Origin of the sequence: Blastomonas natatoria (assembly GCF_003201955.1) — a bacterium.
GTDB lineage: Bacteria > Pseudomonadota > Alphaproteobacteria > Sphingomonadales > Sphingomonadaceae > Blastomonas > Blastomonas natatoria.
On the sequence record NZ_QJJM01000016.1, the window covers coordinates 1 to 56,541 of the forward strand.

Annotated in this window: 50 protein-coding genes and 1 tRNA gene (1 of these 51 only partly in view); 23 read left to right on the forward strand and 28 right to left on the reverse strand. The window is 62.2% G+C overall.

Annotated elements, in window-relative coordinates:
• Positions 1–403 precede the first annotated feature (403 nt).
• The 3 genes from C7451_RS16610 to C7451_RS16620 all read right to left on the reverse strand — a co-directional run bounded on the left by C7451_RS16610 (position 404) and on the right by C7451_RS16620 (position 4,679).
• Complete coding sequence (locus C7451_RS16610; RefSeq protein ID WP_110300032.1) at positions 404–1,495, reverse strand: energy transducer TonB; 1,092 nt, start codon at positions 1,493–1,495, stop codon at positions 404–406.
• Positions 1,496–1,554: 59 nt separating this feature from the next.
• Entirely contained in the window at positions 1,555–3,072 is a 1,518-nt protein-coding gene (locus C7451_RS16615; protein WP_110300033.1) for a S10 family peptidase, read from the reverse strand.
• A gap of 92 nt (positions 3,073–3,164) precedes the next feature.
• Complete coding sequence (locus tag C7451_RS16620; protein WP_146215397.1) at positions 3,165–4,679, reverse strand: hypothetical protein; 1,515 nt, start codon at positions 4,677–4,679, stop codon at positions 3,165–3,167.
• Positions 4,680–4,878: 199 nt separating this feature from the next.
• Between C7451_RS16620 and queF the strand changes: the two genes are divergently transcribed.
• Positions 4,879–5,337 (forward strand): preQ(1) synthase, encoded by a 459-nt coding sequence (gene queF, locus C7451_RS16625; RefSeq protein ID WP_110300035.1) that lies wholly within the window; start codon positions 4,879–4,881, stop codon positions 5,335–5,337.
• Here the strand turns inward: queF and C7451_RS16630 are convergent, their stop codons facing one another.
• Positions 5,338–6,417, reverse strand: a complete 1,080-nt coding sequence (locus tag C7451_RS16630) for a phytase (RefSeq protein ID WP_110300036.1) — start codon at positions 6,415–6,417, stop codon at positions 5,338–5,340.
• Positions 6,418–6,604: 187 nt separating this feature from the next.
• Between C7451_RS16630 and C7451_RS16635 the strand changes: the two genes are divergently transcribed.
• Entirely contained in the window at positions 6,605–8,959 is a 2,355-nt protein-coding gene (locus tag C7451_RS16635; RefSeq protein WP_110300037.1) for a TonB-dependent receptor plug domain-containing protein, read from the forward strand.
• Positions 8,960–9,043: 84 nt separating this feature from the next.
• Positions 9,044–9,448, forward strand: coding sequence for an acyl-CoA thioesterase (locus C7451_RS16640; protein ID WP_110300038.1), 405 nt, complete (start codon positions 9,044–9,046; stop codon positions 9,446–9,448).
• A 12-nt stretch (positions 9,449–9,460) separates the two neighbouring features.
• Here the strand turns inward: C7451_RS16640 and C7451_RS16645 are convergent, their stop codons facing one another.
• Positions 9,461–10,591, reverse strand: coding sequence for a DUF3667 domain-containing protein (locus tag C7451_RS16645; RefSeq protein ID WP_110300039.1), 1,131 nt, complete (start codon positions 10,589–10,591; stop codon positions 9,461–9,463).
• Between the two features lie 135 nt (positions 10,592–10,726).
• Here C7451_RS16645 and C7451_RS16650 point away from each other — a divergent pair, with 135 nt between their 5' ends.
• Entirely contained in the window at positions 10,727–12,010 is a 1,284-nt protein-coding gene (locus C7451_RS16650) for an enoyl-CoA hydratase-related protein (RefSeq protein WP_110300040.1), read from the forward strand.
• A 465-nt stretch (positions 12,011–12,475) separates the two neighbouring features.
• Here the strand turns inward: C7451_RS16650 and C7451_RS16655 are convergent, their stop codons facing one another.
• From C7451_RS16655 to folK, 7 genes are all read right to left on the reverse strand, one after another.
• Positions 12,476–14,794 carry an EAL domain-containing protein gene (locus tag C7451_RS16655; protein ID WP_110300041.1) on the reverse strand — a complete coding sequence of 773 codons (2,319 nt, stop codon included), beginning with the start codon at positions 14,792–14,794 and terminating at the stop codon, positions 12,476–12,478.
• Between the two features lie 375 nt (positions 14,795–15,169).
• Positions 15,170–16,279 (reverse strand): cell wall hydrolase, encoded by a 1,110-nt coding sequence (locus tag C7451_RS16660; protein ID WP_244181989.1) that lies wholly within the window; start codon positions 16,277–16,279, stop codon positions 15,170–15,172.
• 164 nt (positions 16,280–16,443) lie between these two features.
• The gene (locus C7451_RS16665) at positions 16,444–17,406 is read right to left on the reverse strand and encodes a glycosyltransferase (protein WP_244181991.1); all 963 of its coding nucleotides are present in this window, start codon (positions 17,404–17,406) and stop codon (positions 16,444–16,446) included.
• 110 nt (positions 17,407–17,516) lie between these two features.
• Positions 17,517–18,908: an MATE family efflux transporter gene (locus C7451_RS16670; RefSeq protein ID WP_167398586.1), complete on the reverse strand. Its 1,392-nt coding sequence runs from the start codon at positions 18,906–18,908 to the stop codon at positions 17,517–17,519.
• A gap of 147 nt (positions 18,909–19,055) precedes the next feature.
• Entirely contained in the window at positions 19,056–20,900 is a 1,845-nt protein-coding gene (locus C7451_RS16675) for a DUF885 domain-containing protein (RefSeq protein ID WP_244181993.1), read from the reverse strand.
• Between the two features lie 154 nt (positions 20,901–21,054).
• A tRNA-Lys gene (locus tag C7451_RS16680) sits at positions 21,055–21,130 on the reverse strand.
• A gap of 84 nt (positions 21,131–21,214) precedes the next feature.
• A complete protein-coding gene (gene folK / locus C7451_RS16685; protein ID WP_110300045.1) occupies positions 21,215–21,709 on the reverse strand; it encodes a 2-amino-4-hydroxy-6-hydroxymethyldihydropteridine diphosphokinase in 495 nt (164 codons plus the stop codon).
• Between the two features lie 22 nt (positions 21,710–21,731).
• Here folK and C7451_RS16690 point away from each other — a divergent pair, with 22 nt between their 5' ends.
• Positions 21,732–22,403 carry a uracil-DNA glycosylase gene (locus C7451_RS16690; RefSeq protein WP_110300046.1) on the forward strand — a complete coding sequence of 224 codons (672 nt, stop codon included), beginning with the start codon at positions 21,732–21,734 and terminating at the stop codon, positions 22,401–22,403.
• Here C7451_RS16690 and C7451_RS16695 read toward each other — a convergent pair.
• Positions 22,387–22,926, reverse strand: a complete 540-nt coding sequence (locus C7451_RS16695) for a (2Fe-2S)-binding protein (RefSeq protein ID WP_110300047.1) — start codon at positions 22,924–22,926, stop codon at positions 22,387–22,389. The genes C7451_RS16690 and C7451_RS16695 overlap by 17 nt on opposite strands.
• A 62-nt stretch (positions 22,927–22,988) precedes the next feature.
• Positions 22,989–23,750 carry a class II aldolase/adducin family protein gene (locus C7451_RS16700; protein ID WP_110300048.1) on the reverse strand — a complete coding sequence of 254 codons (762 nt, stop codon included), beginning with the start codon at positions 23,748–23,750 and terminating at the stop codon, positions 22,989–22,991.
• A 30-nt stretch (positions 23,751–23,780) separates the two neighbouring features.
• Between C7451_RS16700 and C7451_RS16705 the strand changes: the two genes are divergently transcribed.
• The 3 genes from C7451_RS16705 to C7451_RS16715 all read left to right on the forward strand — a co-directional run bounded on the left by C7451_RS16705 (position 23,781) and on the right by C7451_RS16715 (position 25,560).
• On the forward strand, positions 23,781–24,428 hold the full coding sequence (locus tag C7451_RS16705; protein WP_110300049.1) for an SOS response-associated peptidase: 648 nt from the start codon (positions 23,781–23,783) through the stop codon (positions 24,426–24,428).
• 190 nt (positions 24,429–24,618) lie between these two features.
• Positions 24,619–24,825, forward strand: coding sequence for a 30S ribosomal protein S21 (rpsU, locus tag C7451_RS16710; protein ID WP_007688176.1), 207 nt, complete (start codon positions 24,619–24,621; stop codon positions 24,823–24,825).
• A gap of 129 nt (positions 24,826–24,954) precedes the next feature.
• Positions 24,955–25,560, forward strand: a complete 606-nt coding sequence (locus C7451_RS16715; protein WP_110300050.1) for an FKBP-type peptidyl-prolyl cis-trans isomerase — start codon at positions 24,955–24,957, stop codon at positions 25,558–25,560.
• Positions 25,561–25,631: 71 nt separating this feature from the next.
• On the opposite strand, the gene C7451_RS16720 is transcribed toward C7451_RS16715, so the two are convergent.
• The 3 genes from C7451_RS16720 to C7451_RS16730 form a co-directional block, all read right to left on the reverse strand.
• A complete protein-coding gene (locus C7451_RS16720) occupies positions 25,632–26,099 on the reverse strand; it encodes an acyl-CoA thioesterase (RefSeq protein ID WP_167398587.1) in 468 nt (155 codons plus the stop codon).
• Positions 26,100–26,260: 161 nt separating this feature from the next.
• Entirely contained in the window at positions 26,261–28,885 is a 2,625-nt protein-coding gene (locus C7451_RS16725) for a TonB-dependent receptor (RefSeq protein ID WP_110300052.1), read from the reverse strand.
• Between the two features lie 252 nt (positions 28,886–29,137).
• Complete coding sequence (locus tag C7451_RS16730) at positions 29,138–30,922, reverse strand: aminopeptidase P family protein (protein WP_110300099.1); 1,785 nt, start codon at positions 30,920–30,922, stop codon at positions 29,138–29,140.
• A gap of 245 nt (positions 30,923–31,167) precedes the next feature.
• On the opposite strand from C7451_RS16730, the gene C7451_RS16735 reads away from it, so the two are divergent.
• On the forward strand, positions 31,168–33,234 hold the full coding sequence (locus tag C7451_RS16735; protein ID WP_110300100.1) for a S9 family peptidase: 2,067 nt from the start codon (positions 31,168–31,170) through the stop codon (positions 33,232–33,234).
• A gap of 48 nt (positions 33,235–33,282) precedes the next feature.
• Here C7451_RS16735 and C7451_RS16740 read toward each other — a convergent pair whose 3' ends face one another.
• Entirely contained in the window at positions 33,283–34,122 is an 840-nt protein-coding gene (locus C7451_RS16740; RefSeq protein ID WP_244181998.1) for a hypothetical protein, read from the reverse strand.
• A 313-nt stretch (positions 34,123–34,435) separates the two neighbouring features.
• Here C7451_RS16740 and C7451_RS16745 point away from each other — a divergent pair, with 313 nt between their 5' ends.
• The 4 genes from C7451_RS16745 to C7451_RS16760 all read left to right on the forward strand — a co-directional run bounded on the left by C7451_RS16745 (position 34,436) and on the right by C7451_RS16760 (position 37,151).
• Positions 34,436–35,098 (forward strand): energy transducer TonB, encoded by a 663-nt coding sequence (locus C7451_RS16745; RefSeq protein ID WP_110300053.1) that lies wholly within the window; start codon positions 34,436–34,438, stop codon positions 35,096–35,098.
• 97 nt (positions 35,099–35,195) lie between these two features.
• Positions 35,196–35,960 carry a MotA/TolQ/ExbB proton channel family protein gene (locus C7451_RS16750; protein WP_208625245.1) on the forward strand — a complete coding sequence of 255 codons (765 nt, stop codon included), beginning with the start codon at positions 35,196–35,198 and terminating at the stop codon, positions 35,958–35,960.
• A gap of 175 nt (positions 35,961–36,135) precedes the next feature.
• Entirely contained in the window at positions 36,136–36,669 is a 534-nt protein-coding gene (locus tag C7451_RS16755) for an ExbD/TolR family protein (RefSeq protein WP_110300054.1), read from the forward strand.
• 38 nt (positions 36,670–36,707) lie between these two features.
• Positions 36,708–37,151, forward strand: coding sequence for an ExbD/TolR family protein (locus C7451_RS16760; protein ID WP_060977889.1), 444 nt, complete (start codon positions 36,708–36,710; stop codon positions 37,149–37,151).
• Positions 37,152–37,235: 84 nt separating this feature from the next.
• Here the strand turns inward: C7451_RS16760 and C7451_RS16765 are convergent, their stop codons facing one another.
• Positions 37,236–38,612 (reverse strand): hypothetical protein, encoded by a 1,377-nt coding sequence (locus tag C7451_RS16765; protein WP_146215398.1) that lies wholly within the window; start codon positions 38,610–38,612, stop codon positions 37,236–37,238.
• Positions 38,613–38,639: 27 nt separating this feature from the next.
• Entirely contained in the window at positions 38,640–39,887 is a 1,248-nt protein-coding gene (locus C7451_RS16770) for a TIGR04063 family PEP-CTERM/XrtA system glycosyltransferase (RefSeq protein WP_110300056.1), read from the reverse strand.
• 124 nt (positions 39,888–40,011) lie between these two features.
• Here C7451_RS16770 and C7451_RS20035 point away from each other — a divergent pair, with 124 nt between their 5' ends.
• From C7451_RS20035 to C7451_RS16795, 6 genes are all read left to right on the forward strand, one after another.
• Positions 40,012–40,185 carry a hypothetical protein gene (locus C7451_RS20035; RefSeq protein WP_167398588.1) on the forward strand — a complete coding sequence of 58 codons (174 nt, stop codon included), beginning with the start codon at positions 40,012–40,014 and terminating at the stop codon, positions 40,183–40,185.
• Positions 40,178–41,539: a putative O-glycosylation ligase, exosortase A system-associated gene (locus C7451_RS16775; protein WP_110300057.1), complete on the forward strand. Its 1,362-nt coding sequence runs from the start codon at positions 40,178–40,180 to the stop codon at positions 41,537–41,539. The genes C7451_RS20035 and C7451_RS16775 overlap by 8 nt, the downstream gene beginning before the upstream one ends.
• Positions 41,540–41,566: 27 nt before the next feature.
• Complete coding sequence (locus C7451_RS16780) at positions 41,567–42,745, forward strand: mechanosensitive ion channel family protein (protein WP_110300058.1); 1,179 nt, start codon at positions 41,567–41,569, stop codon at positions 42,743–42,745.
• A gap of 183 nt (positions 42,746–42,928) precedes the next feature.
• Positions 42,929–43,387, forward strand: coding sequence for a MaoC family dehydratase (locus tag C7451_RS16785; protein WP_110300059.1), 459 nt, complete (start codon positions 42,929–42,931; stop codon positions 43,385–43,387).
• 51 nt (positions 43,388–43,438) lie between these two features.
• Positions 43,439–44,614, forward strand: a complete 1,176-nt coding sequence (locus C7451_RS16790; RefSeq protein WP_110300060.1) for an acetyl-CoA C-acyltransferase — start codon at positions 43,439–43,441, stop codon at positions 44,612–44,614.
• Positions 44,615–44,754: 140 nt separating this feature from the next.
• Positions 44,755–45,264 (forward strand): pyridoxamine 5'-phosphate oxidase family protein, encoded by a 510-nt coding sequence (locus tag C7451_RS16795; RefSeq protein WP_110300061.1) that lies wholly within the window; start codon positions 44,755–44,757, stop codon positions 45,262–45,264.
• A gap of 57 nt (positions 45,265–45,321) precedes the next feature.
• Here C7451_RS16795 and dgcA read toward each other — a convergent pair whose 3' ends face one another.
• Together dgcA and C7451_RS16805 are read right to left on the reverse strand one after the other, a co-directional pair.
• Positions 45,322–46,290 (reverse strand): N-acetyl-D-Glu racemase DgcA, encoded by a 969-nt coding sequence (dgcA, locus tag C7451_RS16800; RefSeq protein WP_110300062.1) that lies wholly within the window; start codon positions 46,288–46,290, stop codon positions 45,322–45,324.
• 69 nt (positions 46,291–46,359) lie between these two features.
• Positions 46,360–47,580, reverse strand: a complete 1,221-nt coding sequence (locus C7451_RS16805) for a polyhydroxyalkanoate depolymerase (RefSeq protein ID WP_110300063.1) — start codon at positions 47,578–47,580, stop codon at positions 46,360–46,362.
• 273 nt (positions 47,581–47,853) lie between these two features.
• Between C7451_RS16805 and C7451_RS16810 the strand changes: the two genes are divergently transcribed.
• Together C7451_RS16810 and C7451_RS16815 are read left to right on the forward strand one after the other, a co-directional pair.
• Positions 47,854–49,728: an ABC transporter transmembrane domain-containing protein gene (locus C7451_RS16810; RefSeq protein ID WP_110300064.1), complete on the forward strand. Its 1,875-nt coding sequence runs from the start codon at positions 47,854–47,856 to the stop codon at positions 49,726–49,728.
• Positions 49,729–49,744: 16 nt separating this feature from the next.
• A complete protein-coding gene (locus tag C7451_RS16815; RefSeq protein WP_167398589.1) occupies positions 49,745–50,776 on the forward strand; it encodes an esterase-like activity of phytase family protein in 1,032 nt (343 codons plus the stop codon).
• Here the strand turns inward: C7451_RS16815 and C7451_RS16820 are convergent.
• Both C7451_RS16820 and rpmB read right to left on the reverse strand, forming a co-directional pair.
• Entirely contained in the window at positions 50,751–51,218 is a 468-nt protein-coding gene (locus C7451_RS16820) for a Rid family hydrolase (protein ID WP_167398590.1), read from the reverse strand. The two genes, C7451_RS16815 and C7451_RS16820, sit on opposite strands and share 26 nt — an antisense overlap.
• Position 51,219: 1 nt before the next feature.
• Complete coding sequence (rpmB, locus tag C7451_RS16825) at positions 51,220–51,501, reverse strand: 50S ribosomal protein L28 (protein ID WP_023838203.1); 282 nt, start codon at positions 51,499–51,501, stop codon at positions 51,220–51,222.
• Between the two features lie 147 nt (positions 51,502–51,648).
• Here rpmB and C7451_RS16830 point away from each other — a divergent pair, with 147 nt between their 5' ends.
• Positions 51,649–52,104 (forward strand): nucleoside deaminase, encoded by a 456-nt coding sequence (locus C7451_RS16830; RefSeq protein WP_110300067.1) that lies wholly within the window; start codon positions 51,649–51,651, stop codon positions 52,102–52,104.
• A 117-nt stretch (positions 52,105–52,221) separates the two neighbouring features.
• Here the strand turns inward: C7451_RS16830 and C7451_RS16835 are convergent, their stop codons facing one another.
• Both C7451_RS16835 and C7451_RS16840 read right to left on the reverse strand, forming a co-directional pair.
• Entirely contained in the window at positions 52,222–53,028 is an 807-nt protein-coding gene (locus tag C7451_RS16835) for a LytR/AlgR family response regulator transcription factor (protein WP_060977875.1), read from the reverse strand.
• Positions 53,025–54,122: a sensor histidine kinase gene (locus C7451_RS16840; protein ID WP_110300068.1), complete on the reverse strand. Its 1,098-nt coding sequence runs from the start codon at positions 54,120–54,122 to the stop codon at positions 53,025–53,027. Before C7451_RS16840 ends, C7451_RS16835 begins: the two co-directional genes overlap by 4 nt.
• Positions 54,123–54,226: 104 nt before the next feature.
• Here C7451_RS16840 and C7451_RS16845 point away from each other — a divergent pair, with 104 nt between their 5' ends.
• Positions 54,227–54,826, forward strand: coding sequence for an HD domain-containing protein (locus C7451_RS16845; protein WP_110300069.1), 600 nt, complete (start codon positions 54,227–54,229; stop codon positions 54,824–54,826).
• Between the two features lie 62 nt (positions 54,827–54,888).
• On the opposite strand, the gene C7451_RS16850 is transcribed toward C7451_RS16845, so the two are convergent.
• Both C7451_RS16850 and C7451_RS16855 read right to left on the reverse strand, forming a co-directional pair.
• Positions 54,889–55,785 carry an OmpA family protein gene (locus tag C7451_RS16850; protein WP_110300070.1) on the reverse strand — a complete coding sequence of 299 codons (897 nt, stop codon included), beginning with the start codon at positions 55,783–55,785 and terminating at the stop codon, positions 54,889–54,891.
• 142 nt (positions 55,786–55,927) lie between these two features.
• On the reverse strand, positions 55,928–56,541 hold the 3' portion of the coding sequence (locus C7451_RS16855; protein ID WP_167398591.1) for a M48 family metallopeptidase. The gene runs 364 nt beyond the window's last position; 614 of the gene's 978 nt are visible here — the last part of the coding sequence; its start codon lies off the right edge, out of view; the stop codon is at positions 55,928–55,930.

The following is a 56,541-nucleotide window of genomic DNA, read 5'->3' on the forward strand; positions in this document are numbered from 1 at the left end:
ATCTGCTCTTCTGAAAACCTTGCACGCTTCATCGTCTGTCATTCCTTCAGGCCAGACTCTAATCGTTCGTGGAGGAAAATCAGGGGGTCACGTCAGTGATTGCAACAGTGCATCGCGAGACTGACGCCTCCTCGACGGGCGGGGAGGCAAAGGCCAGAACGAGACTCAAGATCATTTTGCAATGCTACATCATGCTGGAAAGCACCACCAGAGGGGCGTCCGGAATCCACCCAATTTCGGTCATAGGGCACATCCGCACCGCATCCCGAAACTTGACGGGCAGCTATCCGTCGCTCCAGGTTCGGGTCACCAAAGCCTGAAGCGGGCAAGACAATAGGACGCAGGATGCGCCGATCCGGCGGTCATGCCCGGTCATTCGGACAGGTGCTGCGGGTTCCGCCTGCTATTCTCCGCTGCCGGGGTCTGCGCTCATGACGAACTTGACCTTCTCGATGCACCCGACATGGCCCTGCCGGGTTTCGGCCTTTGCGCTTCTCAAGACAGCGACTGCCTGCTTGCCGAAGTCCTCGCTGGGCTGGCTGACTGCGACCTGGATGTTCGCAATCTCGCCCCAGGGCGCGACATCGTAGGTCACGATCGCCCAGCCCTCGATGGCGCGGCGACGATAGGTCTCCGCAAAGACCAGATTGGGTCTGACGGTCCATCCATGATCGTCGGGGCAGGTGGATCCGGCCGGCAGAAAATCCTTTTCATCCGGCGCGGGCGGCGCAGGAAGCGGGGCGGGGGTACGCCAATAGGGGTACCGGCAGCCCTGAACGCCGCCCTTGTAATAGCGTGTTTCCGCAACCGCCTTTTCGCTGGCGCGGTCGAGCGCCGCATTGCCCGTTCCGTCAATGGTGCGCACGTTGGTGGTGACGCCGGTTTCGTCGATGTCATAGCCGATCAATGACCAGTCGCGAACACCCGGCGTCGCGGGCAAAGCCTTGAAATCGGGAAAGACCCTGGCTTTCAGGCCGAGCGCCCGTTCATCGCGGCAGGTGCTGCCCGCATAGAGCCGGTCCCAGGCACCCCTGGGCAACGGGCCGGCTATAGCATTGATCGAATAGGCGGTGAGATCGCCGATGGGGGCGGTTTCGACGCTCTGCTGGCTGGCCGTATAGGCGACCGAGCAGTCGGTATAGCCTTGGCCAGCGGCAAAGCGCGATGCAGCAAGTGCAGGGGCGATCTCTCCCGAACCATAGCCACGGCTTTCCTTGCCGGTTCGGCGGATATTGAACGTCCTGCCGCTCGAATCGATATCGAACGCATAGGTGATCGGCGCACCTGACGGATCGTTGCCCCAGGCCAGCGAGGCCAGCGGGCGTTCCAGCAATTGCGGCACGAGCCGGGTTCCCCGACAGCGGATCTCACCGGGCGTCCATGTGACGAGCGAGCGCTGCTGACGTGGCGAAACGCTTCCTTCGGCAACGCCCGGCGCCGGCGGCGGAGTGAGCAGCACCTCGGCGAGCAGCATGACGGGCAACAGTTTTTCCATTCTGAAACAATGCCTCAGAACTGTTGCGGCAACAAGTCACCCGCGTGCGGCTCGTCCGATTACCGTCTCCGGATGAAGCCGCGAATATCCCGCGACAATTTGGTGAGGTCGGTCTCGTTCACATACATCATGTGGCCGGCATCGTAGCTGGTATATTCGATCCGGTCGGCAGGGATTCCGGTGCGGGTGAGCGAGAATTCGGCGCCGAAGAACGGCGTTGCGAAATCGTACCAGCCCTGGGCCACCAGGACGCGCAGACCGCTATTCTCGCGCAGGGCGCGGCCGATATAGGGCGCGACATTCTTGTAGTAGCGCGATTCGCCGCCATTGCCGGGCAGGTCCCAGTCCCAGTCGCGCACGCCGCCGATGGTCACATATTGCCGCTCGGGGCTGAATTTGAGCTCCTGCCTGACATAGGCGTTGAGCGCCGCGGTATAGCTGCCGTCGATGCCGTAGAAGCTGGGATCGTTGTCGGGAGTTTCGCCGGCATTGTCATAATCCTTGCCGGTGTAGCGCGCATCGAGGCGGCCGACGACCAGACCGCGATCGCGCAGCAGTTCCTTGTAGAAGCGGCCCGGCGTCACGCGCAGGTCGGCGCTTTCGAGATACTGTTCCGACAGGCCGGTATAGCGCGCGAGCTTGGCGCGGATCGCCGCCCGCTCCTCGCCGACCAGCGCGCTGCCTTTCATTAGCGCGGGAAGATATTCGTTGGTGGCGAAGGCCTTGGCTTCGGCCGCGAGCGCAGCAGGCCCGGGACCCGATGCCGACGGCGTCGTCTTGCCATGATAGAGCGCAGTGACCGCCATGCTGGGCACCATCAGCACATAGGGCATCTCGTTGCCCGGAACTTCGGCCTGTGCGCCGAAATCGAGAATTGTCGAAATCAGCAGCAGGCCGTTCAGTGATACATCGTTATAGCTGCCCTCAAGCTCGTTCGCGACGGCGGCGGTGCGGGTTGTGCCATAGCTTTCGCCGCCGAGGAACTTCGGCGCGTTCCAGCGGCCATTGTCGCTCAGCCACTGACGGATGAACTGCGCCACCGATTTGGCATCCTTGGTGACGCCCCAGAATTCCTTCGGGTCGGTATCGCCCAGGGCGGTCGAAAAGCCGGTGCCGACCGGGTCGATGAACACGATGTCGGTGACGTCGAGCAGGCTTTCGGGATTGTCGATCAGCCGATAGGGCGGCGCGCCGTCATCGCGGCCATCATTGGGAATGGCGACGCGCTTGGGGCCGAAAGCGCCCATGTGCAGCCAGAGCGAGCCCGATCCGGGGCCACCATTGAACAGGAAGGTAACCGGGCGGTTCGCCTCAGGCGCATCCTTGACATAGCTGACCGAGAAGATGCGCGCCCTGGGGTTGCCCTTGTCGTCCTTCAGAAAGGTGTCGCTGGCGGTCGCGGTATAGGCGACGCGCTGCCCGCCGAAGGTGCCGCTGTGTTTCGTGATCGACACCATCGGCTCGACCTTCGCGGGGGCCGCCTTTTCCTGCGCCTTGCCGCCATCCTGCGCGACGAGCGGAAGGGGCGAAAGACACAGGCACAGGGCCAGGGCGGACGAAGCGAAGCGGTTGCGCATGAATGGAAGGCCCTCTCAGCTCGGAATCAACATTCCGTATACGTTTCAGCTGATTGGCATGATCGCCCCATGCTTGGCAAGCAGTGGCGCGATCAGGCTGGCTGCAACGGCCGCTGACCGATCGCAGTGAACCGGCGCGGACCGAGATCGAGCCTCAGCGGTCCGACCCGCGGGCCGGGCGGCGTGCTTTCCTCGCCCAGCACGAACGACTGGGTGACCGCATAGCGCGTGCCATCGGGGCCATCATAGCCAATCCAGATATGCACCAGCGGCACGAACAGCAGCCGGCCCTGCATCGCGATCGGCTCGATCTGGTTGAGCGGCAGGCGGATCTGCCCTTCGCAGCGCTGGGTGCTGCCGGGGTCGATATCGGCGATCTTCTGCAGATGCGGCAACAGGCTGTCCCCGCGCATCGGATCGACTGTCGGCGGCATGCCCTTGCGCGCCTGCACGATGGCACCATGCAGCGCGATGTTGCTGACCGGAATGTCGGCCATGTTGGTGACGCCCAGATGATAGCGTGCCACTGCGTTGACCAGTGTTACGTCGATGCCCAGCGTCGCAAAGTCGAGCAGCAGGCGCGGAACAGCCTGGGCTTCGGTCTGCCCGCCAAAATCATGGCGCTGCGGGGTGCCCTTTGCCGCGCCGAGCGAGGTGGAGGTTCCCGCAGCGGAATCGGCCAGCGCCGAGTCGGGCAGGATGGCCTCCATTTCGTCCTCCTCAGGCGGCGGCGTGACGGGGGCACGCGCAAGCGAAGGCTGCGGCTGCGGCGGAGATTGGGGCGATGGCGGCGGCGGAGACGCAAGCGGAGCAGCCGTAGCGGCTCGCCAATTGCCTGCCATCTCGTCCGGATTGAACCTTGGCTGCATGTCCGACCCTGCCGGCCGCAGCGGCGGTGGCGGAGGTGGAGGCGCGGCCGCTGGCTGCGGATTGCGCAGGGGTGGGGTCGGGACAGTCGCTGCCGGTTGCAGGTGCGCAGGCGATCCTGCATCGACGGCCTGGCCGGGCTTGCGTTGGCGCAGACCCATGAAAATCAGGCTGACCAGCGCAAGCGCGCCGGCAGCGGCCCACCACCAGATCGAACCGTCGTCCTCCGCAACCGCCGGATCGGTCTCGGGCGCCATGGCGGGATCGGACCCTGCCGTTCCCGGCAATTCGGGAAGCGGCAGCGGATCGGCGGCGGGTTGCTGCTGATCGGCTGCTACCGAGCCAGCCGGATCGGCCGAGCTGACGGGCGTATCGGGTGCAGGCGCCGGTGCAGGCGTTGCTGCTGGAACCTGCGGGCGCGGCTGCTGGCGCGCCTGGGCCGGGGGCTGCCCTGCTGCAGGCCGCGGTGGGGTGCTGCGGGGGCGCTGGCTTTCCTGCGGACGCGGGGTCTGCTGACGCGGAACGGGTGTGGGGGCAATTGTCGGCACCGGCGGGCGCGGCGCGGGCTCGGCTGGTTGATCTGCGCGGCGAGGCGGCGAGGATTCCGCATCGACCGGCCCCTGAACGTCGGCAGGCGGCTGTTGGCCTGGCTGCGATCCTGCAGGCAGGGAAAAACTGCCAGGCGCATTGTCCTGCGCCAGGCCGGTCGTGGCCATCGCCATCAGGCTCAACCCGAGCATCACAGCTGTCAATTTGCGGCCGTCGTGATTCATGCCGACAAGATTCCCCACATAGCTCGATCGACCGGCACGTTTCTGGCCGGACCTGCAAAGCTGACCGTCCCCATCATAGCCCGCCGCCACACGCGTCGCGCGGTTAATCGGCGCTGAATGCAGGCCGGGAGATGACATCAGCCGTGCGCCGCATTAGATGAGGCGCATGACCGATCAACCCCAAACACGCTTTCTGGGCAAAGACAGTCCCATGCCGACCTCTCCCGAAGAGGCGGTGCTGGACTATGTGCCCAACCCTCGTCCCGGCAGGCCGTATCTGGTGCGCTTCACCGCGCCCGAGTTCACCTCGCTCTGCCCCGTCACCGGCCAGCCCGACTTCGCGCATCTGGTCATCGACTATGCGCCCGACAGGGTGATGGTCGAATCCAAGTCGCTGAAGCTGTTCCTTGGCAGCTTCCGCAACCATCAGGCATTCCACGAGGACTGCACCGTCGGCATTGCCGAGCGGCTCCATGAAGAGATGCAGCCGCACTGGCTGCGCATCGGCGGTTACTGGTATCCGCGCGGCGGCATTCCGATCGACGTGTTCTGGCAATCGGGCGAACCGCCTGCGGGGCTGTGGCTGCCGCCGCAGGATGTCCCGGGCTATCGCGGACGGGGCTGATTACAGCCCCAGCGCGGCGAGGATCGCGGCCCAGCTCACCAGCTTGAAATTCTGCGTGCCGCCGCCGTTGTCGCCGTCCTGCGCGATGAATACCCCCTGTCCAAAGCCGGGGCCGTAATCGCCGACCGCCAGCTCGATCCCGTCGGTTTCCGACGTGCCGTCGATCGCGCCGCCATTGATGCGGAAACGGCCGAGCAGCTTGCCATTAGCCGTGTCGAACACGGCATAGGCATTGTCGCCCTGGCTCGATGCGACGAGCAGGCTGCTCTCGCCTTCACGCGTGGCCAGTGCGAGGCCCTCGACATCGGCGACGAGCTGCTTGCTGTCGGCTGCGGCGAACAGCACCGGTGCGGCTGCCGGGCGAGCGGGGTCGATTTTCCAGATGCCGACATCCTCTTCGCCGACATAGAGCGCGCCGGTGGCCGGATCGATGACGCAGCCCTCGATCTGGGTGTTGAGCTTCCAGGTCGCGCCTGTGCTGTGCTCGACCTTCCCGCCCTTGTGGGTGATCCGGATCTCGCGCACGGTGCCGTCCTTGATCGCGGCATAGGCAGTCATCGCATCTGGCGCGCCGACCGTGGCGACGCGGGGAGCGCCGGTCACGCACACGCCATAGCCTTCGCCCGCACCGCTCGGCACGCTGGCGAGTGGCGACAGCGCGCCGGTCGCCGGATCGAGCAGGAAGAGTGCGAGCCTGGAATTGACCGGATCGGTGCGGTCGCTGGCGATGACGACGATACCATGGTCGCCCGCGAACAGTGTCACGTTGTTGTAGCGGCCGGTCAGCGATGAACCGCGCACCGTGCCGTCCATGCCATAGACATAGAGCCCGGCTTTCTTGTCGGTGCCGATGATCAGGCTGGCAGATGGATTGGCCGGATTGCGCCAGATCGCCGGATCGTCCGCCGCATCGGCATTGGCGGTGCCGACCGGCACCGTCTCTACGGTCGCGGGTACATCCATGGCGGGCAATGCATTCGCGATTCGCGTCTCGATCGGGATTTCCTTGGGCGCACAGGCGCTGGCCAGCAGAGCAAGGGAGACCGCCCCGAACAGGGAGGCGTAAGAACGAGCGGCCATGAATGGAAATCCTTTGTCGTAATCAATGTGCGGTAGGTGCCCGCTGCCACGCTGATATGGCGGGTTGATGACAGTTTTGTGCAAGAACTGACCCCAATCTGCAATGAAGACGTCATCCATCCGTCGCTGACCACTGATAGCGGCCGCCCAACACAGCCAAATCGGCTGTCCGATTCGGGGGGTTTTCATGTCGGTTATTTTCGGTTCTGTCCGTGCCACGCGCGTCGCATTGTGCGCCAGCATTGCTGGTCTTGCCATGTTGCCGGCGTTGGCGATGGCGCAGGAAAATGTTGCTGCGGAAGAGCAGCCGCGCAGCGACGCCGAAGGCGCCATCACGACATCGCAGGATATCGTGGTGCAAGGCCAGATCGGTTATCGTAACCGCGTCGATGGTGCTGAACCGGTGCTCGAATATGGTACCGAGTATTTCCAGCGCTTCGAGCCTCTGACTGCAGGCGATGCGCTCAAGCGCGTGCCATCGGTAACCTTCCTGTCCGATGTGATCGAGAGCGACGGGCCGCGTCTGCGCGGTCTGCCGCCGGGCTATACCCAGATTTTGATCAACGGGGAGCGCGTTCCTGGCGGCCAGGCCGACCGGTCGTTCTTCCTCGACCGTATCCCCGCAGAACTGATCTCGCGAGTCGAGATCGTGCGTTCAAACTCCGCCCGCCGCACGGGTGATGCGGTCGCCGGCTCCCTGAATATCGTGCTGCGTGACGGTTATCAGCTCGACGGCGGATATGTCCGCGGCGGCACGCTCTATTATGACGACGAGGAATTCGAGCCCAGTTTTGGTGCGGTGTTCGGCGGCAAGGTCGGACCGGGCCGTCTGCTGATAGGCGGCAATTTCCAGGGTCGCCACAATCCCAAGCTCAAGTCGAGCCTGCGCTACGGCGATTCACCCGAGAACAACCCCAATTTCGCGACGGACGATTTCGACAATCGCGAGGACCAAACTGATACTCGCGACGGCAAGGACTATTCGCTCAACGCGACCTACGAGATCGACGGCGGAGACACCAATTTCCAGATCCGCGGCTTCTATGTGCGAACTGATCGCACCGAGACCGAGCGCAGCTATGAATATGACGATCCGACCGCGATCACTGGCCCGGTTCCCGCAGGCAATCTGCTGACCGACAATGCCAATGTGAACGAGATCGATCAGGAAAATTACACGATCGACGGCAAGCTTTCGCACGAATGGTCGGCGGGCAAGACCTCGTTGCGGATCGGCTATGCCAACTTCACGGACAAGCAGCGCGAAACCGAGTTCGAGATCGACTTCGATCGCGCGACGCCCCGCTTTACCGGCGATCTTACCGCTACCGACATCGATGACAGCGAATTCACGGTCAAGCTGGAACATGCTGCCGATGTCAGCGATGAGATCAAGCTCGTCTTTGGCGGTTTCTACCAGGACAAGGACCGCGACACTGCGATCCTGACCGTACGCAACCGCTTCAACGTGGCGGCGGCGCGCAACTGGAACCAGTTCCAGCGCAACCCCGAGGAACTGAATACGGGCTTCGGCGCGCTGGATGAAACGCCGGGCGGCGTGAATGCGATCGAGGAGCGCCGTATCGACGGTTTTGCTCTGATCGAAGGACGCCATGGCGGCTTCTCCTGGGAAGCTGGCTTGCGCTATGAAACGACCGATCTCAACATCGTCGATGCAACCGTCGCGGTTGGCGCGGTTCAGGGTAATGATTACGAGAAGCTGCTGCCCTCGGCCTCGTTCAAATACGATATTACCGATCGCGACCGGATTATCGGCTCGGTGGCGCGGACCAACCGCCGGCCCGAATTCAACTTCATCTCTCCGGCTTTGCTGGAAGCGGAACTTGGCGACAACGACCTACTGGGCAACCCGCAGCTCGATCCCGAAACCGCCTGGGGCATCGATCTGGGCTATGAACGGCGCATCGGGCGGGGTGGCATTGTCGGCATCAATTTCTTCTACCGCGATGTGAAGAACCTGATCGAACTGACCAACACCGGTGTCGAGGGTTCGGAAGGAGACGGCACGTTCGTCTTCCAGCCGCTAAACGTCGGCGATGGCAAGGTCTATGGCGTCGAATTCGACATGTCGACCGACCTCGGCTTCCTTGGCCTTCCCGATACCGGGATATTCGGCAACGTATCCTATCTCGACAGCGAAATCACCGATATCTTCGGCGAACGGCGTTTCAACGATCAATCGAAGTTCGTCTACAATTTCGGCGCGATTCAGGATCTGAAATCCATTGGTGCAGCCTTTGGTGCAACCTATCGCAAACAGGGTCGCGCCTTTGGCCGGGTGATCGGCGAGGAAGTCACTACAACCTACGGCGCCGATCTGGAAATCTTCATCGAGAAGCGGTTCGGCAAGAGCTTCACGATCCGCGCCGTCGGATCGAACCTGCTCAATGGCAAGAAGCGCGAGGTGTTCAACAAGTTCACCACGGTCGAAGATCAGATCGATCGCAGTTTCGACGAATACGAACTGGAATCGGAGGAAGCCGGTCCCGTGTTCCAGGTCATCGCCCGCTACGCTTTCTGACATCGGGGTGGAATGCCGGGGGCTCGCCGCAGCCTCCGGCATTTGCCGCTTCCGTAAACCTGCGCAAACCGCTACATGTCAGCCATGCCTGAATCCGCCGCCATCCGCCACGACCACCCCATCAGCGTTGACCCATCCGAGATCGACTTCATGGGTCATGTCAACAATGCCCACTACCTCAAATGGGTGCAGGATGCGGTGATCGCGCACTGGCAGAATATCGCGCCGCCTCAGGCGGTGGCCGAGCATCTGTGGGTCGCGCTCAAGCACGAGATTACCTATCGCAAGCCCGCTTTCCTCGACGATCAGGTGATCGCATCGGTCATGCTGGAAAAGGTGCACGGTGCGCGCGCGTTCTACGAGACGATCATCCGCCGCGGCGAGGATGTGCTGGCTGAGGTCAAGTCGAGCTGGTGCTGCCTCGACGCCGAAACGCTGCGGCCGGCGCGACTGGCCGAGGATATCAAGCGCCGCTTTTTTGGTAGCTGACCGTCCGACTGGTCAGCCGATCAGCCCCAGGTTGATCAGGATCGTGAGGAACAGCAGCACCACGATACCCGTGCAGTTCAGCAGCAGGAACAGCCGAAAGACTGCGCCGATCCGCGAGCTGCCATAGGCGTGGCGCAATTGCCGGTACATGTGGAACGGTGCGTAGAACAGCGCCGCCGTGGTCACCAGTCCTGTTGCTATGTTGAACTTCCACGACAGTGTCACCACGATGAACAGCAGCGACATGAACGCGATCGAATAGGTGGTGAACACCGCATGGTCGTAGAACCGGTGGCCACGCTTGCCGATCGTCGCCAGCCAGACGAACGGGATCGATAGCGGGATCAGCAGCCAGGCGAACTTGTAGCCATTGGACTGGATCTTGTAGAGAAGGAGCTCTGGGTTCTTCTTGGTCTTGGCCGCCAGCTTGTTGATCCAGGCATCGAAGGCAGGCACGCCTGTATCGACCTTGGTACCAAAGTCGAATGCGTCGGCGAGGCTGTCTCCGCTGCTGTCGATGACTCCGGGGTATCGCGGCTTGCCTTCGATCGCGAAGCTCATGCCGTTGATCTCGGCCTTCAAGTCCCTGATCTGCATATCGAGCTTTTCGCGCTGTGGATCGTCGGCAGGCAACGCTTTCAACCGGGCCTCGCGTTCCGCGACCTTCTTCTCGAGCGTCGCGATCTCGCTTGCCACGCTGGCGCGCCAGTCGGTCCCGCTTATTGTCGCGCCCGCCGCCTTGTCGCCGGTGAAATCGGGCGAGCCGACATAGGAGAAGATTGCGAACATCAGGAAGATCGAGAACAGGAACAGCGCCATCGGGCTGATGAACCGCGCGCGTTCGCCATGGATATAGCGGCGCGTCAGATGCCCCGGCTGCCAGGCGAGCAATGGCAGTGTGTTCCAGAACTTGCCGTCGAAGTGCAGAACCCCGTGCAGGATGTCATGCCAAAAGGCGGAGATGGAGCGGTGAACATGCGCAGCCTGACCGCACTGATGGCAATGCGGACCAGCGAGCAGGGTACCGCAATTCAGGCATTTGCCATGGCCCTCGGCGCTGGCTTCGCCTGCATGCGGCTCGGCCGTCCGTGCCCATAGGCCGCCTTCGGCGATCGATCCTGCCACTTCGAATTCGCCGCTCATGTCCGTCTGTGCCCTGCCGCCCTGATCCCGACTGTCATCCTACAGACCGCCTCGAAACCGGCCAAGCAAATTGTCCCGCATTTCTGCAGCATTTGGCGTTGCGCAGTCTCCCTCGCCAGCGCTAGGGCAGAAGCCATGGCCCATTTCGATCCCAAGACCTATCGCAATGCTCTGGGGCAGTTCGCCACCGGCGTTACCATCGTCACCACGCGCGATGCGCTGGGTCTTCCGGTTGGCGTCACGGCCAACAGCTTCAATTCGGTCTCGCTCGATCCGCCATTGATCCTCTGGTCACTGGCTCGTTCGGCGCGATCCATGGCGGCGTTCGAACAGGCCGAGAGCTTTGCGGTGCACGTTCTGGCCAGCGATCAGGACGATCTGGCCAATCGCTTTGCATCGCGCGCCGAAGACAAGTTTGCCGGGCTGGATATCGGCGAGCAGGGACCTCCTTTCATCCAAGGCTGTTCGGCGCGACTGATCTGCAAGACACGGCACCTGTACGAGGGCGGCGATCATGTGATCATGGTCGGCGAGGTCATCGATTATGAGAGCGACGGCAAGCCCCCGCTGCTCTTTCATGGCGGTGCCTATGCCGACCGCGTTGCGCGTGAAGCGGCTGCAAGCGCTCCGCCGGTATTGTATTCCGTCGATGGACGCATTGCGACGATCACGCTGAACCGACCCGAAACCCGCAATGCCTTGTCGGAAGAAGTCATCGGTGCGCTGGTTGCGGCTTTGGAAGTCGCCGATGGCGATCCTGCGGTCGATTGCGTTGTCCTGACCGGGGCAGGGCCGGGGTTCTGCTCGGGCGGCAATATCAAGCAGATCAAGGCGCTCACCGCCGAGCAGCAGATGAGCCCGATGCAGCTTGAAAACTGGTACAAGACCCAGATCCAGCGCATTCCGCTGACGATGGAACGGATGTCGGTGCCCGTGATAGCGGCGATTCGAGGGCATGCGATCGGTGCTGGCTGCGATCTGGCCTGCATGGCCGATATCCGCATCGCATCGGATGACGCAGTATTTGCGGAGAGCTTCCTGCGCGTCGGCATCATTCCTGGCGACGGAGGCGCCTGGCTGCTGCCGCGCATCGTTGGGCTGGCCAGGGCTAGCCAGATGATGCTGACCGGGGAGTTCATCGATGCAGCCAGGGCCGAGCGCTATGGTCTGGTGTCCGAGGTTGTGCCTGGCGATGCGCTGATCGAGCGCGCCATGGCACTGGCGCAGATGGTCGCGCAATTCCCGCCGGCTGCGATCCGCAAGACGAAGCGGCTGATAAAGGACGCGCGCGACGTCACGCTGGCTGAGCATCTCGATCAGGCGGCCATCTGGCAGGGCGTTCTGCAACAGATGGACGATCACCGCGAGGCGATCGACGCGATCCTCGAGAAAAGAGCGCCTCGCTTTCAGGGCAAATAAATCCATCCGCTTCCGAATAGGGATAGATGACCAAGCCTTGCCGTCTGCGCGAGGGCGAACCTTTTCGAATCAGTACTGGTTGCTGACTGATACCATCGCCCGTCGGAACGCCTGCGGACTTGCGATGCGAAAGTGGTTTTCCCTCAACCCTTCGCGACAATAAAAATGGCCCCGATCTTCCGATCGGGGCCACCTGATTGAAATTTCGAGCGAAACTTCGAAATCAGTCGCTCCAGCCGCCGCCCAGGAGCCAGTCCCAGAATCCGCGCACGGGCTGTTTGGTACGCTTTGCCATTTTTAGCACTCCATTTCGGGCGCGAATTACGAAATGCGCCCGAAATCAAGGTTACCAGAATGTAAAATGGTCAACAAGCCATTAACCAATGACATTGCGCACATCGGCACGGCCCGCCCTCGGCAGGGGTTGCAAGGGTCAGTACTGGATGGGACCGGTCCGAAGGGCGCTCAGGCGGCCTGTGCGGCGGTGTGATCGGCAAGATATTCGACGAGCGCTTCAAACGGCATCGGGCGGCCGATCAGATATCCCTGGGCCTTGTCGCAGCCCATCTGACCGAGCAGCTGGAGCGTCTCGTTGTCTTCGACGCCTTCTGCGACCACCTCTTCACCCAGCGAATGTGCCAGCTCGATCGTGGAATTGACCATGATTCGGTCGGATCGGCTCGACACGAGCATGCGGACGAAGCTGCGATCGATCTTCAGTTCGGTAGCCGGGCAACGCTTGAGATAATCGAGAGTGGAAAAGCCGGTGCCGTAGTCGTCTATCGAGAGCTGCAGGCCTATGCTGCGCAAGTCGCGCAGTTCCTGCATCGCCGCATCTGCGCTCGACATGGCGGCGGTTTCAGTGATTTCCAGAATGAGCCTCTCTGCCGGAAGTCCGTGGCGCCGCAAGGTCTGCACGACCATCGGCTTTAGGTTCGCATGCCCGATCAGACGGGGCGACAGGTTGACGGCCATGTCGAACTTGCGGCCATCCCGGTTGAGGCTGGCGGCGACCTGCACGGCGCGGTTGAGCACATGTTCCGTCAGTTTCTCGATGCGATCATGCCGTTCGGCCGCCGTGATGAATTCTTCGGGGTTGATTGGACCCTTTTCGGGATGGGTCCAGCGCACCAGGGCCTCCGCCCCGCAGATTTCGCCCGAAAGCAGGTCAAGCTTGGGCTGGAACGCGACCCAGACTTCGCCATTGTCGATGGCGGCGTCGAGTTCGCCCAGCATCGTCACGCGCCATTCGGTGGCTTCAAGCTTGGTTGGATCATAGACTCGCCAGTGCTCGCCCGCATTCTGTGCTTCCTGACAGGCCAGAAGCGCACTCGACATCCGGCTCTGGATCGAGCGGCCGGGGTCGGCGTCGACCCCGAATGCGACGCCCAGATCGATCAGGCGGCCCGACACGTTGGCAGGGCTGCGGAAAATCGCGCTCAGGCCAGCAAGCTGATCGCCGACATTGTTGATCGATGTTCCGGGCACCAGCCACATGAAGATGCCTTCGTCACCATGATAGACCTTGCAGCCGCCATTGCCGAGCGAGAGCCGCAGAATGATCTGTTCGACCAGTTCCTTCTCGGCGGCCACGGGCAGGGCCGTTGCCGCTTCGGCATAGTTGTGGATTCGCGCAGCGATCAGGCCGTCTTGGGTGTCCGCCCCCTGCGCACGCAGGGCGTTCAGATTGGGATGACCGGAGACCTCGTTGACCATGCCGCGCTCGTCGAAGCGCTGGCGATGCGATCGCCATGCAAGATGGCCCATCGAACCGAGCATCAGGACGGTCGCTGGCATGATGGCCGTGTAATGCCCGGCGGATTCGAGCAGAAACGGCAGGCCCAGCGCGCAGGTCGGCAGCAACACCAGCATGCCGAGAACCAGGGGTGTTCTGGAGACCCGCATCATCATCGCTGTCACGGCAAGGGCGAGCAGGAAGGGGACCCACCAACCATATGTACCCGGAGCGCCTGCCAGAAGGGTCTCGGCCGCAAGCGCTGTCACGAAGACACTGGATGACGGGCCATGACCCGGAACTGAATAGCGATTGCCTATTCCATTCGAGTTGACCCCTATCACGATGTCATGACCACGCACGCGAGAGACGACAGCATCGCCCCGTAGTATCTCACTCGCACTAATATAGGGGAGTGATCCCATTGCGATCGAGTAATCGATTGGAAACTCTTCTTCTACTCCGCCAGATATGCCGGAAATGACCGAAGGTACAGACGGGACAACCAGATCACCAACTCGATTCGCGTATCGGCCAGACCAGACAATGTTGTAACCATTGATCCAGACATTCGTGCTGACGAGATGTGAGAACCGCCGTGTTTCGGGAGGTGGAATCAAAGGAATGCGTTTACCTGTGGCCGCTGCCTCTGAAAAGGCTGCGACAAGATGGACTTTGCCCGGATGATCTTTCAGGGCTTCAACCAGTCTGGGAGAGCCAGGATCATTCTTCAGGCCCTTTATCGGGAAATCAAAGAATATCCGGTTTGCGCCGGCCGCGCGCAGATTGTCGATCATGCGGGCATAGCGATCGGCGTCCCACGGCCATTCACCAACTTCCTGCTGTGCCAGATTGTCGATGCCCACGACGACCACCTGGCCGCTCGCATTGTGTTCGCGCATCTTGTTGCGCGCGATCCGGAAGATGTCGTCGAGCGGTTCACCGAATTCCGCCAGCCCGAACAGCAAGCCGGAAACGAGCGTCCAGATGAGCAGAATGCGCATCGGGCTCGCTGTTCGGTTGCTGTTACGAGTGGCGACGGATTTCATGTGGTTACTTCCTCGTACACCGTCATACCCTTCACCCGGTTAACCAAATGCAAACTTGCCCCGTATCGGAGGCTTCATGCGCCTGATGCATCATGGGGATAGGATGCTGCTGACAGTTCGGGCCGTGGCAGAGCCTCCAGGAGCCAAGGCATTGACCTGTCGACGTTTATTTCACCTCCCAAAAGTCTGGCCGTCCTTGCGCGCTGGATGGCCGCTCGGCCAGCTGTCTCAAACTGGGACATTCGCATGGCGCAAGGCAACTGAACGTGCCCAACCGTAAGCTAGCAAGTGCTAAGCGTGCTTTGGCGAAGCTGGTTTCCAGCTGTGGTTAACGCTGTGGCAGGGCTCAGAGACTGCCCGGCAGTTCCGGCAGCGTCAGGTACCTGGCTGACGGATCCACTGGCCCGAGTTGCGATATTCGGGACGAACCTGGCTGTTGTCGGGCAGGTTGCTGCCGCGAACGGCACTTTCACCTCCGCGCTGGGCAATGTCGGGCGCATAGGCCGGAACATGGGATCCGGACGAACCATGTCCGGCCGATGGCGCAGCGCGACCCAGCCGCTGGGCTTCGAGCACGACCGCATTGTCGGCTTCTGCCTTCAGCCTTGCCGCCTCATAAGCCTTAGCCAGCACCAGCGGGTCGAGGGGATCCACGCCGCCGGCAAGGGTCAATCCGGCACGGGGCTTGGGTCCCGGATAGGGTTCGCCCCCCAGATAACGGGCGTTGAAGGCGAGGCCGCGCCCTGCGGCGCCTTGCCAGCGATAGAAGCGATGCGCTCCGATCGTCCCGATAAAGTCGAGGCTCGGTGCCCAATAGGGAGAGACTTCGGTGGTATGATAATGGGTGGCAGTGCCGACTGGGCGGTACACATAGCCGGCAAGGGCGCGCTCGGCGACGCGTCGGGCGCGCGCCCAATAGGTAGGGCTGGGCGCCCGCGCCATGGCGCCGTCGCAGCTGAAGGTGAACTGGCAGCCGCTGGCGCGTTCCGATCCCTGATAGACCACGCCGCACACTGTGTTGGGATAGCTTGGGTGCATCACGCGGTTGAGCACGACCTGCGCAACCGCCTGTTGCCCTGCATCGGGCTCCATGGCCGCCTCATAATAGATGGCGGCGGTAAGGCATTGCAGCGCGCGGCCCTGATCGATGGGCGATCCGTTGATGACAAGCCCCCGGACCATGCCGGCACCGGCGCCCAGGCCTGCTGCCCCGCTGTCCAGCACTGCAGCCGTCGGACGTTCCAGCGAGCCGGTATCATCCAGATAATAGAAGGCAGAACCAGGAAAGTTCTGGCCCGGCTGCTCGAACGCCATGCCGCCCTTGGGCTGATATTGCGGTCGGGCATCGACCTCATCGCCGCGCTGCGCGCGGACGATCTGCGAGGCACCAAGGGACAGAACCAGGGCAAGCAGAAGCCAGGCGGTCCATTCGCGCAGACCCATCGCGCTCTGGGCGCGGAAGATGGTGGCGAAGCGCAAGGGCATGATGAGCGGAACTATCCTGTCGGAAAGGCTGGCGATATGCACGCCGTCACACCGCCCAATAGCCGAAATCCCTTACCAAATCAGCGACGAAATCGTGCTGTGTCGCCATGGCACAGGCCCCGTTACAGGAATTAACATCCGCATATGGAGCAGGATCGAAGGCTTCAATATCGCACGAGGTCGAACGAGAGATTCAACGCCTGCGGAATCATGCCAAGCTTCACCAGGCGCCCCGCCGTGCGCCAGAAGCCGTTCTTGGTGCCGCCTTCGCGAAGATGAGCCTTCATCAGTGCAAGGCCACCGCCGTTCAGTGCATCGGGCGAATATTTGATGCTGTCGATCACTTCGAGCCGCATCCGCGCCCCTATGCCGGTCGTCCCCAACAGAGCATCGATCTGGTCGAGCGAAGGCAGGGAGCTGGCGCCATCGAACGGGTCGGGTCGCCCGATGCGCCGCTGCTGCGCGGCATAACGCGCGCAGGCGGCCCCGATAGCCTGGATCAGAATATGCTTTTCGCTGACCTGCTCGGGAGATCTGCGATAAAGAAACAGCCGGTCAGGCAGGTTGTGGAGATCGTACTGTTCGCTCACCCGCAGCCAAAGGTCATAATCCTCGCAATGGCGGAAGGCGGCTCTATAGCCCCCAAGTGCGCGGATGGCATCGCGGCGCATCATCACCGAAGGATGGCATATCGCGCTCGCCACCATCAATCGTTCGCGTATGGCAGCGGGTTGTTCCGGATGGAAATCGGAGCAGGGAAAGAACGCGCCGTCTGCGTCCAGTTCATCGGTATTGGTGCCCAGTACCGCGATCTCGGGATGGGCTTGCAGGAAGGCCAGCTGCACCGCAAAGCGTTCGGGCCGCGAGACATCGTCGCAATCCATCCGCGCCACCAGCGGCGCGCGCGCCTCGTCCAGCATGCGGTTGAGGCTGGCGATCAGCCCGCGATTTTCCTGATGAATGGCTCGAATCCGGCTGTCTTGGGCCGCGTAGCGATCGATGATCGAACCGGATGCATCGCGCGAGCCATCGTTGACGATCAGGAATTCGAAGCGACTCTCGGTCTGCCCCAAGATGCTCTGGATCGCCTCCGCGACATAACGCTCGCCATTATAGACGCTCATCATGACGGAAATCAGAGGGCTATCGGGCGATGGCATAGTGGTTCAGACGCCGTTTTATTGGGACACCGATCTTGTAAATAGACGTTTCACAGGGCTCCGCCAAACTGGTTAACCTATATTTTTCGGAGCTGGTTCACCCTGTAGCGTGTCAACCAATAGGCCCCTATGCCGAACAGCACGCCACCGACCGCCTGACCCACAAGGACACCCGGCGCGCCGGCCATGCTGCTTCCGATCATTGCCAGCGGCAGAACGCCCAGCGTGTTGCGGCCCCAGTTTGTCCAGCTTGACCAGGATGCCCGGTCGAGATTGTTGAAACTGGCATTGGCGATGAACAGCAAGCCGTTGAAGAAGAACAGCGGCACAACGATCCAGGCGAAGGCGTGGATCAGGTCCATGCCTGCCTGTGGCAGGTCGAAGATCCAGCCGATCGTGTCGACCCCAAGAATCAGGGCTGGCCAGATGAGCAGCGTGAAGCCCGCAGCGAAAAGGACAGCGCGATCGATCGTGCCGCGAACCCTTTCCAGCTGGCCCGCGCCGTAATTCTGTCCAATGATCGGACCGATCGATCCCGAGAGCGAAAAGAGCAGGCAGAAGGCCAGCGGAACAATTCGCCCGATCACGGCATAGCTCGCCACGGCCGCCTCGCCATAGACCGCGATGAGGCGGAAGGCGATGATGCCGCCAACCGGGGTTGCCAGGTTGGTCAGCACGGCAGGGACCATGATCTTGCGAATATCGACAAGATTGGCAGCAAAGCTCTGTCGTGAGGGCATCGCGAAGCCGCCATAATGCTGCAGGATGGGAATGATCCCGCTGGCCGCCATCATGATGATCGCGATGACCGTGGCCCAGGCAGCACCGACAAAACCCCATCCCAGGCCGAACATAAGGATCGGGTCGAACACCGCATTGCCGATGGCCATGGCAAGCGTGGTATTCATGGCGCGGCGTGCATCGCCATAAGCGCGCAGGAATCCGGAACAGACCATGCCGGTCACGGTGACCGGCCCAAAGGGCGCGACGATGCGGATATAGCTGACCGCTGCATCTCTGGCCGTTCCGCTGCCCCCCATGAGTTCGACCCATTGCGGTGCAAACACCCAGAATATCAGAGCGATAACGCTGGACAACGCAATGCCGATCAGCAGCACCTCACCAAGCAGCGCGCGCGTGCTCTCGCTGCGGCCCATGCCGATCCGGCGCGCGGCAAGCGCGCTGATAGTGATCATCAGTCCGATGTTGAGCGAGGAGTTCAGGAAGAGCAGGGTGCTGGCAAAGCCTATCCCGGCGGTAAGTGCCGGATCGCCCAGCTGCGAGATGAAGAACAGGTCGACGAAGTCGACAATGAAAAGCGCCAGCAGGCCAACGCTGGAGGTCAGCGTCATCACCGCGACATGGCGCATCAGGCTGCCGGTCAGGAACTTGCCATTGCCCGGGCGGACCGGTGGCGCAGCGGAAGCACGAAGCCCTGACTCTTCCGAGCCGGCGTCGGTGGGCGTCATTTCGACGGCGGCAGTGGTGGGTTCAGTAATGGCGGAGTGTCCGTTGTTCCGGGCAACAAACAGCATCGCCCGATACCGTGCATATAGGGCATCGCCGCGCCAGCAAAAGCGGGTTTCTTATCGAAACCCGCTTTTGAGAAAGCAGGCCTAGCCCCGGCTGCGCTGGATCCAGTCATCCACTCGCCGTTCGAGGATCGACAGCGGCTGGGAACCGGATGCGATCAGCAGGTCGTGAAAGCCCTTGATGTCGAATTTCGCACCCAGCGCCTTTTCGGCTTTCTGACGAAGCTCCACGATCTTGAGCATGCCCATCTTGTAGCCGGTCGCCTGACCGGGCAGAGTGATGTAGCGGCGGATTTCCGAGCGCGAACGTTCTATCGGCTGGCGTCCGGTGGTGTTCATGTATTCGACTGCCTGATCCTCGGTCCAGCCCTTGGCGTGCAGCCCGGTATCGACAACCAGGCGTGCGGCCCGGAACAGCTCGGCGTCGAGGCGCATGAAATCGGCGGCGATGTCGGGAAATGCATTCATCTCCTTGCACAGCGATTCCGCATAGAGCGCCCAGCCTTCGCCAAAGGCGACATAGCCCGTCACTGCGCGGAATTTCGGGCCGCTCTTCTGGCGGACCTGAATGTCGCCCTGCATGTTATGGCCGGGCACGGCCTCATGACACATCAACGTGTATTTGGCAGCCGGGTCGGGCACGGTGCCGACAAGATGCACATAGGTGCGGGCAGGGCGCTTGCCGTCGGGGCTGGGTGCCGAAGCATGCGCTGCGCCGCCTGCAACCTCCGAGAACGCGGGTTCGCGGACCACCTCGATGCCATAGGCGGGCAGCGTGTTGAAATAGGGGTCCAGCAGGCTGCGCGTGTGCTTCACGAAGGCATTGGCGCTATCGAGATACTCCTTGCGCGCGGCATCATCGAACGGCCTGGGCGGATAGAGCCGGGCACGCTCAGCATAATAGGCGCTGCGATCCTGGAACCCGGCCTGGCGTGCCAGTGCATCCTGCTCCGCCTCGATCCGCGCCACCTCTGAAAGGCCGATCTGGTGAATCTGCTCGGCCGTGTAATCGGTCGTGGTGTTGAGCTTCAGCTCATTGGCGTAATAGGTGGTTCCCTCCGGCAAAGTCAGCGCGCCGACCTTGCCGCTGGGAGCGTTGGGCAGGCTCGTCCGAGCCCAAGCGATGATCCGATCATAGGCAGGCTTGAGAGCGACGATCGCCTCGTGCGCCTCGGCCAGATACCCGTCCGCATCTGCGCGCGCCAGCTTGCCCGACGATACCAGCGCCTCGGTCTTCGCCTTGACATCCGCCCACAGGGCCGCATCCGGACCATCGCTGAACGGCGCACCGCTGGTCAGCTTCTCGCTGCCGCTGATGATCGTCTCGACCTGGAATTTCGGCGCGCGGATGCCAGCGGCCTCGCTGGCCTTCGTACGCTCGATCGCGACGACGAGCACCGCGGGCATGCCCCTCAATCGTGCGATATAGTTCTTGAGATCCGTTTCGTCCGCGACAGTATGCGTGTTGATCAGAAAATCGGGAAGCTGGCTGTGCGCGGAATAGAGCCGCGAATAGAAGGGCGGGCGATAGATCCGGTTGGCATGCTGCATGGCGGCACGCTCGGCTTCCAGTTCCCAGATGTCGTAATTGACCTGCGCTTCGGGCGACAGCTTCGCACGATCGAACTTCACCTTCATCCGGGCGACGCTGTCCTGACGCCATTTGACCTGCGCCGCAGCGGCCGCTTCACTGGGATCGTTCCACTTGTCGCCGCCATCCTTGCGGCCCAGCCGCGTGGCAAGCTGGGGCTGCGTCTTCACCCATGCCTCGAACTCGGCATCGAGAAACGCGGTCAGGGCAGCATCCTCGCTGGCCGGGGTCTGCTGCGCCGCTGCACTTTCGACGACAAGCGGAAAGGCGGGCATGGCCAATGCGAGGGCAAAGGCACAGACGACGTTGCGAGCGATCGGGCGAAATACTGGCTTCATGGTGATTCCCCTTGGTTTGGCGGCGACCATAAGTAGATGATCGCAAAGGGGGAAGCCCCGGTTCGACGAACGGTATACGAATCCGCATCAACCCGTCACGCCCTTATCGGGCCTGATGCAGGCCTGGCCCCAAACCGGCGCGCAATCCATGAAATGGTGAGCCCTGCTGGGTTCGAACCAGCGACCTACTGATTAAAAGTCAGTTGCTCTACCGACTGAGCTAAGGGCCCCCTTGGGGTGGCGGTGCAGCGACGCCATCGGTGGCCGGGCGGACCCGGGTGCGGGCATCCCCCTAGTCGGGCCGGCCCATCGGGTCAACCCCGTGCGGCGCGATGGCATAGTTGCGCGATGCTGAGGCCGGTCAGCGGGTCGCGCCAGCCCGGCGCGATGGCTGCCGCCGGGCGCAGCACGAAGTTGCGGGTGCGATAGGCAGGGTGCGGCACGATCAGCGGTGGGCACGGGGAATGCCAAGTGCCGCCCGACCACAGGATGATGTCGAGATCGAGCGTGCGCGCCGACCAGCGCTGGCCGCGCCGCCTGCCGAAACGCGCCTCGATCCGCTTGAGCAGCGCGAGCAGCGCATCGGGCAGCAACGGCGTGGCAATCACCGCTGCTCCGTTGGCATAGCGGCGCAGCGAGGGGCCGATCGGCGCAGTCTCTATCACGGGCCCGACGGCCAGGACATCGACCCCTTCGCTCGCCAGCGCCAGCAACGCGGCATCGAGCACCTTGCGCGGAGTTCCGATGCGGTGATGCCGCCGGTTCGATCCCAGCGCGATCAGATAATGCTGCAGGCTTGCCTCTGTCATGCCCACCGCCTAGCCCGTGCGGATGATGGAGCAAAGCCCGATTGCCGAAACCGAACCGCCGATCGACTGCCCGCTTTGTCCGCGCCTTGTGGCATTGCGCCGCGAATACCAGGCAAAATATCCCGATTGGTGGAATGCGCCGGTGCCCGCCTTCGGCGATGCCAACGCCTGGCTGGGCATTGTCGGCCTCGCCCCGGGCATGCACGGAGCGAACAGGACCGGACGGCCGTTCACCGGCGACTATGCGGGCGATCTGCTGTTCGCGACCTTTGCAAAGTTCGGGCTGTCGCGCGGCACCTATCAGGCGCGGATCGATGACGGGCTGGTACTGGACGGCGTGATCATCATCAATTCGGTCAAATGCCTTCCGCCGCAGAACAAGCCGACGCCGCAAGAGATCAACACCTGCCGCCATTTCCTGTCAGCCCAGCTCGACGCGCTGCCGCAGCTTCGGGTGTTCGTCGCGCTCGGCCGCATCGCGCATGACAGCTTCCTCAGGCATCTCGGGCTGCGCGCGGCGCGCTATCCGTTCGGGCACAACGCCATGCACGAACTGGGCGATGGCCGGGTTCTGATCGACAGCTATCATTGCAGCCGGTACAACACCAATACCGGGCGGCTGACGGAAGCCATGTTCGAGGCGGTGTTCGTGCGCGCGTTGGCCGAACGCGACCGGATCAATCGGGAGGCGTGAGCGCCGGTACGTCCTTTGCCGCGTCTTCGGGCGAGATGCCCGGCGGCGGGGCGGCGGCGATCGTTTCCTGCCGACGCATCACCCGTCCGGCGCGCTTGATCGCGGCACGGACGCGCGGATAGGTGCCGCAGCGGCACAGGTTGCGGATAGCGGCATCGATCTCGGCATCGCTCGGGTCGCTGTTCTTGCGCAGCAGCACACTCGCCGCGATGATCATGCCCGGGGTGCAGAAGCCGCATTGCACTGCCTGTTCGGCAACGAAAGCCTGTTGCACCGGATGGCTTCGGTCGCGGCTCAGTGCCTCGATCGTCGTCACATAACGACCCTCGACCTCGGCGATGCTCACCAGGCACGAGCGGATCGCCTCGCCATCGACCACCACCATGCATGCGCCGCAATCGCCATTGCCGCAGCCATATTTCGTGCCGGTGAGGTTCGAGGCATCCCGCAGTGCCCAGAGCAGGGGGGTCTGCGGGTCCAGGCGATACTGTACCGGGCGGTCGTTGACGGTGAACTTGGTCATGGGCTCAGCGCCTATCCGAGCTGCGAGCGCAAGTCACCATGCACGGACCGCCCGCATGCCAATCAGTCGCGCCAGCTCGGGTCGATCTTGTCGACCTTACGCACCATCGCGGCAAAATCGGGCACGCCCGCGCCCATCGGCAGCTGCACCTGGCTGAGATCGCGCTGGTGTACCGCAATCACCTCGTCGGGCACGATGATCGGCTTGCCCATCGACATGGTGGCGAGCTGGATCTCGCATGCGCGCTGCAGCGACCAATAGGTGATGAACGCCTCGGGCAGGGTGCGGCCCATGACCACGGGGCCATGGTTCCTGAGCATCAGCACGCGCTTGCCGCGCACCGCCTCGACCAGCCGCTCGCCTTCTTCGGCGCGCACGGTGACGCCTTCGAAATCGTGATAGGCGATGTTGCCGATGAAGTTGCAGGCGTAGAAATTGGTCGGCTGCAGGCCGCCTTCGGTCGAGCAGACCGCCATGGTCGCGGTGGTGTGCGTGTGGATGATGCAGTGCATGTCCGGCAGTTCCTTGTGGAACACGCTATGCTGGGTAAAGCCGGCCTTGTTCACCGGATAGGGCGATCCGTCGAGCTTTTCGCCATCGGAGTTGATCTTGACCAGATTGGAGGCGCAGACCTCGCTGAAATGCAGGCCATAGGGGTTGATGAGGAAGGCGTCTTCCTCGCCCGGCACCTTGAGCGTGATGTGGTTGTAGATCATTTCCGACCAGCCCATCATGTCGAACACGCGGTAGCAGGAGGCGAGCAGCTTGCGTGCTTCATGCTCTTCGGTGCTCATCTGGCTGGTTGGTTTCAATGCGGTGGCCATCACGCTCTCCTGTCCCTATCATTGGTGGCTATGTGCAACCTGTATCGCATGACAAGCAACGCCGATGCAATCCGCCAGTTGTTCGGTGCGGTGCTGGGTGAGGTCGATCTGGGCGGCGCGAACCTCCCGCCATTCGAGGGCATCTATCCCGATTATGAGGCGCCGGTGCTCGTGGCGGAGGGGCAGGGCGCAAGGCTTGCGACGATGCGCTGGGGCTGGCCTCCCTTTGGCGATATCAGGCGGCCGATCACCAATGTGCGCAATCTGTCGTCGCCGATGTGGCGCAGCGCCCTGCGCGTTCCGGCGCGGCGATGCCTGGTGCCGGTGACCGCGTTCTGCGAATATGCTGCGGCCCCTGATCCCGTCACGAAGCGCAAGCGGCAGCACTGGTTTGCCCTGACATCGGGCGAGCCCTTCGCCTTTGCGGGCATCTGGCGACCGGTCGAGATGGGAGCGCGCTTTGCGTTTCTCACCTGCGCACCCAATGCGCTGGTCGGCGCGGTCCATCCAAAGGCCATGCCGGTGATGCTGACCGGCGAGAGACTTGCGCAGTGGCTGCGGGAGGACTGGGGGCAGGCCGAGAGGCTGGTGGCCCCCTATCCGGATGCAACGATGATCGAACTGCCCGAGGCTGCGCCACACGATGCAAGCGGGCCACAGCCCGGCCTTTTCGGCTGAAACGGCGCGAAATTCCTTGAAAATGCCGCCATGCGCTGGTATCGGCGCGCCGTGACCGACAGCCTTTTGGCTGGCGTGCCCTATTTTATTGGCCTTCTAGCTTTGGCTTTGCAGTCCGTTTTCCGCGCCCCATGGCGTGGCGCGAGCGTGTCTGCGGTGCTGTGATTCGAAATGGAGCTGACGTAAGTTTATGCAGATTCTCGTACGCGATAACAATGTTGACCAGGCGCTGCGGGCGCTCAAGAAGAAGCTGCAGCGCGAAGGTGTGTATCGCGAAATGAAGCTGCGTCGGCATTATGAAAAGCCCAGCGAAAAGCGTGCCCGTGAAAAGGCAGCTGCCGTGCGTCGTGCGCGCAAGCTGGAGCGCAAGCGCATGGAACGTGACGGCGCGAAATAAGCCGGTTATAGCATCGCGAAACTGACGGATCGGGGACGCCGATTCGTCGCAACGGCCCCTGATGGGACTGCAAGGTCAAGGCCTGGCAGTGCTTCTCAGGGGCTTGTGGTACGATAATCGGAGGCTGCCATGTCCGTAACCCGCGTTCCCATTCCACCGCTGGCCAAAGGGTCGCTGACCAAATTGTGGATCGGTGTTGCTGCTGCCGTTGCTATTGCCGGCGGAACTGCCTGGGCCGGCCTGCAGTCGGTTCCGCAATCAGCGGCGGGGTTCCTCGCCAGCAATGCAGATGAGCCGGGCGTGATCACCACCGAGAGCGGGCTTCAGTTCAAGGAACTGGTCAAGGGCAGCGGCCCTTCGCCCACGGATGCCGACGTGACGCTGATCAACTATCAGGGCACCCTGATGGACGGCACGCCGTTCGATGCGAACCAGCGCGTGCCCATGCCGGTCGCAGGTTCGATCCCCGGTTTTTCCGAAGGGCTGAAGCGGATGCAGCGGGGCGGCAAGTACCGCCTGTGGATTCCGCCCGAGCTTGGCTATGGCGCCGAGGAAAAGACCAATCCGCAGACGGGGCAGGTGGTCATTCCGGCCAACAGCCTGCTGGTGTTCGACGTCGATCTGGTCGAGTTCATTCCTGAAGCCCAGCTGCGCGCGATGCAGCAGCAGCTGCAGGGGCAAGGCGCTCCGGGTGGTCCTCCGGGTGCACCGCCGCCGGGAATGCCGGGCAACTGATAGCAGAAACATGAAAAGGCCGGTGTCACCACCGGCCTTTCTTGTTGCAGGCTTCCGGATCGGAAAGTGCTCTATACACCCTCGGGCGGAACCCGCTCGAAGGACGCTACCATATCCTTGAACCATTGCGGCACCGGCGCGGGTCGGCGTGTTGCGACGGAAAAGTGCACATAGCTGATCGTGACCACGGTCAGCAGTTCCTCTCCCCGGAAGATCGCACACTCGCTGGTCAGCGAGCTCGTACCGAAGCGCTTGATGCGCACGGCCAGGTCGATCATGTCATCGGCGACTGCGCTTCCGCGAAAGTCGACCTCTGCATGGCGCACCATCATGTCATGATCGGGGCCGAACAGGTTGAAGCCCGCACTTTCCGGCTTGCCGCTCGCCACATTGAGCGCGCGGAAATATTCGGTGATGCCGACATCGGCGTACATCAGATAATTCGCGTTGAAGACGATATTCTGCATATCGACCTCGTGATAATGCACGCGCTTGGGCGCGATGCTGCGATAATGGGCGCGGATGGGCGCGTCCGACATGCTGTTCCCCTCTGTCGTTCTCGTTCCGGATCGTCTGCTCCGCATACACAATGCTGGGCACAAAAAAAGGGGGGGCATGAAGCCCCCCATTTCCCTGTTTTCAATCGGTTGGGTCTTTTGCCAACCTGATCGTGACCAAGCCCGGTCAAACCGTGAATGGATCAGAACTTGAAGCGGATCGAGCCACCATAGGTGCGCGGCAGGCTGGGATAGCCGGAGATGCTGCCGGCCTGAGCAACCGAGTCGAACACCGTCGAGATGAACCGGTCGTCGAGCAGGTTGCGCGCCCAGGCGCTGATTTCGAAACCGTTGGTCAGCTCGAGCGTGGCCGAGACGTTGACCAGGTCGGTCTGGCGACGGAACTGGCGAGCAATATCCAGCGCGGGCTGGAAGTTGCGGGTGCCGTTCGGGTTGGTGACGATGAAGCCCGGCAGGCCTTCGGCGATCTGCACGTCGCTTTCATAGGCATAGTCGCCGCGAACGGTGAACTTCGTGCCGCCTTCGAACTCATAGGTGTACGAACCGCCCATCGAGGCCGACAGGGCAGGGATGCCCGCCGGGGTCGCACCGGTGAGATCGCCCACCGCCGAATTCAGGAAGCTGTCGTACTTCGGATCGAGATAGGTGAAGGCGACGAACAGGTTGAGGCCGTCAGTCGGACGGACGGTGCCGTCGAATTCGATACCGAAGGTCGACTGCTTGCCCGCATTGGCGAGCGCGAAGCCGGTGCCGGTGAACACGTTGCTCTGGAAGCCACGGATCGACTGCTTGAACACGGTCAGGTTGAAAGCGACCAGCGGCCACTGCGCCTTGATACCCGCTTCATAGACTTCCGATTCCTCGGGGCCGGCGAAACGCGAACCGGTGGTTAGATTCGGCACCGCCAGGCCTGCATTGCGGATCGGCGAGGCTGCCGGATTGGTGACCGGCGAGCCCGGGATGAAGTCGGTCGGGAACGGACGGCTGTCACGCGACAGGTTGAACGAGGTCGCCTTGAAGCCGGTGGCGTAGGTCGCATAGATGTTCACATTGTCGGTGATCTCGTAGTTCGCGCGGATGGTGTACGAGAAGTCGTCATCTTTGGTCCGGCCGCTTTCCACTGCATTGGGATAGTTGAGGAAGGGCGGCAGGAACTGCAGGCCGCGCAGGGCGAGCAAACCATTGGTGGCCGGATTTTGCGCACCGGCCTGAATGGCCGCAAACACGGCGGGGTTGGCCTGGGCGAATGCACCGACAGCCGCTGGGTTACGGGCGTCCACGCCGCGACCTGCCAGGGCTTGAGCAAATCCGATGGCAACCAGGTCGAGGTTCGAGAATGCGTCGGTGCTGACCACATTCGAGGTCACGCGCTTCTTGTCTTCGGTATAGTTGAAACCGAACGTGAAGGTCAGGCGATCGATCGGCTTGAAATCCACCTGTCCAAAGATCGAATAAGCGTCGTTGCCGTAGGTGAAATCGTCGAAAATGCCCTGACCCTGGCGGAAGAACGTGTTCTGCGGAACGCCCAGAAGGCCCTCGAGGATCGGAGCGCTCAGCTGGCCACCTGTGCCTGCACCAATCAACGCGCTCGCATAGCCACGGAAATCACGCCCGAAGAGCAGCGAGTTGGTGAAGTCGATATTTTCGTTGAAATAGAAGCCGCCGAGCAGGAAGTTCAGCGGGCCGTCAAAGTCCGATGCAACGCGCAGTTCCTGGGTGAAGGTGTCGATCGAGGTGTTGGCCGCGTTCTGGCCGATCAGGTCGGCGCTGGTGAAGTCCGAATCCTGGTTGGTTGTCGAACGGACTTCGCGATAGGCGGTGATGCTGGTGAAAGTCAGCGCGCCGACATTCCAGTCGCCCTGCAGCGATCCACCATAGTTCTCGATCACGTTGGTAGAAGGAAAGTTGTTGCGGACGGCGTATGAGAACGGGTCGGCCGCTTCAAGCGGACGCGCCTGACCGCTTGCAGCGCGCAGCGCCGCAGTGATCCCGGGGTTTTCGCGGACGTTGGCCGCGATACAGCAGTTTTCGTTGATCTTGTCGTAATCACCGATCACGCGGAACGACAGGTCGGCGCTCGGTTCCCACAGCAACTGGCCCCGCACGCCCCAGCGATCGCGGTTGTTGAACTTCTGGTTCAGGTTGAGGTCACGGGCATAGCCGTCACGCTTGTTGATGTTGCCGGCCAGGCTGAAGGCCAGAGTGTCGCTGATCGGGCCGGTAATGTCGCCGCGCAGGATGCGTGCGTTGAAATTGCCATAGGTCGCTTCAACCTGACCGCCGAATTCGAACTGCGGACGATCGGTGACGATGCTGATGATACCTGCAGACGCGTTCTTGCCGAACAGGGTCGACTGCGGGCCACGCAGCACTTCGACGCGCTGGATATTCGGGAGGTCCCCGATCTGGGCAGCCGACCGCGAGCGGTACACGCCGTCAATGAACACGCCGACCGAGGGTTCGATGCCGGGGTTGTTGGCGCCGTTGCCGAAACCGCGGATGATGAAGTTGGTGTTGGCCGAGCTCTGCAGCTGCGAGACGCGAAGCGAGGGGACCAGGGTTTGCAGGTCGATCAGGTCGCGGACCTGCGCGTCTTCGATGTCTTCGCCGCTGGTCACGGAGACCGCGATCGGAATTTCCTGCAGCGTGGTTTCGCGCTTGGAGGCGGTCACGATGATGACGTTGCTGTCGGCGGTCTCTGCGTCCTGCGCCGCGTCCTGTGCGAAGGCAGAGGCGGGCATGGCGAGCGTGCCGAGTGCTGCACCCGAAAGCAGAATGGATTTCAGGCGCGAGTCGGTGATGGTCATTGGGTGTTCTCCCCTAATGGTGCTGACGAAACGGCCCTGTCCCCGGGCCTGCTATGGCTTTGAGTCGTCCCTTATGGCTGACACCCGACTGTCACAAACGAAAAGCTAGGAAACCTAAGCGATTCCGGCGCCTGCGTGACATTATTGCAACGAAATTAACGATTGTTGCCGCGTCAATTGCGCGGGTCGCAATTGTGCGTCGCAGCATTCCGTTCGCGTAAAGCAGGCGAAGGCGTCAGATTGACGCGAACGTCAAGCGATCGGCGCGCAGGCCCGTTCCAGCCAAGCCAGGGCTTCTCCGTCCAGCTGAGGGGCAACCACCTCCATCACCTTGCCATGATAGGCGTTGAGCCATGCAAGCTCGCCGGGGCTCAGCAGGGCAGGATCGATGCAGTTGCGATCAATGGGAGCAAAGGTCAGCGTTTCGAAGCCCAGCATCTCCTGTTCTGCGCCTTCGATCTCGATCGGTTCGACCAGCACCAGATTCTCGATGCGGATGCCGAACTCGCCTGCCTTGTAATAGCCCGGCTCATTCGAGCATATCATGCCAGGGCGCAGCGGCTCGCCCTGGCCGCCAAAGGCGGCGATGCGTTGCGGCCCTTCATGCACGGCAAGGAAGCTGCCGACACCATGACCGGTACCATGGGCATAGTCGACCCCGTCGGCCCAGAGGAACTGCCGCGCCAGCGCATCGAGCTGGCCGCCGGTCGTGCCCTTGGGGAAACGGATGGTGGCGAGCGCGATATGGCCCTTGAGCACCTGGGTGAAGCGGCGCTTCATCTCTGCCGTCGGTGTACCGATGGCGATCGTGCGGGTAATATCGGTGGTGCCGTCGAGATACTGACCGCCGGAATCGACCAGATACAGGCTGTCCATCACGATCGGCAGGTTGGTCTCTTCCGACACGCGATAATGGCAGATCGCGCCATTGGACGATGCGCCCGAGATCGTGTCGAACGACGTGTCGATAAGCTTGCCGGTCGCTTCACGGAATTCGAGCAGCTTGGCGGCGGCCGAAAGCTCGGTCTGGCCACCCGCAGGGGCAGCAATCGACAGCCAGTGCAGGAAGCGGCTGACTGCGGCGCCGTCGCGCGCCTGCGCCGCACGGTGCCCGGCGATTTCCGTCGTGTTCTTCATCGCGCGCGGCAATACGCTGGGATCGCGCTTCGCGACGACCTTCGCCCCGGCAGCCTCGAGCCGGGCAAAGATTGCAGCAACCGCGCGTTCGGGATCGACCGCGACCGCCTTGCCACTCAGCGCGTCGAGCCCCTCAGGGAAGCTGTCATAATCGTGCAGCGCGACCTGGTTGCCCAGATGCGCGCGCAGATCGTCGGTCACCTTTCCGGGCGCGACATACAGATCCGCGCGGCCATCCTGATGCACCACCCCATAGGACAAGGTGACCGGCGTGTGCGTGATATCGCTGCCGCGCACGTTGAAGATCCACGCGATCGAATCGAGCGCGGTAATGACGGCTGCATCGAGATTTTCTTCTGCCAGCCAGGTCGCGATGTCGCCGCGCTTCTCGGCTGAATCGCGGCCCGCATATTCCATTGCATGCGGCTTCATGATTGCATCGGGACGCGCGGGCTGATCGTGCCACACCGCATCGACCGGATTGTCAGTCAGTTCCTTGAGCGTCGCCCCCGCCTTTGCCAGCTTGGCGCTTGCCTGCTTCACCCAGTCGCGCGTGTGCAGCCAGGCATCATAGCCGATGACCGCCCCCTTGGCTGCGTTTGCGCCCAGCCAGTCTGCCACGCTCTGCTGCGCCGTGCCGACATATTCGAACAGCCGGCCATCGACCTGATCGCGAACCTGGATGGTATAGCGTCCGTCGACAAAAATCGCCGCCCGGTCGGATAGCACCACCGCGCTCCCCGCCGATCCGCCAAAACCGGTCAGCCATTCCAGCCGCTGCGCATAGGCACCGATATATTCGCTCATATGCTCGTCACAGATCGGAACGACAAAGCCATCCAGCCCCTGGCGCTTCAGTTCTTCGCGCAGGGCGGCCAGGCGGGCTTCATGGGTGGACATCAGCATGGCGGGGTATCAACTCCTTGCAAAAGCGGTTGGGCAGCAAGATAGAGACTATCCGTGCGCAGCGCCAGTCCGGCGCGGTCTGCGGCACGTCTGCAAGCGAACACGTTTGAAGGGAAACGTTCATGCCGATCCGACTGCGCGGTGCGCCCGCCATTGCCAAGACCGCTCTGGCAGCGGCGCTGGCGGTGACGTCGCCTGCCCTTGCCAATGCTCCTGCTTCAACCAACGAAAGTGCATCCATGTCCCAAACGTCCAAGCCGCCGATCGCCGAGCAGCGGCCCTATAGCTACGAACGCCATGGCGTGACCGTTCAGGATCCTTGGCACTGGTTGCGCGATTCCGGCTATCCCAAGGTCGACGATGCCGATGTGCTGGCCTATCTCGAGGCGGAGAACCGCTGGTTCGAGGCGGCGATGCAGCCGCATCAGGCGCTGACCGACGCGCTGTTCGAGGAAATGAAGGGGCGCATCAAGGAGGATGACAGCTCGGTCCCGCAAAAGGACGGAGACTGGTACTACTGGGTCGAGTACGACAAGGGCGCCCAGTACAAGAAATGGTATCGCAGGCCCGTGGCGGGTGGCGACAAGGTTCTCATCCTCGACGAAACCGAACTCGCACGGGACAAGGACTATTTCCGCCTCGGCGCCTTTTCGGTCAGCCCCGATGGCAGGCTGCTCGCCTATTCGGTCGACGACAATGGTTCGGAGCGGTTCGAGGCACGCTTCAAGGACCTGACCACCGGGAAGGTTCTGGAAGACGTCATTCCGGGCACGCTTTCCAGCCTGGTCTGGACCGCAGACGGGAAGGGCCTGCTTTACGGTCTCGCCAACGAGAACTGGCGCACCGATAACGCCCGGCTGCACCTGCTCGGAACGCCGCTCGAAAAGGATATCGAGCTGTACAAGGAGGCCGACGAAGGCTTCCGTGTCGATATCGGCATGACCTCCAACGAGAAATACATTGTCATCGCCACCGGCGACAACGAAACCAGCGAGGTCCGGCTGCTGCCCGCCGACAACCCGCTGGCCCAGCCGATCCTCATCAGCCCGCGCCAGAAGGGCCGGGAATATGATGTCGAGGAGCGCGACGGCACGCTGTTCATCCACACCAACGACGATCACGTGAACTTTCGGCTTGCCACTGCGAGCATCGACAATCCGGGGCAATGGACCACGCTCATCCCGGGCAGCGACGAATTCTACATGACCGACATGAACGCCTTCAAGAACTTCTATGTCGTCGAAGGGCGGCGGGGCGGCCTCGACCAGATCGAGATCCGCGACTATGCGGATGCGAGCAAGGTGCAGCCGATCACCTTCCCGGAGGCAAGCTATTCCGCCTCGCTGGGCGACAATCCCGAATGGGACATGAAGGTGCTGCGCCTCGCCTATGAATCGATGGTCACGCCCGATACGGTCTATGACTACGACGTGGCGACGCAGAAGCTGACCGTGCTCAAGGTGCAGGAAGTGCCCTCGGGCTACAACGCCGCCGATTACGAGACCGAGCGGCTGATGATCACTGCGCGCGACGGAACGCAGGTGCCGGTTTCGGTCATCTATCGCAAGGGCTTCAGGAAGGATGGCAGCGCGCCGCTGCACCTCTATGCCTATGGCGCCTATGGCTATGCCGTGCCGCCCAGCTTCTCGGTCACCCGTCTGAGCCTGGTCGATCGCGGCTTTGCCTATGCCATCGCGCATATCCGCGGCGGCGACGATCTGGGCCGCAAATGGTATCTCGACGGAAAGCTGACCAAGCGGACCAACACGTTCAACGACTTTGTCGATGTCGCCAAGGGGCTGATTGCCAAGGGCTATACGGCCAAGGGCAAGGTCACCGCGAGCGGCGGCTCTGCGGGGGGCGAGCTGATGGGCGTGGTCGTCAACACCGATCCCGATCTGTGGGGCGCGGTTGTCGCGCATGTGCCCTTTGTCGATGTGGTCAACACGATGCTCGACGAGACGCTGCCGCTCACTCCCGGCGAATGGCCCGAATGGGGCAACCCGATCACCGACAAGGCGGCGTTCGACCTGCTGATGTCGTACAGCCCGTATGACAATGTGAAGGCCCAGGCCTATCCGCCGCTGCTGGTGACCGCCGGCCTCAATGATCCGCGCGTGACCTATTGGGAGCCAGCCAAATGGGTGGCGAAGCTGCGCGTCACCAAGACCGATGACAACGCACTGCTGCTCAAGACCAACATGGGCGCGGGCCATGGCGGCAAGTCGGGGCGGTTCGATTCGCTCAAGGAAACCGCCGAGGAGTTCGCCTTCATCCTCTGGCAGATGGGCATGGCCGGGAAATAAGCCGGTATGGGCCGGGGCAGGGCGCCAGCGCTCAGCCCCGGCCATGCGTCAGCGGCAGGGGCCGAGCTGTTCTCGCACGTAATTATAGTCGCGCCGCGCCAGATCATTGTCGGCGGGCGTGTCGGACACCAGTGCCCGCGCCGGAATCTCGCGCGGGAGGAAGCAGGCGAGGCGGTACCAGAGCAGGGTATTGCGGCGCGGCGGCGCGGCGGCTTCGTCTACGATCTCGGTCAACGATACGGCCCAGCGAGGCGCGAGGCCCGGCCGGCGCAGCACGGTGATCGATACCGGGTCGCCGGTCGAGGTTGCCAGAAACACCTGGGTTTCCCCTTCGCCTTGCAAGTTCCCGCGCACATGCAGCGCCTCGCGGATGCCCCGAATGCTGGGGGGCGCGCTGGGGCTCACGAGTTCGGTGATGATCGTGCGTGCCTGCTGCTCGATCTCGGGGCTCCAGGCGATCTGCGCATCCTTTGATACCAGCTGAATTTCTCCCGCACGCGTCCCGGGGCGGGCAAACAGCAGGAACTGTTGCTTCTTGAGCTTGGGAACGTTGCCCTTGGCGTTACGCGGCACGTCAACCAGATAGCGAATCGATTCGCTTACCCCCTGCTTTCCGCGAATGAGATTCAATACCTGCGCCTCGACAAACAGCCGTGCCATTCCGGGAGCGACGTCCGGCGCGCGCTCCGGATCGACCACGGTTGTCTTCCTTATCTGCACCCGCATCACCTGCGGGGCGATGTCTGTCAGCCGTGCCAGAGCGACATATCCGGGTGCATCCGTTTCGGATGAAACCTGTGCATTCGCGCCGTATACGATAGGAAAACCACCACTAATTGCGACGGTTAAGGCCAGGGTGGTGGCAAGCGATTTCAGCGCGTGCGGCATCGTCGAGTCTCCTCGTTTTCAGGGTCCGGGAAGGCGGCTCTCGGGGCTCAAAGGTTAATTCAAACTGAATCCATTTAAGCGATTGCCTGCTGATAAGTTGCGCGTTAAATCCCCTTTCGGGCAAGAGAAAAACAAACCAGAGGCTGGAGCACAGTCGGGGAGCGGGAGGCAAACCTTAACGGGTTGCAGTCCGCAACTTGTGTGTTTCCTGCGCCAGCTGCGGTCATCAGCTGGTTTGTCCGGGTGTCGTGGATTGCAATGTCGGCGCTCCCCGGATGACGGGTTTCACTAGGGTAAGGAGCGTCGTTTCTGAATGGCCTATGCTGATCAACAGGCAAGCGGAAACAAGATAGTTTCCCTGGTTATCGTGGCATTGATCCACATCGTGGTCATCTATGCCCTGGTAACAGGACTTGCATATAGTGCGGTCAAGACGGTGGCTGAAAAGCTGAACGTCGTTGATGTTCAAGAAGAGGTTGTGGAGCCGGAAGAGCCGCCGCCACCTCCGCCGGACCAGCCGATCACACCGCCGCCGGTGGTAACGCCGCCGCCGATCGTTCGGACGCCGCCAACCACGGCTCCGGTCATCACCACCACCAATGTTCCCCCGCCGGTATTCATTCCGAATCCCGTTGCGGCACCGCCGCCCGCGCCTCCGGCTCCGCCTCCGCCGCCTTCCAAGGCTTCGGGTGCATCGCCGCGCGGCAACCCGGGCAGCTGGGCAACCCCCAACGACTACCCCGCGCGAGCACTGCGTGAAGAGCGTGCTGGTACCACTCGTTTCCGCGTCACCATCGGCCCAGACGGCCGCGTGACGGATTGTCAGATCACCGGATCGAGCGGCCATGCCGATCTCGACGAGGCGACCTGCAAGAACGTGACCCGCAGGGCGCGCTTCAAGCCCGCTCTCGATGCTGCCGGAAACGCGATTTCGGATACCTATTCGAACGCGGTTCGCTGGGAAATTCCGAAGTAACATTTGGACTGGATGCCGCTGCGGCGGATTGGGTTTTTGGTTCTAGACGCACCGATTTTTGGACGGCGCTCTATCTATTTTCTGAGAGGAAGTTTTGATGTTGATTGAAATGCTGGCTGCGGCTGCAGGTGAAGCGCCGAAAAACGCTTTTGGTTTTGCAGAAGCTCTCGAGCAGGGCGGTGTGATCGCTTACGCCACCGTCGTCATCCTGGGTATCATGTCGTTCGGTTCGTTCTTCATCCTGTTCACCAAGCTGTTCGAACAGCAGAAGGTGCTTTCGCAGGGTGCCAAGGTTCGTGAAACCTTCTGGCGCGCTGGCAGCATGAAGGAAGGCGCCAACAAGCTCGAGAAGAACACTGCCTATCGTCAGATCGTCGACGACGGCCTGAAGGCGCAGGAAGAGCATGCCAAGCTGACCGACCCTGTCGAAGCGCATGACTGGCTGCACGGTTCGCTGAGCCGTTCGGAAGCTGCCATCAACGCCAAGCTGGCTGGTGGTCTGCCGTTCCTTGCAACCGTGGGTGCAACCTCGCCGTTCATCGGTCTGTTCGGTACCGTTATCGGTATCTACCGCGCTCTGATCAAGATCGGCATCGCCGGTCAGGCATCGATCGACCAGGTCGCCGGCCCCGTCGGTGAAGCTCTGATCATGACCGCACTGGGTCTGGGCGTGGCCGTTCCCGCTGTGCTTGCCTACAACTGGCTGCAGGCTCGCAACAAGCTGATCGCTGCTCAGCTGAGCGCGTTCTCGACCGACGTTCTGGGTTACATGGCTTCGAACGGTGCCGTGGTTCCGGCAACCAAGGCTGCTGCTCCGGTTGCCAAGCCTGCTGCTCCCGCCGCCGCTCCGATCAAGAAGTAATCCGGCTGGGATAGGGGTGCGATCGGGCTTCGGCACATCGCACCCTGCCCAGGCAGTCATGCCTCACGGGGCATGTTGCATCGGATAGACTGGCCGGTTGGGGCTTGCTCCTTCCGCCAGTGACACAGCCACCGCTCCTTTGGGCAAGTGGCATGACAGAATAGGATTTGTTGCGATGGCAATGAGCGTTGGAGGCGCCGGCGGCGAAGAGAAGCCGATGTCGGACATCAACACCACGCCCCTCGTGGACGTGATGCTGGTGCTTCTCATCATCTTCCTGATCGCGATTCCGGTCGTGATCCAGACGGTGGATGATCTGGAAATCCCGGTGGTCGAATTTGAACCGACCGAGACTAAGAACGAAAACATCCTGCTTTCGGTTTCCTCGACTGATGCCAATGGCCTCAGCCCCGGTGACGAAGGCTTTGCGGGCGCAAGCCCGAACGGCGAATGCCGCGTGTATGTGAACGTGACGCCGGTGGACAATGTCGAACTCCAGGAACTCGCTGTGAAGCGTCTGGAATCGATCATCGAAAACGCCGGTGGTGTGGAAAACCTGAAGGAAGAGGATCTTCCCGAAGTGCACATCCGTGGTGACATCAATGCCCCCTACCGGTGCATTGGCGGCGCCATCTTCACCGTGCAGCGTGCCGGTTTCGCCAAGGTGGGCTTCATTTCCTCGCCCATCGCACTGGTTGAAGCAGGTTAAGCGCTTCGGTGCGCACACAGGAATTGGAGTAGCTTGATATGGCAATGAGTGGCGGCAAGGACGATGGCGAGCCGATGATGGAGATGAACACGACGCCGTTGATCGACGTCATGCTCGTGCTTCTCATCATGTTCATCATCACCATCCCGGTGCAGACCCATGCGGTCAAGATCGACCTTCCGGTCGACAGCCAGACCCCACCGGATGTCCAGATCGAACCGGTCAAGAACAAGCTGACCGTCGATACCAACGATACCATTGCCTGGAACGGCACGCCGGTATCACAGGGACAGCTGGCTGGCATTCTGGCACAGACCCGCAACATGGATCCGGAACCCGAACTGCAGTTCCAGCCGGATGCCCGTTCGCGCTATCAGATCACCGACGAGGTTCTCGCCGTGATCAAGCGCAGCGGCGTGACCAAGCTGGGCTTCGTGGGTAACGAACAGTACGGCACGTTCCAGAAGCCCCCGGGTCAGTAATCACCCGGAAGGCTTTGGCCGAAAAAAAGAAAAGGGGCGGCGTAGCGATACGCCGCCCCTTTTTCATGTGACCGCCGGACGGCTTCAGCTGTTGCGCTGACGATCCGACAATTGTCGCAAGGTTGCCAGGGCATCGCGCAGGGCAGCGTCCATATCATCCTCTTGAGGCGCCTCGATGGCCAACTCTTCCCCGCCCTCGTCTGCATCGACCATGGGTTCGCCGTGCGACAGAATGCTGGGGGGAAGATAGGTGACCTCTTCATCCGTCAGCGGCTGGGCCAGGAATGGTGCCACGTCGCTTGCCGCCTCGCTGGCGAAGTCTGTTGCGGCATCTGCATCTGCTTCGGCGCGGGCGTCGGGCGGCGCCAGATCGCCGAGGCGCACGCGGAAAGGCTGCGCTTCTGTCAGATCCAAGGCCTCCGCCACCATGGCCTCCGTCTCGAGGGGACGAGCAATCGGGACGACGGTCGCATCAGCTGTCGTGAAGCTCGGAGCGCTGCGGAACGCCGCAGCGTCCTGACGACGGCGCGCAAGCCCCGTTTCCAGCCGCTCCAGCAGCTCGGCGACGCTCAGGTGATCGAGGTCCGGAAGTGGCTGCGCGAATGGGCCAGGGGCGTCGGCGCCACGCTGAAGGGCGCTGTTCGGCAATATTTCGGTTGCTATGGGCGCAGCAGCAGGCGCCTCGGCGACCAAGAACTCCTGCGCCTCGTGCGAAAGCTCAGGATCGAGGCTGTTTCCGGGGATCGCTGTGGCAGAATCGTCATCGATACTGGTGGCAACAGGGGGGGCAGCCCATTCTGCTGATGATGGCGGCGCGAAACGCAGCGAGGGAGCCATCGGCGATGCGCTGGGCTCCTCGAGCGATGGCGCAATCGTCATGTCCATGCCGAGTTCCAGCGGGCTTGCCGCTGGCATGTCGCCAGTCTTGACGGGTTCGTTCAGATCGCTGCTCGCGCGGATCGGCGCACGCACGGGTGCGTCCGGATGCTGATCGCCGTTTCGGATTCGCACCGGTGCCAGGTCCGAAAAATCGGTGATGGTTCCGGGGGCAGCTTCCGACTTGCCGAAGCGCAGCGAGCGCAACCAACCGGCCAGCTTGCCGCCCTTGCTCGCCGGAGCGACGCTCTGCGCCTCGTCCTTCCCGGCTTCACCGGCCTTCTGGATCGCAGTTTCAAAACCCATGTCGTCACTCTCCACGCGCGGCAGCAACGCGAGCAGCGCTCCTGCGGTCAGTGTTCCAATGCCTGCGCTCAGGGCCAGGCGGGCGGTGTCGCCGAGCGGTGGCGCCGCTGCAGGCAGCAATTCGGCGATGCCATAGGCAGTCACGAAACCTTCGATGGCGCTCATCGGGATGAAGCTGCTGCCGAAACCTGCGGCCAGACCCCCGCCCAGCGCGAGCGCGACCGGGTGCCGCGCCACGAGGCCGGCGCCCTCCGCATCATCGGCTTGCGATGTCACCATGCCCATCAAACCCCGTTGCCGTCCTGTTCAGGCAGCGCTGGAAACGCGTCTGCCTGCCTGACGTTCTAGCATGTTTTGGTAAACGGGTTGATAACGTTGCACATTCCGCGCCCAGTTGCGCTCTTCGGCCACGAACGCGCGGGCTACCGTCCTGCGCTGGTCCCAGTCGGATCGCGCTGCAACGAGCTTGGCCAGCGCTGCGGCCAAGGCCTCGGGATTGTCGGGGGGAAAGAGTGTGCCGGTGACGCCATCGGCTATGAGTTCGCGATGCCCGCCGACATCGGATGCAGCGACGAGCCGCCCTTGCGCCATGGCCTCCAGCGGCTTGAGCGGGGTCACCGTTTCGGTCAGCCGCATCGCCTTGCGCGGATAGACGAGAATATCGGTCAGGCTGTAATAATGTTCGACCTCATGATGCGGCACGCGCCCCACAAAGCGGATGGCATGGGCAGCAGGCGAACGTTCCGCCTGGGCGCGCAGGTCCGCCTCGGCGGGTCCACCGCCCACCAGCAGTAGCCGGATATCGGGGTTGCCCGCCACCAGCGTCGGCATGGCCGCAATCAGGTCGTCCAGCCCTTCATAAGGATAGAAGCTGCCGATGAAACCGAGCACGGTCTTGCCAGCCAGACCCAGCGCCTCGGCGCGTTTCGGATCGGCTGGCACAGGCGTGCCGAACATTTCCATGTCCACGCCGTTGGGCGATATCATGATCTTGTCCGAAGCAAAGCCGCGCGCGATCAGATCATCGCGCAGCCCTTCGCAGATCACGGCGACCGCGTCCGCTTGGGCAACGACGCGGTTTTCCATCTGCCTTGTGAGCCAGTATTTGGCCGATGTCTCGCTGCCGGTACCATTGCCGACCGCTGCATCTTCCCAGAATGCACGGATTTCATAGAGTACTGGCAAGCCCAGCCTGCGTCCGGCGCGGATGGCAGCCAGACCGTTAAGGGCAGGCGAATGCGCATGAAGAATGTCGGGTTTGAAGATCGCGGCCGTCGCCTCGGTCGCGCGCGCGAGCGCGGCAATGTCGCGCCATTCGCGCAGACCCGGCGGTCCGGAGACGCTTTCCATCGTTCGGTGGAAGGTCAGGCCGTCATGCGTCTCGACCGCGTCGATCTCCGCGCCGTCTGGCAGCGATGCCTGGTGCCGCACGCTGGTGACACCGCGCACTTCCAGGCCAGCGCGCAGCTGGGCGGCCATGATCGCGCGCGTGCGGAAACTGTAGCCGCTGTGCAGTGGCAGGCTGTGATCAAGAACGTGCAAGATGCGGGTCATGGCGATCAACCCTATGGCGCAAAAGGATTAACGCGGCGTCAACCCATTGCGCTTATGGCTGTAAACCGCAAGCCACTCCGTGCATAAACGGATGGTTCGATGTTCAGGGCAGGGCCGCGGCTTCATGGTCGACAATTTCTCCATTGCGATCTCGCACCTGCTGATTGCGCTGGCGGCATGGCGCCTGGTGTGGCGCGCCGATCTGGACAAGGAAGCGCCACCGGAAAAGGACAAGCTGGGATCCGGGTTCTTCCAGCCCAGGCGTCGTCCAGGCACCGAGGAGCGCAGCGATGCGTGATCTGGCCTTTGTCGCATTTCTCGCCGCTTTTCTGTCGCTTGGCTTCAAGCGGCCGTTCATCTTCGTGCTGGCCTATGCCTATATCGATATCGTTGCGCCGCAGCGGCTTTCCTACTGGATGCTCAATGCGGTGCCCATATCGCTGATCGTCTTCGGCCTTGCCTTTCTCGGATGGCTGATCGCTGACGACAAGAAGGACATGCGCCTGTCCTTCCGCCAGGGCGTGATGCTGCTGCTGTTCATGTGGTGTGCCTACACCACCCGAACGGCCGATTTTCCGATCGACGCGCAGGGCAAATGGGAATGGGTGTGGAAGGCGCTGGTCTTCGCGATGTTCCTGCCGCTGACGCTGCGCACCAAGCTGCGCATCGAGGCCCTTGGGTTGATGATGGTGCTGTGCGCCAGTTCGATCATCATCACCGGCGGCATCAAGACGCTGGCCTCGGGGGGCGGGGGCTATGGCGTGATGCAGCTGCTGATTTCCGACAATAGCGGTCTTTACGAAGGCTCGATCATCTCGACCGTTGCCATCTGCGTCATTCCGCTGATCCTGTGGCTGGCCAATCATGGCACCATCTTCCCACCCGATTGGCGGGTCAAGACCTTTGCCTATGCGCTGATCTTTGCCTGCCTGCTCATCCCCATCGGCACCCAGGCGCGCACCGGACTGGTGTGCATCGGCGTGCTGGGCGTGCTGATGCTGCGTTTCGTGCGCTACCGGTTTCTCTATGCCGGGCTCGCGGCAGTGCTCGCGATTGCTGCCGTGCCGTTCCTGCCGCAAAGCTATACCAACCGGATGGCAACGATCGGTGAATACAAGGCAGACCAATCCGCCTCGACCCGCGTCGCCGTCTGGGCCTGGACGTGGAACTATGTCCAGCAGAACCCGGGAGGTGGCGGCTTCGAGGCGTATCTGCAGAACCGGGTGAAGTTCGATACCGTTGCAGCCAAGGGCGATGGGCCCAACACCCAGATCGAGAAGAACGAGATTGTCGACAAGGGGCGCGCCTATCATTCGAGCTATTTCGAAATGCTGGGCGAGCAGGGCTTTTTCGGCCTATTCCTGTGGCTGATCATTCATTTCGGCGGTATCGTGCGGATGGAGATCATCCAGCGGATTCATCGCAAGCGCGATCGCGAGGACGAAAAATGGGTCGTTCCGCTCGCACTGGCGCTGCAGAATGGCCAGATCATCTTCATGGTGGGGTCCGCCTTTGTCGGCATCGCGTTCCAGCCCTTTATCTACATGCTGATCGCCATGCAGATCGGGCTCGACACCTATCTTGCGCGCCGCCGCAAGGAAGCGGCATTCCGTCCGCTGATCGATGGCCGGGCAGCCCCGAAACTTGCCTAATCGGGATGCAAACCCTAACTCGGCCGAATGACGACCAAAAAGACCGCTGACGCATCCCCCGTCCTCGCCGAGCCGATCACCGCCGTAAATATCGAGCAGAAGCTGACCAGCCTTTGGGCCTGGATCAGCGCGCATGCAGTCGAGATCGCGATCGCCGTGGGGGTGGGCACGGCCATCTACCTTGGCCTCGCCTATCTTCAGCGCCGTGCCCGCATCTACGCAGAAAGGCAGCCGGACCGGTTGTCCCTAGCCGCAATCATCGGACGCACGCTGTCCAAGACCAAGCAATATTTCCAGATCATGGTGGCTGCGCGACTGGTCGTAGGCTTTTCCGAAGCGCCCGACGGGATTGTGCGCGTGGTTGCGTTCCTTTTCACCGTCGCCTCGGTGTTTCAGGTCGCTATCTGGGCGCGCGAGATCATCCTCGGCATGATCGAGCGCCGCGCTTCGGGCAGCGACGATGCGGGTAGCGAGACGCTCGCCAACGCGATGTCGCTGATCCGTCTGCTGGTGACAGTCGTCCTGTTCGCCATCGCCTCGATCATGGTGCTCGACAATCTGGGCGTCAACGTGACCGGCCTGATCGCCGGTCTGGGCATCGGCGGTATTGCCATCGGTCTTGCGGCACAGGGCATATTCTCGGACCTGTTTGCAGCGCTTTCGATCATCTTCGACAAGCCGTTCAAGCGCGGCGAGACCATCGGCTTCGATACGACCACCGCGACGGTCGAGAAGATCGGGCTGAAGAGCGCGCGCCTGCGCTCGATCACGGGCGAGGAGATTATCATCTCGAACACCAACCTGCTGGGCAAGCAGATCATCAATTACACCCGGCTCAACCGCAGGCGGACCCGCTACTTGATCGGGCTGGTCTACCAGACCTCACCTGATCGGGCGCGGCAGGTCCCCGCTATGCTCAAGGAAATCGTCGAGCAGGCGGGTGGTGTTTTCATTCGCTGCGGCTTTGTCGGATTCGGAGCGAGCTCGATCGATTTCGAGCTCGATTTCGACATCATGAGCAGCGATTTCGAAGTCGTGTTCGAGGGGCGTCACCGCATCGGGCTGGCGATATTGGAGCGCTTCAACGCAGAGAAGCTCGAATTTGCCTATCCGACCCAGACGACGTTCACGGCGGCGCCGGACGGGCGTATGGTCATGCCTTACCCGGAAGGCGGTTTCCCGGTCACGGTTCACGATCACGGCTGATCCCGCCCGAGTCGAGCCGTCGGTCAGGGGTTTCCGTTTCCGTAAACTGCAGCTTGGCACATGCATGCCGTAGCGGCGCGCAGTCTTGCCTTGTGCGGGGCGCGGAAAAGCGCCAAAAGACGCGCATTCCATAGCATGGCGGGTCGTCAAGACCTTCGCCCGAACAGCGACAGGAGAGCAGGAATGAGCGCAATTTCCCCGCAGCAGATGAAGGATATGGTGGGCCAGAATCTCGGCTCGTCGGAATGGCTGCTGGTCGATCAGGAGATGATCAACAAGTTTGCCGACGCCACCGGTGATCACCAGTTCATTCACGTGAACGAGGAGATGGCCAAGATGACGCCGTTCGGCGGCACCATTGCGCATGGCTTTCTCACGCTCTCGCTCTTCCCGGTGCTGATGGCCAAGTCGGACTGCCCGCGCGTCGAAGGCGTGAAGATGGGCGTCAACTATGGCGGCAACAAGGTGCGCTTCCTGGCGCCGGTCCGCTCGGGCAAGCGCGTGCGCGGCCATTTCAAGCTGCTAGAGCTGGAAGAGAAGCGCCCGGGCCAGTGGCAGCAGACGCTCGAATTCACGGTCGAGATCGAGGGCGAGGACAAGCCCGCCGTCATGGCCGAATGGATCAGCCAGTTTTTCGTGTGACCAGTTTCGTCCCGCTGACGAATTGCAGCGGGCCAGTTGAGGAGAATTCCCATGCGTGATGCAGTTATCGTTTCCACCGCCCGCACGCCGATCGGCAAGGCCTATCGCGGCGGTTTCAACGCCACCCCGTCGCCGACGCTGGCCGCGCATTCGATCCGCGCTGCGGTCGAGCGCGCCGGTATCGAAGGTGCGGAAGTCGACGACGTGGTGATGGGTGCCGCGCTCCAGCAGGGCGTGCAGCACACCATCGGCCGCACCGCCGCGCTGCGCGCCGGTCTGCCCGTGACCGTCGCTGGCATGTCGATCGATCGCCAGTGCTCGTCGGGCGTGATGTCGATCGCGACCGCCGCCAAGCAGATCATTGTCGATCGCATGGACGTGGTCGTTGCAGGCGGCGTCGAATCGATCTCGATGGTGCAGACCCCCGAAATGCGCGTCGGACCCGATCCCGAGCTGCTGGCGATGCACAAGGACATCTACATGCCCATGCTGCAGACCGCCGAGACGGTGGCTGCCCGCTACAATATCAGCCGTGATCGCCAGGACGAATATGCCTATCGTTCGCAGATGCGCACCGCCGCCGCACAGGCCGCCGGCAAGTTCGATGACGAGATCGTTCCGGTAAAGGCGAAGATGGCGTTCAAGAACAAGGAAACCGGCGAGGTCACGATGACCGATGTCGAGGTGACCAAGGACGAGGGCAACCGCGCCGACACGACGCTGGAAGGCCTGAAGGGCCTGCAGCCGGTCATGGGACCGGGCATGAACATCACCGCGGGCAATGCCAGCCAGCTTTCCGACGGCGCATCGTCTTCGGTGCTCATGGAAGCCAAGCTCGCCGAGCAGAAGGGTCTGCAGCCGCTGGGCCGCTATGTCGGCATGGCTGTTGCTGGTACCGAGCCCGACGAAATGGGCATCGGCCCTGTCTTTGCCGTGCCGCAGCTGCTCAAGCGCTTCGGCCTGAAGATGGACGATATCGGCCTGTGGGAGCTGAACGAGGCATTCGCGGTGCAGGTGCTGTACTGCCAGGACGTGCTGGGCATTCCTGACGAAATTCTGAACGTCAATGGCGGCTCGATCTCGATCGGCCATCCCTATGGCATGACCGGCGCACGCTGCACCGGCCATGCGCTGATCGAAGGCAAGCGTCGCGGCGCCAAGTACGTGGTCGTTACCATGTGCGTCGGCGGCGGCATGGGCGCTGCGGGACTTTACGAAGTCTTCTGATCGCGATCCAGCCTTCAGGCCTTTGAGGACCCGTCCTGGCAGAAATGCCGGGGCGGGTTCTTCTTTGCGCGCCCGATCCGGTCATCGGGAACGCGCGACCAAGTCCGTCGTATCCCCTGTAACCAAGACAGGAGCACGACATGACCCCCGACACCCCCCATGCTTCCACCGAAGACACCTATGAGGCGCTCGACGCATTCTGGAGCGCGCTGGAGAGCAGCCCTTTCCTGATGCTCGGCCTGCCCGCGCAGGTCGCGCACAGCATGCCGATGACCGCGCAGTTCGATGGTCGTCATGGCCCGATCTGGTTCTATGGGTCACGCTCGAGCCGCCTCGCAGAGGGGCTCGCTTCGACGAATGATGCGATGGCGCAATATGTCGGCGAGGGGCACAAGCTGTTCGCCTGCATCGCGGGCATGCTGACGATCGACAACGACCCGGCGATCATCGACAAATTCTGGTCGAACACGGTCGAGGCCTGGTACGATCAGGGCAGGAACGACCCTGATCTGGTCATGTTCCGTTTCGACCCCAGCCATATCGAAATCTGGCAGGCGGACCTATCGCTGATGGGCAAGCTGAAAATGGCCTTTGGCGGCACGATGTCGGCCAAGGACCTTGAAGGCAAGCACGTCGAAACCGCGCTTTGACCTGACCGGTTCCGCCGCTTGCCGAACGCGTCCGGGCAGGCGGCGGAACACCCCCGTTCAGCCGAGGGTGATGGTGCCGTTCTCGAACTTGAAGCCCCCGGCGCGGTCTTTCTTTAGCAGTGCGGGGCCGTCCAGATCTACCCAGTCGGCAGTCTGCGCCAGGTGGAAGGCCGGACGGATGCCGAGGCTGGTGGAGAGCATGCAGCCGACCATGGTCTTGAGGCCTCGTGCCTTGGCGGCCTCGCTGAGCCGCAGGGCTTCCGTCAGCCCGCCGGCCTTGTCCAGCTTGATGTTCACCGCCTGAAAGGTGGTTGCAACCCGGTCAATGTCTTCGGCAACATGGCAGCTTTCGTCAGCGCAGAAGGGCAGTGCGCTTTTAACCCCTTCGAGATCCTCCTCGAACCCGGCCTCGACCGGCTGTTCGATCAGTTCGACGCCCAGCTTCTTGAGCGCGAACGTCATTTCCTCCACATCGACCTCTTCCCAGGCTTCGTTGGCATCGACGATCAGCCTAGCATCGGGTGCACCGACCCGGACCGCTGCCACGCGCATCAGGTCGTCCTCACCGTTGAGCTTCAGCTTGAGCAGAGGATAGCCCTTGGCAGCGGCCTTTTTTGCCTCCGCCTTCATCACATCGGGTTCGTTGAGAGAAATTGTATAGGCAGTCACCAGCGGCCTGGGTTCGGGCAGGCCGGCAAGTTGCCAGAGCGGTTTGCCGGTGGCCTGTACCTCAAGATCCCACAGTGCTGCGTCCAGCGCATTGCGCGCCGCGCCTTCCATCATCGTCTTGAGCAGATCCTCGCGCGTAAGCGGGCGATTCTGCTTGGCGCGCATGTCGATGGCTTCGGCGCACAGGTCTGCGGTCTCGCCTTCGTAATAGATGGGGGTGCCTTCGCCGCAGCCGACATGGGTTCCGTCGGTGACTTCGCAATAGACGACGTCGACATCGGTCTTGGCGCCGCGGCTGATGATGAAACTGCCGTCAACGGCAAAGCGCTCGACGCGCACGGTCTTCAACTTGATCATGGTCGCGGCGATAAGGGCCGGGGGCCGGGGCGGCAAGCCTGAAACGCCGCTCCCGGTCCGATCATGCGATCAATTGTGGCTGGCAATCCAGTCCTCGACCACTGGCGCAATCCGCTCGCGCCATTTGCTGCCATTGAAGATGCCGTAATGGCCGACGCTTTCGGCCATCAGATATTTCTTCTTCGCCTTCGGCAGCTTCGGCGTCAGCGTCAGTGCGGCGCGCGTCTGGCCGAGGCCGCTGATATCGTCCCGTTCGCCCTCGATCGCCAGCAGGGCGATATCGGTGATCGCGCATGGATCGATGCGCTTGCCCCGGTGCATGAACTCGCCCTTGGGCAGGCTATGCGTCTGGAAAACGTTCTCGACCGTCTGCAGGTAGAACTCGGCGGTCATGTCGCAGACCGAGCGATATTCGTCGTAGAAATCCTTGGTCGCATCGGCGCTCTCGCCGTCACCATTGACCAGATGCTTGTACATCTCCCAGTGGCTCATCATGTGGTTGCCCAGGTTCATCGTCATGAACCCGGTGAGCTGCATGAAGCCCGGGTATACCTTGCGGCCAGCGCCCTTGTACTGGAAGGGCACCTTGGCGATGACATTATGCTCGAACCAGGCGAGCGGACGCTGGGTGGCCATGGTGTTGACTGCGGTCGGCGCCTCGCGGGTGTCGATCGGCCCGCCCATCATGGTCAGGGTCTTGGGGCGGCAGGGATGCTGATCGGCAGACATCAGCGCAGCGGCGGCAAAGCACGGCACCGAAGGCTGGCAGACCGCGAGCATGTGCGCGCCGGGGCCGACATGTTCCAGAAAACCGATCAGATAGTCGATATAGTCGTCGAGATCGAACCGGCCTTCCTTGAGCGGCACGTCGCGCGCATCGGCCCAGTCGGTAATGTAGACCTCATGTTTGGGGATCATCCGCGCAACAGTACCGCGCAGAAGCGTCGCATAATGGCCCGACATAGGCGCGACGATCAGCAAGCGTGGCGCATCCTTGGCCAGCTTTTCGTGGCGGAAGCGGATCAGGTCTCCGAACGGGCGCTTGAGGACAATTTCCTCGCGCACGGCGCTGGGCGTGCCGTCGATATCGACCGTGGCGATTCCGAAGGCCGGCTTGCCATAAGGCGCGGAGGCATGAGCAAAAACCTCGAGCGCCGAAGCCATGATCGGCTCGCCCCCGAAAAACGTCATGGGATTGAGCGGGCTGTTGAGCATGTTCGCGCCCATCGTCGCGATGGCGCTGGCGCTCGACAGGAACGAGCGCTGAAGTTCATAGGCGTGGTAAAGCATTCTATTCCCCTGCAAACCGCCGTGTCCGCTTGGTGCGGCTCTGTCCGGCGGCCTCTCGCCAGGCAATGTTGCGCTGCACCACCGAAAATACAAGCGATTAACGCAGGTGCAGCGTGTCGGGTTGCCAGGAATAAGCGTCGCATACAGGGGTTAATCAATCGGTTACAGCAGCTTAGCAGAGCGTAAACCCATCGTCCCGAAACGGTGACCGCGATGCTCGGCGCTACCCCAAAATCATTGAGCGCGGCCCCCCGGCCTGCTAGGCGCAACGCCATGGCGGAATCTGAAAATCCAGCAAAGGCCCCTGCGGCGGCTAACGACCCAGTAGAGGCAGGAGCGCTTGCCGTTGAGGCGACCGAAACGGGCAAGGGCAAACGCGGCAATCCGCGTCAGCTCGGCAATCTGGCCATGATCGGCAAGTTCGCTTCTGCCTATCCCCGTCAGATCGCCCTGGCTCTGCTGGCGCTGACTGTCGCTGCGTGTGCGACGCTGGCCATTCCGGCAGGGTTCAAGCTGGTCATCGACCGCGGATTTGGCGGCGATGGCGGCAGTGCCGAAGATATCGGCCGCTGGTTCCGCTATCTGTTCATGATCACGGTGATCCTGGGGCTTTCGACCGCGCTCCGTTTCTATTTCGTGTCGTGGCTGGGCGAGCGGGTAGTCGCCGACATCCGCCTTGCGGTCCAGCGCAACCTTCTGGGTCTGGCACCCAGCTTTTTCGAGACCAACCGGCCATCGGAAATTGCCTCGCGCATGACCTCCGATACTGCGATCGTCGAACAGGTCGTCGGCACGACCGTATCTGTCGCCCTGCGCAATCTTGTCGTCGGTATTGGCGGGATCGCGTATCTGTTCTCGCTGGCGCCCAAGCTGACGGGCATGCTGCTGCTTGGCATTCCGCTGGTGGTGCTGCCGATTGTCTTCATCGGCAGAAGGCTGGAAAAGGTGGCGCGATCGAGCCAGGACAGGGTTGCCAATGTCGGCGCGACGACCACCGAAGTGCTGGCCGCCATGAAGATCGTCCAGGCGTTCGGGCAAGAGGAGCGCGAAGCTGCCCGCTTTGGTGACGCGGTCGAGACGACCTTCGCTACCGCCCGCCGCCGCATCACGCTGCGCGCCAGCCTCACGGCCGTGGTGATCACTCTGATCTTCGGCGCCATCACCGCGATCATGTGGCAGGGCGCGATCGACGTGATCGAGGGACGGCTCTCAGGCGGTGATATTGCCGCATTCGTTCTGACCGGTGGCCTTGTCGCCGGAGCTTTCGGTGCCCTGACCGAAGTCTATGGCGATCTGCTGCGCGCTGGCGGCGCCGCCGGAAGGCTCAACGAGCTTCTCAACGAGCAGCCGGAGATTCGCGCGCCCGCCACGCCCGTGGTGCTGCCGGTTCCGCCGCGCGGCCAGTTGAGCTTCCAGAATGTCAGCTTCGCCTATCCGACACGGCCTGAAACGCTGGCGCTCAGGGATTTCTCGCTGCAGGTTTCGCCGGGCGAGACCGTCGCCATTGTCGGTCCATCGGGCGCGGGCAAATCGACGCTGTTCCAGCTCGCGCAGCGCTTCTACGATCCGCAAGCCGGATCCGTACGGATCGACGGCGTCGCCTTGTCGTCGGCGGATCCCAGGGAAATCCGGCAGCGCATGGCTTTTGTCCCGCAGGAGAGCGTGCTGTTCGCCGCGAGCGCCCGCGACAATCTGCGCTATGGCAACTGGGCAGCCAGCGACGAGCAGATCTGGGAGGCCGCGCGGGCGGCCAATGCCGAAGAGTTTCTCCGCAAGCTGCCGGACGGGCTCGACAGCTATCTGGGCGAGGGCGGCGCAAGGCTTTCCGGGGGGCAGCGTCAGCGAATCTCGATAGCACGGGCGCTGCTGCGCAATGCACCTATCCTGCTGCTCGACGAGGCCACATCGGCGCTGGATGCCGAGAGCGAGAAGCTGGTGCAGAATGCGCTGGAGCGTCTGATGCAGGGCCGAACGACCCTGGTCATCGCGCACCGGCTTGCGACCATCCGTTCGGCCGACCGGATTTTCGTGATGAGCGACGGTGGGATAGTCGAGGAAGGCACGCACGACCAGCTGTCAGCCCGCAATGGCCTGTATGCGCGGCTTTCCGCGCTGCAGTTCACCGAGGGGCCGCTCGCTGCCGAATGAGGCTGGAGACCAGGCGATGGAGCCGCCCCAGGGAGAGCCGCGCCGCCGTGCCGCGCTCAGGCGAGGTCTGGCGCTCACATCATTGCTGTTCTTCCTGGGGACCGGAGCGTTCGTCGCCGACTCGCCGGTTCCGGGCAATGACAGCCAGCAGATAACCGCCCGTACTCCGCGAGACCTGCCGCGTCTGCCGCTGCGCATCGGCAGTGGTCCCTTGATCCTGACCGGGGGCTGGGAACTCCAGAGCGAGAACAGCGAGTTCGGCGGTTTTTCCGCGCTGCATGCAATGGGGGGAGGGCGCCTGCTGGCGCTCAGCGATGCAGCGATTCTCGCCGGGTTCACCGTCACGCCGGAAGGCCGTGTGGAAAAGAGCTTCATCGCCCCACTGCCCGTGCGCAAGGGGGAGCCGAGCACCAAGCGCGACCAGGATTCCGAAAGCCTGACGCACGATCCCGAGTCTGGCCGATACTGGTCGGGGTTCGAACATCGCCACCGCATCCGGCGCTATGCTCCCGGCTTTGCGCGCGCCGAAGCCACGGGCAAGCCCGCAGCGATGCAGGGTTGGCCGAAAAACGGCGGTGCCGAAGCCATCGTGCGGCTGCGCGATGGCCGGTTTCTGGTTTTTGCCGAATCCCGCTCGATCCGGCCCGGCGTGACCGTGGGCCTGATCTTTCGGGGTGATCCGGCAGAACCCGGCGTGAAAGCGGAAGCTTTCGGTTACCAGCTTCCCAAGGGCTATCGCATCACCGATGCAGCCCAATTGCCTGACGGCAGGGTGATCACGCTGCATCGGCGCTTCAAATATCTCGAAGGGGTGAGCGCCAAGATCGCACTGATCGATACGGCGACCGTTCAACCCGGCGCGCTCGTCAGGCCGCGTGTCATCGCAACATTGAGGCCGCCGCTTCCGGTTGACAATATGGAGGGGATTGCGGTTGACCGTGAAGGCGATCGTACGATCGTGTGGGTCATTTCCGACGACAATTACATCAGCCTGCAGCGCAGCCTGTTGCTGAAGTTCGAATTCAGCGAACCGCCTTCTTCGCGATGAGCTTGATCTCGGTAATGCCGCCGGGCGAGTAGAGCCTGCTCACTTGCACGGCTGTCCATGCGGCAAAGGGCGGCGCGATGAACTGCTTCTGCACTTCAGACATGATCGCAACCTGCGGCTCTATGTCCGTGTGATAGCTGGTGACTTCGACAACGTCTTCCCAGGTTGCCCCGGCGCGCAGCAAGATGTCGCTGAGTTTGCGGTAAGCGCGCTCGAACGACGCCTTGTCCGCATTCGGCCCTACGACGACGCCAGACAGATAGATCGTCCCGTCGCGCAGAATGACCGCGTCGCTATAGCCCGCGCTCTCTTGAAAGGCACGTTCCTGCGGGTTTTCCGAATAGATGACCTCGGCAGTCGTCCTGGTGCCCGCCATGGCGGGACTGGCCAGCGCCGCAAGACCCAGCGCACCGGCTATCCGCACGGTGCGCTGGCAGGCCATGTCAGGCCGCAGCCTTGTGCAGTTCGCGCTTGATCTTCGCAGCGCGAGCCGACAGCTTGTCTTCGCTGGTCTTGAGCAGCCAGTTGTCCAGACCGCCGACATGCTCGACCGAACGCAGACCTGCGGTCGAAACGCGAAGCTTGAAGCTGCGCTCGAGCTTTTCGCTCATCAGCGTGACATTCTGCAGGTTGGGCAGAAACACGCGCTTGGTCTTGTTGTTGGCGTGAGACACATTGTGACCCACCATCCGGCCCTTGCCGGTCAGTTCGCAGATGCGCGACATGATAAAGAATCCTGATGCAATAGGTTTGCTAGAAGAACGGGGCGGTTAGCGTCAGATGACGCCCAAGTCAACCGCCCGTGCGACGTTGCCCTGCCTTTGCCCCGAATCCGCTGGCGAAGCAAGGCGCATTGCGGCAAGGCAAGACACATGACGCTGCAAACCGCCCGCCACCATGCCGCGCTTGCGCTCGACCTGGCGCGCAAGGCTGCAAGTCTGGGCGAGGTGCCGGTAGGTGCGATCGTCGTCCACAAGGGCAAGGTGATCGGGCGGGGGCACAATCAACCGCGTGCCTTGCATGACCCGACAGCCCATGCCGAGATCATGGCGATCCGCGAGGCATGTGCGGCACTTGGCAGCGACCGGCTGACGGGATGCGAACTGTGGGTGACCCTCGAGCCTTGTGCAATGTGCGCCGGTGCCATCGCGCACGCGCGTATTGCTCGGCTGCATTATGCTGCCGGCGACCCCAAAGGCGGAGCGGTGGAACATGGCCCGCGGCTGTTTCACCAGCCTACGGTGCTGCACAAGCCGGAGGTCTACGCGGGCGTGGGCGAGGCAGACGCTGCCGCGCTGCTCAAGGCATTCTTTGCAGAGAGAAGATAGTCCGCCAATCGTCATTCCCGCGAAAGCGGGAATCCCGCTTTTAATCAGACGTACCACGGAAGTGGGACCCCCGCTTTCGCGGGGGTGACGAGGCATTTGGAATAGCTCAAGCGGCTCTTAATGAACGAACCGCGCCACGACGTCGCGATAGCTGCGCGATACCTTCACCTGCGCGCCCGATTCGAGCACCAGAAAGCATTCGCCATTGGTGTGCGGTTTGACCTGACGAACCAGTCCCAGATTGACGATGGTCGAACGGTGCACGCGCTGGAAATTGCGCGGGTCGAGCCGCTTTTCCAGGTCCTTCATCGTCTCGCGCAGGATCAGAGAATTGTCGCCGGTATAGATGCACATGTAATCGCCCGCGGCGTCGATGCGCTCGATCGTGTCGACATCCACGCGGAAGATCTGGCCGCGATCCTTGATGTTGATGAGCTTTTCGTAGCGGTTCGAAGCCGCCGCCTCGTCCTCTTCGCCCAGATCGAGATTCTCCACCGCATCGGGGGCGACCTCGTTGAGAACATTCATCAGCTTGACCGCTTCCTCGCGGCCCTTCTTGTCGCGAATGCGCTCGCGGATGCGGTCGATCGCATCGGCCAGGCGCACGTCCTCGACGGGTTTCAGCAGATAATCGACGGCCTGGGCCTCGAACGCCTTGATCGCGTGCTCGCTATAGGCGGTGCAGAACACGACCAGCGGCGGTTCGATGTCCATGATCCCCTGAACGACCGAAAAGCCGTCAAAGCCGGGCATCTGGATGTCGAGAAAGATCAGGTCGGGCTTGAGCGTCTTGATCTTCCGGATAGCCTCGCGTCCGTTGAGGCAGGTATCGATGATTTCGATGTCTTCGAACTTTTCCAGCCGGAGCTGCATGCCCTGGATCGCGAGCTTCTCGTCATCGATCAGGATGGTGCGGATGGTCATGCCTGTAATTGCCTTTGTTCGCGTGTTTCAAACGGAATTTCGATAATCACGCTATAGCCGCCCCCGGGTGATGATCGTGTCTCAAACCGGTGATTGTCTTCATATGCCTGGGACAGCCTGTCCCTGATATTCGCCAGTCCGACCCCGGTTGACGCATTGGCCTTCTCGCCTTGCTTCTTCAATCCGGGCCCTGTGTCGGTCACGGTGATACGCAGCAGAGGTCCGATGAGTTGCGCCGAGATGTTGATATCGGCACCGTCCTCCTTGGGCGTCACTGCATATTTAATGGCGTTCTCGACCAATGGTTGCAAGAGCAACGATGGCAGAAGCGCCTTGGCCGCGTTGGGCTCGATGTCGAAATGCGCGCGCAGCCGCTCTTCGAAGCGCATCTTCTCGATATCCAGATAGAGCTTCAACGTCTCGACCTCCTGCTCCAGCGTCACCCGTGCGGTCGGTTCGTTGGCGAGCGTGTAGCGCAGGAACGAGGAGAGGCGCGAAAGCATCGCGTTCGCCGGCTCGGTCTGCTTGAGCAGTACCAGGGTCGAGATGCTGTTCAGCGTGTTGAACAGGAAATGCGGGTTGAGCTGATAGCGCAGCATCGCGAGCTGCGCGCTGGTCGCCTGGTTTTCCAGCCGCAGCATCTGGTCCTGCTGTTCCTCGATGCGCAGGAAGAAGTTGATCGCGTAATAAAGCGCCGACCATGCCCCGAGCAGCGTCAGATCGAGATAGAAGGCGCCGAGCAGGATCGCGGTGAAATTGCTGTCGCTGCCCGGACGATAAAGAGTGGCAACCCAGGCATCGACAAAGGCCCAGAGCGCCGAACCGGTGAGCAGCACGAGCAGCGTGATACCCCAGGTGACGAGGGGCTTCCTGTCGATCAGCGTCTGGTAGATCACGCTCATCACCAGAGACACCGAATAGCCGGTGATGGTCGCGATGATGATCGGCACCAGGAACGAGATCGGCTGGCCGTTGGCAAGGCCGGAAATGCCGCGCAGCGCCAATGCGCCTGCCCAGCCAAGGGTCTGCAGGTTCCAGAAGGCCCGGTTCTTGTTGGCGAAGAACGGTGTCGGCTTGATGGGCAGCATCGCCATGATGTTACGGGGCTTAGCCGGATTCTTTCCCGCGCCCCACAACTTTTTGCATCTGCAGATGTGCTGCGTTACCTTCGGACAAAACCGAACGGAGAGGATGTTCCATGACTGACACGCTGTCACCTGAGGCGCGGGCAAAATTCACTGCGATGACCAATGGCACGCAGGAGGACTGGGCCATCATAGCCGGGCAGTATCGCGAATTCGCCGGAGGCCTTGCCGACCGCGTGCTCGCGCATCTGCGCCTGCTCGATGGCGATTTCGGCGGTTTTCCGATCGACCGCCTGCAGCACAGCCTGCAGACCGCAACCCGTGCGTATCGGGATGGGCGGGATGAGCAATATGTCGTGATGGCGCTGCTCCACGACATCGGCGACACGCTCGGCAGCTTCAACCATCCCGATGTCGCGGCAGCGATCATCAAGCCCTTTGTGTCGGAAGAAATCCACTGGATCTGCGCCAACCACGGAGCGTTCCAGGGCTATTACTATTTCCATTTCATCGGCGGCGACCGCGACGTCCGCGAGAATTTCCGGGGATCGCCATATTTCGACGCCTGCGCGGAATTCTGCGAGAAATACGACCAGGCGGCATTCGACCCGGATTATGTGAGCGAGCCGCTCGAATTCTTCGAGCCGATGGTCCGCCGCGTCATGGCACGGCCTGTCAACTCCATGTACGCCAGGGTGGCAGAGCAGGCCTGACAGCAAAAAGCCCTCCCGTAATGGGAGGGCTTCCTTGCCGATCTTAGCTTAGTATGCGTCGATCAGCGCGCCGTGTTTTCAGCGTAGAGACCATCGACTGCCTTGCTGACCAGGATGTTCACTGCGACGCGGCGATTCTGCGCCTTGCCTTCCTCGGTCATGTTGTCGGCAACCGGGTCTGCTTCGGCCATGCCCGCAGGGGTCAGCATGCGATAGGGTTTCCACTTGCAGACCTGCTGCAGATAGTTGATCACGCTCGCGGCCCGCTTTTCGCTCAGCTGCTGGTTGAAGTCCTCGTCGCCATCCGAATCGGTATAGCCGACCACCAGCATGAGGGCATTGTCCATCTGTTCGGCCGAGCCAGCAGCGGCGCACAGTTCCGCCTTCGCCTGCTCGCTCAGCTTCGCCTGCGCGGTGTCGAAATAGACATTGGTCGTCGCCTTGACGTTATACTGGTCGATATCGCCCATGCGTCCGCGCAGGGCTTCGGTCGCGGCCGACTGTTCGGCAAACTGCTGGGCGGTGCCGGTGCGGATCATCGAGGCTGTCTTGAAATCGGTATTCTTGAAGGTGATCTGATCAGCAACCAGCGTCTCGCCTGATTGCAGCGTCTTGATGGTCAGCGGCAGGCCATTCAGCAATGCGCCGGTATCGAGCTTTGTCCGGCTTGCACCAAAGAGGCCGCCGGTCGCGCGCACGCTGGTCTGATCGCTCACGTACAGGATAGTGCGTGCGCCATCGGCAGTCTGCACCTGGATCCGGTCACCCTGACGCGCCGTCAACACGCCCTTGATCTCGGGGCCCTTGGTCATGGTGGCGGGATCGGGCAGGGCCTCGGCTTCGCTGGCGACATCGGCGCGAAGCGGCTCACCCTGCTGTGCGACGAGCGCAGTGGATGCCGACAGCGCCATTGCGGCCATCGCCAGACGGATGCCCGAGGGCTTGGCATGAAATTGCATGGAATTGCTCCTTGAGAATATGAAACCCACCCTGTTCCTGCGGAGACTGACGGGCCGAGGATTCGGTTCCCGGGCCCCCGCCGAACTGCGGCGAAGCGATCGGAAAGGCGCGGCGAGGCGAGGAACAATGAGCGAGGGAAGCCTATTGCAATGGCTGAAGCGGCGCAGCGAGCAGCGGGGGCGACCAGCCGCGCGGGCTCTGCACGGAAGCGCGTAGCGTCGCAATTTCCTCCTCGAACAGAGCTACGCGCCTTTTCCAGCGGTAATGGGTGGGAGCGGAGAAAATGCCCTTGCCCCGCTTCTTGCCGTAGCGCGTCCAGAAGCGGACCGCGCCGAGCGGGTCGAACCCGGCATTGGCCATCAGCCAGATCGACAGCCGGTCGGCTTCGATCTCTGTCGCCAGGGTGAGGCGGGCGTTGCGGCCGAGTTGCTGCAGAAGCCCGCGCTGGACACCGGCTTCGTTCAATCGTCGGCGATGCTCCAGCAGATTGTGCGCCAGTTCGTGTGCCAGGATGGCCGCCAATTCGTCATCATCGGCCATGAAAGTCAGCATGGGAACCGTGATCCCGACGATATCGCCATCTGCAGAGGCGCCATAACTGTCGCTGGGTCGCAACTCGAAGCGGCTTCGGCACGCTTTGGTGCCGGCGAATGTGACCTGCAACGTCTGGCCAGCACGAAGCACGTCCAGCGTGACCTCACCCCGGTTCAGTGCAGCGCGCAAAGTCGCATCAGCCCAGGCAATCGGGCGATAGG

What these genes read in the sequence shown, in the direction of transcription:
- C7451_RS16610 (WP_110300032.1), bottom strand. Translation starts at nt 1,495, where the DNA reads ATGGAAAAACTGTTGCCCGTCATGCTGCTCGCCGAGGTGCTGCTCACT.
- C7451_RS16615 (WP_110300033.1), bottom strand. Translation starts at nt 3,072, where the DNA reads ATGCGCAACCGCTTCGCTTCGTCCGCCCTGGCCCTGTGCCTGTGTCTT.
- C7451_RS16620 (WP_146215397.1), bottom strand. Translation starts at nt 4,679, where the DNA reads ATGCTCGGGTTGAGCCTGATGGCGATGGCCACGACCGGCCTGGCGCAG.
- queF (WP_110300035.1), top strand. Translation starts at nt 4,879, where the DNA reads ATGACCGATCAACCCCAAACACGCTTTCTGGGCAAAGACAGTCCCATG.
- C7451_RS16630 (WP_110300036.1), bottom strand. Translation starts at nt 6,417, where the DNA reads ATGGCCGCTCGTTCTTACGCCTCCCTGTTCGGGGCGGTCTCCCTTGCT.
- C7451_RS16635 (WP_110300037.1), top strand. Translation starts at nt 6,605, where the DNA reads ATGTCGGTTATTTTCGGTTCTGTCCGTGCCACGCGCGTCGCATTGTGC.
- C7451_RS16640 (WP_110300038.1), top strand. Translation starts at nt 9,044, where the DNA reads ATGCCTGAATCCGCCGCCATCCGCCACGACCACCCCATCAGCGTTGAC.
- C7451_RS16645 (WP_110300039.1), bottom strand. Translation starts at nt 10,591, where the DNA reads ATGAGCGGCGAATTCGAAGTGGCAGGATCGATCGCCGAAGGCGGCCTA.
- C7451_RS16650 (WP_110300040.1), top strand. Translation starts at nt 10,727, where the DNA reads ATGGCCCATTTCGATCCCAAGACCTATCGCAATGCTCTGGGGCAGTTC.
- C7451_RS16655 (WP_110300041.1), bottom strand. Translation starts at nt 14,794, where the DNA reads ATGAAATCCGTCGCCACTCGTAACAGCAACCGAACAGCGAGCCCGATG.
- C7451_RS16660 (WP_244181989.1), bottom strand. Translation starts at nt 16,279, where the DNA reads ATGCCCTTGCGCTTCGCCACCATCTTCCGCGCCCAGAGCGCGATGGGT.
- C7451_RS16665 (WP_244181991.1), bottom strand. Translation starts at nt 17,406, where the DNA reads ATGATGAGCGTCTATAATGGCGAGCGTTATGTCGCGGAGGCGATCCAG.
- C7451_RS16670 (WP_167398586.1), bottom strand. Translation starts at nt 18,908, where the DNA reads ATGACGCCCACCGACGCCGGCTCGGAAGAGTCAGGGCTTCGTGCTTCC.
- C7451_RS16675 (WP_244181993.1), bottom strand. Translation starts at nt 20,900, where the DNA reads ATGAAGCCAGTATTTCGCCCGATCGCTCGCAACGTCGTCTGTGCCTTT.
- folK (WP_110300045.1), bottom strand. Translation starts at nt 21,709, where the DNA reads ATGACAGAGGCAAGCCTGCAGCATTATCTGATCGCGCTGGGATCGAAC.
- C7451_RS16690 (WP_110300046.1), top strand. Translation starts at nt 21,732, where the DNA reads ATGATGGAGCAAAGCCCGATTGCCGAAACCGAACCGCCGATCGACTGC.
- C7451_RS16695 (WP_110300047.1), bottom strand. Translation starts at nt 22,926, where the DNA reads ATGACCAAGTTCACCGTCAACGACCGCCCGGTACAGTATCGCCTGGAC.
- C7451_RS16700 (WP_110300048.1), bottom strand. Translation starts at nt 23,750, where the DNA reads ATGGCCACCGCATTGAAACCAACCAGCCAGATGAGCACCGAAGAGCAT.
- C7451_RS16705 (WP_110300049.1), top strand. Translation starts at nt 23,781, where the DNA reads ATGTGCAACCTGTATCGCATGACAAGCAACGCCGATGCAATCCGCCAG.
- rpsU (WP_007688176.1), top strand. Translation starts at nt 24,619, where the DNA reads ATGCAGATTCTCGTACGCGATAACAATGTTGACCAGGCGCTGCGGGCG.
- C7451_RS16715 (WP_110300050.1), top strand. Translation starts at nt 24,955, where the DNA reads ATGTCCGTAACCCGCGTTCCCATTCCACCGCTGGCCAAAGGGTCGCTG.
- C7451_RS16720 (WP_167398587.1), bottom strand. Translation starts at nt 26,099, where the DNA reads ATGTCGGACGCGCCCATCCGCGCCCATTATCGCAGCATCGCGCCCAAG.
- C7451_RS16725 (WP_110300052.1), bottom strand. Translation starts at nt 28,885, where the DNA reads ATGACCATCACCGACTCGCGCCTGAAATCCATTCTGCTTTCGGGTGCA.
- C7451_RS16730 (WP_110300099.1), bottom strand. Translation starts at nt 30,922, where the DNA reads ATGTCCACCCATGAAGCCCGCCTGGCCGCCCTGCGCGAAGAACTGAAG.
- C7451_RS16735 (WP_110300100.1), top strand. Translation starts at nt 31,168, where the DNA reads ATGTCCCAAACGTCCAAGCCGCCGATCGCCGAGCAGCGGCCCTATAGC.
- C7451_RS16740 (WP_244181998.1), bottom strand. Translation starts at nt 34,122, where the DNA reads ATGCCGCACGCGCTGAAATCGCTTGCCACCACCCTGGCCTTAACCGTC.
- C7451_RS16745 (WP_110300053.1), top strand. Translation starts at nt 34,436, where the DNA reads ATGGCCTATGCTGATCAACAGGCAAGCGGAAACAAGATAGTTTCCCTG.
- C7451_RS16750 (WP_208625245.1), top strand. Translation starts at nt 35,196, where the DNA reads ATGTTGATTGAAATGCTGGCTGCGGCTGCAGGTGAAGCGCCGAAAAAC.
- C7451_RS16755 (WP_110300054.1), top strand. Translation starts at nt 36,136, where the DNA reads ATGGCAATGAGCGTTGGAGGCGCCGGCGGCGAAGAGAAGCCGATGTCG.
- C7451_RS16760 (WP_060977889.1), top strand. Translation starts at nt 36,708, where the DNA reads ATGGCAATGAGTGGCGGCAAGGACGATGGCGAGCCGATGATGGAGATG.
- C7451_RS16765 (WP_146215398.1), bottom strand. Translation starts at nt 38,612, where the DNA reads ATGGTGACATCGCAAGCCGATGATGCGGAGGGCGCCGGCCTCGTGGCG.
- C7451_RS16770 (WP_110300056.1), bottom strand. Translation starts at nt 39,887, where the DNA reads ATGACCCGCATCTTGCACGTTCTTGATCACAGCCTGCCACTGCACAGC.
- C7451_RS20035 (WP_167398588.1), top strand. Translation starts at nt 40,012, where the DNA reads ATGGTCGACAATTTCTCCATTGCGATCTCGCACCTGCTGATTGCGCTG.
- C7451_RS16775 (WP_110300057.1), top strand. Translation starts at nt 40,178, where the DNA reads ATGCGTGATCTGGCCTTTGTCGCATTTCTCGCCGCTTTTCTGTCGCTT.
- C7451_RS16780 (WP_110300058.1), top strand. Translation starts at nt 41,567, where the DNA reads ATGACGACCAAAAAGACCGCTGACGCATCCCCCGTCCTCGCCGAGCCG.
- C7451_RS16785 (WP_110300059.1), top strand. Translation starts at nt 42,929, where the DNA reads ATGAGCGCAATTTCCCCGCAGCAGATGAAGGATATGGTGGGCCAGAAT.
- C7451_RS16790 (WP_110300060.1), top strand. Translation starts at nt 43,439, where the DNA reads ATGCGTGATGCAGTTATCGTTTCCACCGCCCGCACGCCGATCGGCAAG.
- C7451_RS16795 (WP_110300061.1), top strand. Translation starts at nt 44,755, where the DNA reads ATGACCCCCGACACCCCCCATGCTTCCACCGAAGACACCTATGAGGCG.
- dgcA (WP_110300062.1), bottom strand. Translation starts at nt 46,290, where the DNA reads ATGATCAAGTTGAAGACCGTGCGCGTCGAGCGCTTTGCCGTTGACGGC.
- C7451_RS16805 (WP_110300063.1), bottom strand. Translation starts at nt 47,580, where the DNA reads ATGCTTTACCACGCCTATGAACTTCAGCGCTCGTTCCTGTCGAGCGCC.
- C7451_RS16810 (WP_110300064.1), top strand. Translation starts at nt 47,854, where the DNA reads ATGGCGGAATCTGAAAATCCAGCAAAGGCCCCTGCGGCGGCTAACGAC.
- C7451_RS16815 (WP_167398589.1), top strand. Translation starts at nt 49,745, where the DNA reads ATGGAGCCGCCCCAGGGAGAGCCGCGCCGCCGTGCCGCGCTCAGGCGA.
- C7451_RS16820 (WP_167398590.1), bottom strand. Translation starts at nt 51,218, where the DNA reads ATGGCCTGCCAGCGCACCGTGCGGATAGCCGGTGCGCTGGGTCTTGCG.
- rpmB (WP_023838203.1), bottom strand. Translation starts at nt 51,501, where the DNA reads ATGTCGCGCATCTGCGAACTGACCGGCAAGGGCCGGATGGTGGGTCAC.
- C7451_RS16830 (WP_110300067.1), top strand. Translation starts at nt 51,649, where the DNA reads ATGACGCTGCAAACCGCCCGCCACCATGCCGCGCTTGCGCTCGACCTG.
- C7451_RS16835 (WP_060977875.1), bottom strand. Translation starts at nt 53,028, where the DNA reads ATGACCATCCGCACCATCCTGATCGATGACGAGAAGCTCGCGATCCAG.
- C7451_RS16840 (WP_110300068.1), bottom strand. Translation starts at nt 54,122, where the DNA reads ATGGCGATGCTGCCCATCAAGCCGACACCGTTCTTCGCCAACAAGAAC.
- C7451_RS16845 (WP_110300069.1), top strand. Translation starts at nt 54,227, where the DNA reads ATGACTGACACGCTGTCACCTGAGGCGCGGGCAAAATTCACTGCGATG.
- C7451_RS16850 (WP_110300070.1), bottom strand. Translation starts at nt 55,785, where the DNA reads ATGCAATTTCATGCCAAGCCCTCGGGCATCCGTCTGGCGATGGCCGCA.